At 70.4% G+C, this 55,157-nt stretch carries 55 protein-coding genes (2 of these 55 cut by a window edge); 31 read left to right on the top strand and 24 right to left on the bottom strand.

The annotated features are described in order from the left end of the window. The 4 genes in view from AC3WSN_RS18600 to AC3WSN_RS18585 are tightly spaced (each overlapping or abutting the next) and all read left to right on the top strand, a layout consistent with a single transcriptional unit that may run on beyond the window. Positions 1-40, top strand: partial view of an XdhC family protein gene (locus tag AC3WSN_RS18600; protein WP_192707842.1) — the final stretch only. 284 nt of this gene lie to the left of the window's left edge; 40 of the gene's 324 nt are visible here — the last part of the coding sequence; its start codon lies off the left edge, out of view; it ends in the stop codon at positions 38-40. Beyond that, on the top strand, positions 40-741 hold the full coding sequence (locus AC3WSN_RS18595) for an XdhC family protein (RefSeq protein ID WP_192707843.1): 702 nt from the start codon (positions 40-42) through the stop codon (positions 739-741). Before AC3WSN_RS18600 ends, AC3WSN_RS18595 begins: the two co-directional genes overlap by 1 nt. After that, on the top strand, positions 738-1,787 hold the full coding sequence (locus tag AC3WSN_RS18590) for a molybdopterin-binding protein (RefSeq protein ID WP_192707844.1): 1,050 nt from the start codon (positions 738-740) through the stop codon (positions 1,785-1,787). The genes AC3WSN_RS18595 and AC3WSN_RS18590 overlap by 4 nt, the downstream gene beginning before the upstream one ends. Next, positions 1,780-2,391 (top strand): nucleotidyltransferase family protein, encoded by a 612-nt coding sequence (locus tag AC3WSN_RS18585; RefSeq protein WP_192707845.1) that lies wholly within the window; start codon positions 1,780-1,782, stop codon positions 2,389-2,391. Before AC3WSN_RS18590 ends, AC3WSN_RS18585 begins: the two co-directional genes overlap by 8 nt. Before the next feature lie 4 nt (positions 2,392-2,395). On the opposite strand, the gene AC3WSN_RS18580 is transcribed toward AC3WSN_RS18585, so the two are convergent. Next, on the bottom strand, positions 2,396-2,569 hold the full coding sequence (locus AC3WSN_RS18580; protein WP_192707846.1) for a DUF2256 domain-containing protein: 174 nt from the start codon (positions 2,567-2,569) through the stop codon (positions 2,396-2,398). 33 nt (positions 2,570-2,602) lie between these two features. After that, entirely contained in the window at positions 2,603-3,769 is a 1,167-nt protein-coding gene (locus AC3WSN_RS18575) for an OpgC family protein (RefSeq protein WP_492539923.1), read from the bottom strand. Between the two features lie 276 nt (positions 3,770-4,045). Here AC3WSN_RS18575 and AC3WSN_RS18570 point away from each other — a divergent pair, with 276 nt between their 5' ends. Beyond that, complete coding sequence (locus AC3WSN_RS18570) at positions 4,046-4,993, top strand: NAD-dependent epimerase/dehydratase family protein (RefSeq protein WP_492539921.1); 948 nt, start codon at positions 4,046-4,048, stop codon at positions 4,991-4,993. Positions 4,994-5,067: 74 nt separating this feature from the next. Here AC3WSN_RS18570 and ettA read toward each other — a convergent pair whose 3' ends face one another. The 3 genes from ettA to AC3WSN_RS18555 all read right to left on the bottom strand — a co-directional run bounded on the left by ettA (position 5,068) and on the right by AC3WSN_RS18555 (position 8,111). Next, entirely contained in the window at positions 5,068-6,720 is a 1,653-nt protein-coding gene (ettA, locus tag AC3WSN_RS18565; protein WP_192707849.1) for an energy-dependent translational throttle protein EttA, read from the bottom strand. Between the two features lie 183 nt (positions 6,721-6,903). After that, positions 6,904-7,209 carry a hypothetical protein gene (locus AC3WSN_RS18560; RefSeq protein WP_192707850.1) on the bottom strand — a complete coding sequence of 102 codons (306 nt, stop codon included), beginning with the start codon at positions 7,207-7,209 and terminating at the stop codon, positions 6,904-6,906. 11 nt (positions 7,210-7,220) lie between these two features. Next, positions 7,221-8,111: a DNA/RNA non-specific endonuclease gene (locus AC3WSN_RS18555; RefSeq protein WP_492539919.1), complete on the bottom strand. Its 891-nt coding sequence runs from the start codon at positions 8,109-8,111 to the stop codon at positions 7,221-7,223. A 447-nt stretch (positions 8,112-8,558) separates the two neighbouring features. Between AC3WSN_RS18555 and dxs the strand changes: the two genes are divergently transcribed. The 7 genes from dxs (at position 8,559) to AC3WSN_RS18520 (ending at position 17,703) form a co-directional block, all read left to right on the top strand. Further along, entirely contained in the window at positions 8,559-10,538 is a 1,980-nt protein-coding gene (dxs, locus tag AC3WSN_RS18550) for a 1-deoxy-D-xylulose-5-phosphate synthase (RefSeq protein ID WP_492539917.1), read from the top strand. Positions 10,539-10,668: 130 nt separating this feature from the next. Further along, positions 10,669-11,697: a hopanoid-associated sugar epimerase gene (gene hpnA, locus AC3WSN_RS18545; RefSeq protein ID WP_492539915.1), complete on the top strand. Its 1,029-nt coding sequence runs from the start codon at positions 10,669-10,671 to the stop codon at positions 11,695-11,697. Further along, a complete protein-coding gene (hpnC, locus tag AC3WSN_RS18540) occupies positions 11,694-12,590 on the top strand; it encodes a squalene synthase HpnC (RefSeq protein ID WP_492539913.1) in 897 nt (298 codons plus the stop codon). Before hpnA ends, hpnC begins: the two co-directional genes overlap by 4 nt. Continuing rightward, on the top strand, positions 12,587-13,438 hold the full coding sequence (gene hpnD, locus AC3WSN_RS18535) for a presqualene diphosphate synthase HpnD (RefSeq protein WP_492539911.1): 852 nt from the start codon (positions 12,587-12,589) through the stop codon (positions 13,436-13,438). Before hpnC ends, hpnD begins: the two co-directional genes overlap by 4 nt. Next, positions 13,438-14,739 (top strand): hydroxysqualene dehydroxylase HpnE, encoded by a 1,302-nt coding sequence (gene hpnE / locus AC3WSN_RS18530; protein ID WP_192707856.1) that lies wholly within the window; start codon positions 13,438-13,440, stop codon positions 14,737-14,739. The genes hpnD and hpnE overlap by 1 nt, the downstream gene beginning before the upstream one ends. 43 nt (positions 14,740-14,782) lie before the next feature. Beyond that, positions 14,783-16,780 (top strand): squalene--hopene cyclase, encoded by a 1,998-nt coding sequence (gene shc, locus AC3WSN_RS18525; protein WP_192707857.1) that lies wholly within the window; start codon positions 14,783-14,785, stop codon positions 16,778-16,780. A 224-nt stretch (positions 16,781-17,004) separates the two neighbouring features. Beyond that, positions 17,005-17,703 (top strand): phosphorylase, encoded by a 699-nt coding sequence (locus AC3WSN_RS18520; RefSeq protein ID WP_492539909.1) that lies wholly within the window; start codon positions 17,005-17,007, stop codon positions 17,701-17,703. A 149-nt stretch (positions 17,704-17,852) separates the two neighbouring features. Here the strand turns inward: AC3WSN_RS18520 and AC3WSN_RS18515 are convergent, their stop codons facing one another. The 4 genes from AC3WSN_RS18515 to maiA all read right to left on the bottom strand — a co-directional run bounded on the left by AC3WSN_RS18515 (position 17,853) and on the right by maiA (position 20,623). After that, positions 17,853-18,164 (bottom strand): hypothetical protein, encoded by a 312-nt coding sequence (locus AC3WSN_RS18515; RefSeq protein WP_192707859.1) that lies wholly within the window; start codon positions 18,162-18,164, stop codon positions 17,853-17,855. Next, a complete protein-coding gene (locus AC3WSN_RS18510) occupies positions 18,161-18,472 on the bottom strand; it encodes an EthD family reductase (RefSeq protein ID WP_192707860.1) in 312 nt (103 codons plus the stop codon). Before AC3WSN_RS18510 ends, AC3WSN_RS18515 begins: the two co-directional genes overlap by 4 nt. A 54-nt stretch (positions 18,473-18,526) precedes the next feature. Next, positions 18,527-19,858, bottom strand: a complete 1,332-nt coding sequence (locus AC3WSN_RS18505) for an NAD(P)/FAD-dependent oxidoreductase (protein ID WP_192707861.1) — start codon at positions 19,856-19,858, stop codon at positions 18,527-18,529. A 117-nt stretch (positions 19,859-19,975) separates the two neighbouring features. Beyond that, positions 19,976-20,623, bottom strand: coding sequence for a maleylacetoacetate isomerase (gene maiA / locus AC3WSN_RS18500; protein WP_492539906.1), 648 nt, complete (start codon positions 20,621-20,623; stop codon positions 19,976-19,978). A 137-nt stretch (positions 20,624-20,760) separates the two neighbouring features. On the opposite strand from maiA, the gene moaB reads away from it, so the two are divergent. Next, positions 20,761-21,318 (top strand): molybdenum cofactor biosynthesis protein B, encoded by a 558-nt coding sequence (moaB, locus tag AC3WSN_RS18495; protein ID WP_192707863.1) that lies wholly within the window; start codon positions 20,761-20,763, stop codon positions 21,316-21,318. Between the two features lie 148 nt (positions 21,319-21,466). Here moaB and AC3WSN_RS18490 read toward each other — a convergent pair whose 3' ends face one another. Together AC3WSN_RS18490 and AC3WSN_RS18485 are read right to left on the bottom strand one after the other, a co-directional pair. Further along, complete coding sequence (locus AC3WSN_RS18490; protein WP_492539904.1) at positions 21,467-22,915, bottom strand: amino acid permease; 1,449 nt, start codon at positions 22,913-22,915, stop codon at positions 21,467-21,469. Between the two features lie 134 nt (positions 22,916-23,049). After that, positions 23,050-23,568, bottom strand: coding sequence for a hypothetical protein (locus AC3WSN_RS18485; RefSeq protein ID WP_492539902.1), 519 nt, complete (start codon positions 23,566-23,568; stop codon positions 23,050-23,052). Between the two features lie 165 nt (positions 23,569-23,733). On the opposite strand from AC3WSN_RS18485, the gene AC3WSN_RS18480 reads away from it, so the two are divergent. Next, entirely contained in the window at positions 23,734-24,849 is a 1,116-nt protein-coding gene (locus AC3WSN_RS18480) for a PA0069 family radical SAM protein (protein WP_492539900.1), read from the top strand. Positions 24,850-25,264: 415 nt separating this feature from the next. Further along, a complete protein-coding gene (locus AC3WSN_RS18475) occupies positions 25,265-27,310 on the top strand; it encodes a methyl-accepting chemotaxis protein (protein ID WP_492539898.1) in 2,046 nt (681 codons plus the stop codon). A 9-nt stretch (positions 27,311-27,319) separates the two neighbouring features. On the opposite strand, the gene rnhB is transcribed toward AC3WSN_RS18475, so the two are convergent. The 3 genes from rnhB to AC3WSN_RS18460 all read right to left on the bottom strand — a co-directional run bounded on the left by rnhB (position 27,320) and on the right by AC3WSN_RS18460 (position 29,888). After that, a complete protein-coding gene (rnhB, locus tag AC3WSN_RS18470) occupies positions 27,320-27,913 on the bottom strand; it encodes a ribonuclease HII (protein WP_492543154.1) in 594 nt (197 codons plus the stop codon). Between the two features lie 101 nt (positions 27,914-28,014). Further along, positions 28,015-29,061, bottom strand: coding sequence for a glycosyltransferase family 4 protein (locus AC3WSN_RS18465; RefSeq protein ID WP_192707868.1), 1,047 nt, complete (start codon positions 29,059-29,061; stop codon positions 28,015-28,017). An 11-nt stretch (positions 29,062-29,072) separates the two neighbouring features. After that, on the bottom strand, positions 29,073-29,888 hold the full coding sequence (locus AC3WSN_RS18460; RefSeq protein WP_192707869.1) for a UDP-2,3-diacylglucosamine diphosphatase: 816 nt from the start codon (positions 29,886-29,888) through the stop codon (positions 29,073-29,075). Between the two features lie 517 nt (positions 29,889-30,405). Here AC3WSN_RS18460 and AC3WSN_RS18455 point away from each other — a divergent pair. The 8 genes from AC3WSN_RS18455 to AC3WSN_RS18420 all read left to right on the top strand — a co-directional run bounded on the left by AC3WSN_RS18455 (position 30,406) and on the right by AC3WSN_RS18420 (position 41,029). Continuing rightward, the gene (locus AC3WSN_RS18455; protein WP_192707870.1) at positions 30,406-31,614 is read left to right on the top strand and encodes an aminotransferase class V-fold PLP-dependent enzyme; all 1,209 of its coding nucleotides are present in this window, start codon (positions 30,406-30,408) and stop codon (positions 31,612-31,614) included. A gap of 103 nt (positions 31,615-31,717) precedes the next feature. After that, positions 31,718-32,662, top strand: coding sequence for a D-2-hydroxyacid dehydrogenase (locus AC3WSN_RS18450; RefSeq protein ID WP_192707871.1), 945 nt, complete (start codon positions 31,718-31,720; stop codon positions 32,660-32,662). 183 nt (positions 32,663-32,845) lie between these two features. Continuing rightward, positions 32,846-33,709 carry an NADP-dependent methylenetetrahydromethanopterin/methylenetetrahydrofolate dehydrogenase gene (locus AC3WSN_RS18445; RefSeq protein WP_149310230.1) on the top strand — a complete coding sequence of 288 codons (864 nt, stop codon included), beginning with the start codon at positions 32,846-32,848 and terminating at the stop codon, positions 33,707-33,709. Between the two features lie 10 nt (positions 33,710-33,719). After that, on the top strand, positions 33,720-34,361 hold the full coding sequence (fchA, locus tag AC3WSN_RS18440; RefSeq protein ID WP_492539894.1) for a methenyltetrahydrofolate cyclohydrolase: 642 nt from the start codon (positions 33,720-33,722) through the stop codon (positions 34,359-34,361). A 421-nt stretch (positions 34,362-34,782) separates the two neighbouring features. Beyond that, positions 34,783-35,961 (top strand): malate--CoA ligase subunit beta, encoded by a 1,179-nt coding sequence (locus AC3WSN_RS18435; protein ID WP_492539892.1) that lies wholly within the window; start codon positions 34,783-34,785, stop codon positions 35,959-35,961. Positions 35,962-35,976: 15 nt separating this feature from the next. Then, positions 35,977-36,867, top strand: coding sequence for a succinate--CoA ligase subunit alpha (gene sucD / locus AC3WSN_RS18430; RefSeq protein ID WP_010687110.1), 891 nt, complete (start codon positions 35,977-35,979; stop codon positions 36,865-36,867). Between the two features lie 250 nt (positions 36,868-37,117). Beyond that, positions 37,118-39,868, top strand: a complete 2,751-nt coding sequence (locus tag AC3WSN_RS18425) for a phosphoenolpyruvate carboxylase (RefSeq protein ID WP_492539889.1) — start codon at positions 37,118-37,120, stop codon at positions 39,866-39,868. A gap of 189 nt (positions 39,869-40,057) precedes the next feature. After that, a complete protein-coding gene (locus AC3WSN_RS18420) occupies positions 40,058-41,029 on the top strand; it encodes an HpcH/HpaI aldolase/citrate lyase family protein (RefSeq protein WP_192707875.1) in 972 nt (323 codons plus the stop codon). Between the two features lie 282 nt (positions 41,030-41,311). Here the strand turns inward: AC3WSN_RS18420 and AC3WSN_RS18415 are convergent, their stop codons facing one another. From AC3WSN_RS18415 to AC3WSN_RS18400, 4 genes are all read right to left on the bottom strand, one after another. Beyond that, positions 41,312-42,163 (bottom strand): glycosyltransferase family 2 protein, encoded by an 852-nt coding sequence (locus tag AC3WSN_RS18415; RefSeq protein ID WP_492539887.1) that lies wholly within the window; start codon positions 42,161-42,163, stop codon positions 41,312-41,314. Beyond that, entirely contained in the window at positions 42,160-42,753 is a 594-nt protein-coding gene (locus tag AC3WSN_RS18410; protein ID WP_492539885.1) for an SAM-dependent methyltransferase, read from the bottom strand. The genes AC3WSN_RS18415 and AC3WSN_RS18410 overlap by 4 nt, the downstream gene beginning before the upstream one ends. After that, a complete protein-coding gene (locus AC3WSN_RS18405; protein WP_492543152.1) occupies positions 42,750-43,487 on the bottom strand; it encodes a PIG-L deacetylase family protein in 738 nt (245 codons plus the stop codon). Before AC3WSN_RS18405 ends, AC3WSN_RS18410 begins: the two co-directional genes overlap by 4 nt. A 172-nt stretch (positions 43,488-43,659) precedes the next feature. Next, entirely contained in the window at positions 43,660-43,983 is a 324-nt protein-coding gene (locus AC3WSN_RS18400; RefSeq protein WP_492539883.1) for a helix-turn-helix domain-containing protein, read from the bottom strand. Between the two features lie 220 nt (positions 43,984-44,203). Between AC3WSN_RS18400 and AC3WSN_RS18395 the strand changes: the two genes are divergently transcribed. From AC3WSN_RS18395 to AC3WSN_RS18385, 3 genes are all read left to right on the top strand, one after another. Beyond that, complete coding sequence (locus AC3WSN_RS18395; RefSeq protein WP_192707878.1) at positions 44,204-44,722, top strand: META domain-containing protein; 519 nt, start codon at positions 44,204-44,206, stop codon at positions 44,720-44,722. A 95-nt stretch (positions 44,723-44,817) separates the two neighbouring features. After that, the gene (locus tag AC3WSN_RS18390; RefSeq protein ID WP_238196760.1) at positions 44,818-44,982 is read left to right on the top strand and encodes a hypothetical protein; all 165 of its coding nucleotides are present in this window, start codon (positions 44,818-44,820) and stop codon (positions 44,980-44,982) included. Between the two features lie 830 nt (positions 44,983-45,812). Next, a complete protein-coding gene (locus AC3WSN_RS18385) occupies positions 45,813-46,346 on the top strand; it encodes a gamma carbonic anhydrase family protein (RefSeq protein WP_492539880.1) in 534 nt (177 codons plus the stop codon). A gap of 37 nt (positions 46,347-46,383) precedes the next feature. Here the strand turns inward: AC3WSN_RS18385 and ppa are convergent, their stop codons facing one another. Both ppa and AC3WSN_RS18375 read right to left on the bottom strand, forming a co-directional pair. Next, positions 46,384-46,917: an inorganic diphosphatase gene (ppa, locus tag AC3WSN_RS18380; protein WP_238196764.1), complete on the bottom strand. Its 534-nt coding sequence runs from the start codon at positions 46,915-46,917 to the stop codon at positions 46,384-46,386. 111 nt (positions 46,918-47,028) lie between these two features. Then, positions 47,029-47,535, bottom strand: a complete 507-nt coding sequence (locus tag AC3WSN_RS18375; RefSeq protein WP_192707883.1) for a GNAT family N-acetyltransferase — start codon at positions 47,533-47,535, stop codon at positions 47,029-47,031. A 195-nt stretch (positions 47,536-47,730) separates the two neighbouring features. Between AC3WSN_RS18375 and AC3WSN_RS18370 the strand changes: the two genes are divergently transcribed. Then, positions 47,731-48,456, top strand: coding sequence for a tyrosine-protein phosphatase (locus AC3WSN_RS18370; RefSeq protein WP_192707884.1), 726 nt, complete (start codon positions 47,731-47,733; stop codon positions 48,454-48,456). Positions 48,457-48,464: 8 nt separating this feature from the next. On the opposite strand, the gene AC3WSN_RS18365 is transcribed toward AC3WSN_RS18370, so the two are convergent. Then, on the bottom strand, positions 48,465-49,322 hold the full coding sequence (locus AC3WSN_RS18365; protein ID WP_192707885.1) for a prephenate dehydratase: 858 nt from the start codon (positions 49,320-49,322) through the stop codon (positions 48,465-48,467). A gap of 24 nt (positions 49,323-49,346) precedes the next feature. Continuing rightward, entirely contained in the window at positions 49,347-50,090 is a 744-nt protein-coding gene (locus AC3WSN_RS18360) for a 3-deoxy-manno-octulosonate cytidylyltransferase (protein ID WP_492539876.1), read from the bottom strand. A gap of 322 nt (positions 50,091-50,412) precedes the next feature. Between AC3WSN_RS18360 and AC3WSN_RS18355 the strand changes: the two genes are divergently transcribed. The 3 genes from AC3WSN_RS18355 (at position 50,413) to AC3WSN_RS18345 (ending at position 53,079) form a co-directional block, all read left to right on the top strand. Continuing rightward, entirely contained in the window at positions 50,413-51,402 is a 990-nt protein-coding gene (locus tag AC3WSN_RS18355; RefSeq protein ID WP_492539875.1) for a c-type cytochrome, read from the top strand. A 153-nt stretch (positions 51,403-51,555) separates the two neighbouring features. Next, positions 51,556-52,737 carry a multidrug effflux MFS transporter gene (locus tag AC3WSN_RS18350; RefSeq protein WP_492539873.1) on the top strand — a complete coding sequence of 394 codons (1,182 nt, stop codon included), beginning with the start codon at positions 51,556-51,558 and terminating at the stop codon, positions 52,735-52,737. A gap of 72 nt (positions 52,738-52,809) precedes the next feature. Then, the gene (locus AC3WSN_RS18345; protein WP_492539871.1) at positions 52,810-53,079 is read left to right on the top strand and encodes a hypothetical protein; all 270 of its coding nucleotides are present in this window, start codon (positions 52,810-52,812) and stop codon (positions 53,077-53,079) included. Positions 53,080-53,125: 46 nt separating this feature from the next. On the opposite strand, the gene AC3WSN_RS18340 is transcribed toward AC3WSN_RS18345, so the two are convergent. Further along, positions 53,126-53,638: a GNAT family N-acetyltransferase gene (locus tag AC3WSN_RS18340; RefSeq protein WP_492539869.1), complete on the bottom strand. Its 513-nt coding sequence runs from the start codon at positions 53,636-53,638 to the stop codon at positions 53,126-53,128. Between the two features lie 75 nt (positions 53,639-53,713). Then, positions 53,714-54,910, bottom strand: coding sequence for an MFS transporter (locus AC3WSN_RS18335; RefSeq protein ID WP_192707891.1), 1,197 nt, complete (start codon positions 54,908-54,910; stop codon positions 53,714-53,716). A 62-nt stretch (positions 54,911-54,972) separates the two neighbouring features. On the opposite strand from AC3WSN_RS18335, the gene AC3WSN_RS18330 reads away from it, so the two are divergent. After that, positions 54,973-55,157, top strand: partial view of an AraC family ligand binding domain-containing protein gene (locus tag AC3WSN_RS18330; protein WP_492539866.1) — the start only. It continues 613 nt past the right edge of the window; 185 of the gene's 798 nt are visible here — the first part of the coding sequence; it begins with the start codon at positions 54,973-54,975; the stop codon falls past the right edge of the window.

Here is a 55,157-nt window from a genome sequence, read left to right as displayed (position 1 = left end):
CGGCGGCCGGATCCGGGTCTTCGTCGAGCGGGTCGACTGATGCGCGCCGACCTTCTGACCGAACTCAACGCCGAGCGGGCGGCGCGCCGGGCCGCGATCCTCGTCACCGACATCGCCGACGGGAATCAGCGCCTCGTGCGCGAGGCGGAGATCGCCGCTGATCCGCTCGGGGCGGTGCTGGCCAAGCATCTCGCGTCCGGGAAGAGCGGCCTCGTCGAGGTCGACGGCCGGACGCTGTTCCTCACCGTGCAGGTTCCGCCGGTGCGGCTCGTGGTGGTCGGCGCCGTCCACATCTCGCAGGCGATGGCGCCGATGGCGGCGGGGCTCGACCTCGCCCTCACGGTGATCGACCCGCGCACGGCCTTCGCGACGCCCGAGCGCTTCCCGGGGATCGAGCTCGTGGCCGAGTGGCCGGACGCCGCGCTCGGGCAGAGCGTGCCGCCGCTCGACCGGTACAGCGCGCTCGCGGCCCTGACCCACGACCCCAAGATCGACGATCCGGCCCTGAAGGCGGCGCTGACGGCCGGGTGCTTCTACGTGGGCGCCCTCGGCTCGCGGAAGACCCATGCGGCCCGCGTCGCGCGGCTCACCGAGGCCGGGTTCTCGCCCGAGCAGATCGGCCGGATCCGGGCGCCGATCGGCCTCCCCCTCGGGGCGGTGAGCCCCGCCGAGATCGCGCTCGCCGTGCTGGCCGAGATCGTGGCGGCCCTGCGCCGCGCGCCCCGTCCGGAGGTCGCGTGAGGTTCGGTCCCGTCCCGGTCGCCGAGGCGGCCGGGCTGATCAGCGCCCATTCCGTCCGGCGCGACGGCATCACCCTTCGCAAGGGGGCGGTGATCGCCTCCGACACGGCGGCGTCCCTGGCGCGCGCCGGCCTGTCGGAGATCGTCGCGGCGACCCTGGAGCCGGGTGATGTCGGGGAAGACGCGGCCGCTGCTCGTCTGGCCACGCATCTTGCGGGTCCGAATCTGCGCGTCGAGCCGCCCTTTACTGGCCGCTGCAACCTCTTCGCAGAGACGGCCGGGGTCCTGACCCTGGATCCCGCGCAGATCGACGCCGTGAACGCGGTGGACGAGGCCGTGACGGTGGCGACGCTGCCGCGCTTCAAGCCAGTCGTCGCCGGCGAGATGGTCGCGACCGTGAAGATCATTCCCTACGCGGTGTCGGGTACGGTGCTGGATCGCGCCGACGCGGCGGCTGCGGGCAGCGCGCTGGCGGTCGCACCCTATCGCCGGCGGCGCGTGGGCGTGGTCTCGACCCGCCTGCCCAGCCTCAAGGAGACGACCATCGACAAGACCCTCCGGGTGCTGGCCGAGCGCCTCGTCCCGGCAGGCGCCGAGATTGTCGCCGAGACCCGGGTGCCGCACGCGGCCGAGGCGGTCGCCGCGGCACTCGTCGACGCGACCGACCGGGCCGGGGCCGACCTCGTGGTGGTGTTCGGCGCCTCGGCCATCGCCGACCGGCGCGACGTCATCCCGGCCGGGATCGCGGCGGCGGGTGGCCGGGTCGAGCATCTCGGGATGCCGGTCGATCCCGGCAACCTGCTGCTGATCGGCACCCGGAGCGACGTGCCGGTGATCGGCGCGCCGGGCTGCGCGCGCTCGCCCAAGGAGAACGGCTTCGACTGGATCCTGCACCGCCTGCTGGCCGATCTGCCCGTCAGCCGCGCCGACATCGTCGCGTTGGGGGTTGGCGGGCTGCTGATGGAGATCGTCTCGCGCCCGCAGCCGCGCGCTGGCGGCGAGACCGCGGGGGACGAGACGGAACCGGATCCGGACGCGCATGGCTGAGATCGGCGCTGAGATCGGTACGGTCTTGCTCGCCGCGGGTCTCGGCAGCCGCTTCGGCCCGGCGCCGAAGCTGCTCGCGCCCCTCGACGGCAAGCCGCTGGTGCGCCACGCGGCCGAGGCTGCCCTGGGCGCCCGTCCGCGCCCGGTGGTCGCCGTGCTGGGTGCGCATGCGCAGGCCGTGCGGGCCGCCCTCGACGGGCTCGACCTGATCGGCATCGACAACCCGGATTACCGCGCCGGTCTCGCCACCTCGCTGCGGGCCGGGCTCGCGGCTTTGCCGGAGACCTGCTCGGCCGCCGTGGTGGTGCTGGGCGACATGCCGCGCGTCACCGCCGCCCATATCGACCGCCTCGCGGCGGCCTTCGCGGGCGCGCGAGTCGAGCCGGCCGCCGTGGTCCCGGTGCAGGACGGACGGCGCGGCAATCCGGTGCTCCTCAACCTCCGCCGCCTCGGTCCCGAGATCGCCCGCCTCGACGGCGACCATGGCGCCGGGCCGCTCCTGAAGGGACGGGCGGACGTGCTGGAGATCCCGGGCGATCCAGGCACCGCCCTCGACATCGACACGCCGTCGGGTCTCGCCGTCCTGCAGGGCAGTCCGGCCTGACCGGTCAGCCCTCGGCCGCGTTGCGCTTGCGCGCCGTCTTGGCCTCGGCCCGGCACCGGTCGGAGCAGTAGCGGACCTCGTCCCAGACGCGCTCCCACTTCTTGCGCCACGCGAACGGCCGACCGCACTGCGCGCAGACCTTTTCCGGAAGGTCGCCCTTGCGGCGCATTGGCGGCATCGTTCCTCCTCCGAACCTCGGTCCGGCCGGCCATCACCGGCTGGCCGGCTTCGGGTCCGCCGATCCCCGGAGGCGAGCATCCAGGTGGCGTGCCAAGCCCAGCATGAGTGCCAGCCCGCCGAGATTGACGGCGACCTGCAGCGGCCATGTGGCGTCGAAGGTGCGGTAGAGGATGCGGCCGATGAGCGCCGCCAGGCAGCCGGCCGCGAAGACCTCCAGCGAATGCCGGCCGCAGGCATCGATCAGCCGGAATTGGCGCCACCGGCTGACGCGCAGCACGGCAGGAGCGCTGAACAGCAGGTAGCTCAGCGCCAGGATGTTGAGCAGGCGCAAGGGGCCGACATGGCTCTTGTCCGGCGTGTCGATCGCCAGCGGCCGCAGGTCCGGCAGGCCCCAATCGTTCCACGATCCCCCCTGGAACAGGGCGAAGATCAGATAGGCCGCGGCTGCGGCCGCGGCCCAGCCCCGCCAGGGCAGCAGGCCGTCATGGGCGCGGACGGCGAGGGCCAGGGCAGCCCCGATCACGAACAGGAACTGCCACGCGAACGGGTTGAAATACCACCCGTCATCCGCCGTGGCATTCGGCAGGTTCAGCTGGTGATCGAGGTTGGCGGCGAGCCACAGGGTGCCCGACAGGGCCAGGACACCCCAGACGCCGCGCCGCATCCCGAGATAGATCAGCGGAAACAGCGCCAGCAGCAGGATGTAGAGCGGCAGGATGTCGAGGTAGTTCGGCAGCGCGTTCAGCATGAGGCCGCGCAGCAGGCCCGGCAGGAGCCCCATCTGAAGCAGCGGCGCGACGCCGAAGCGCGGCGTCAGGCCGGTGAGGTCCATCCAGATTCGGACGATCACGAGCGTCGCGAGCAGGAGCCCCGCCTGGAACAGATAGATGCGCAGGCAGCGCCGCAGGATGCGCGCGACCGCCGTCCGGATGCCGGCGCGGCGGAACAGCCGGCCATAGGCGATCATCGAGGAGTAGCCGGCCAGGAGCACGAAGATCTCGGCGGCGTCCGAGAAGCCGAAATTGTGCAGTGTGAACAGGGCCGGCGCGTTGCGCGGGATGTGGTCCACGAAGATCGTCAGCAGCGCGAGGCCCCGCACCACGTCAACCCGCGCGTCGCGGATCGGCTTGGCGGGTTTCGGCCCGGCCCTGGGCCGGTCGGCGGCTGCTGGCCGCGCAAGATCCTCGGTGGTTGCCACGCAGCTCGTCATCGCGCCGTTCGCCGGCCGGATCGAACGATGCCGGCCGCACTGCAACATAGTGCGGTGGCGCGCAGCCGCTGCACGAGACCGCGCCGATCACGCGTCTTTGTTCCGGTATGGACAACAGCCCGGCCTGTCGAGGGTACTGCCCAGGCGATCGATGCAGCGTGATCAACCGCCGAACGCATCCGCTCTCGCATCGCGCCCGCACCCGCTATAGAGGCGGCGGATCGATCCGGCTCGGGTCGTCCATGCTGCCGAGAGGCCGGATCCATGCGCGTCCTCGTCACCGGAGCCGGAGATTACCTCGGCCGCCACCTGCTCGAAGCGCTGCGGCTGGGGCTGCCGGCCGGCAGCCACATCCTCGGCATCGACCGGACGGCACAGCCGCCCCTCGACGGCGTGACTTTCCGCGAGGTCGATCCGTTCGAGGCCGGCACGCTTGCCCAGGCGGTCGCGGCCTTCGATCCGGACATCGTCTTCCATCTCGCGGCCCTGGCCTCGGTGGCGCAATCGAGCGAGACGCCGTCCTATGCCTGGCGGGCGGATCTGCTCGGAACCTTGGCCCTCGCCGAGGCGGTGGCGAAGACGCGCGCCGCCCTCGTGTTCCTGAGCTCGACCGTGGTCTACGGGGAGGCGTTCCGGGATCGTCCGCGCCCGGACGAAAGCGTGACGCCAAGGCCCGACACCATCTCCGGGCGGACCAAGAACGCCTGCGAGTACATCCTGCGCGACGTGCTGGCCCATGCCGGCGTGAAGCACCTCGTGCTGCGGCCGTCGAACTACATCGGCCCCGGTCAGAGTGAGACCTTCGTGGTGGCCTCCTTCGCGGCCCAGATCGCCCGCATCGAGCGGGGGCTGGCGGCGGCGAGCCTGGACGTGGGCGACCTCTCGGCGGCGCGCGACTTCTTCGACGTCGCCGACTTCACCGCGGCGTGCCTGCGCGTCATTGAGCGGATCGACGCTCTGCCCGACGGCGCCATCTTCAACGTCGGATCCGGGGTGGTCACGTCGGTCGCGGAGATCCTCGACGCGCTCCGAACGATGACGGAGGCGACCTTCACGGTCCGGGCCACGCCCGACCGGGTCAGGCCGCAGGGTGTGCGCAGCGAGGGCTGCGACCCGGCGGCGTTCGCGGAGGCCACCGGATGGCAGCCCGCCGTTCCGCTCACACGCAGCCTGGCGGTGATCCTGGACGAAGCACGGGCACGCCTCGACTGATCACGCTCGGCTGAAGCAAACCGTGCGGGCCGCTCCCAGCCCACCCTGCGGGCGGGAGCGGGTTCCAGCGGCGCTCAGCGCGAGAAGCGCTTGTACTTGATCTTCTTCGGCATGATCGAATCCGCCCCGAGGCGGCGGACCTTGTCGGCCTCGTAGTCGGAGAAATTGCCCTCGAACCACTCGACGTGGCTGTCGCCCTCGAAGGCGAGGATGTGGGTGGCGATGCGGTTCAGGAACCAGCGATCGTGGCTGATGATCACCGCGCAGCCGGCGTAATCCTCCAGCGCGTCCTCGAGGGCGCGCAGGGTCTCCATGTCGAGGTCGTTGGTCGGCTCGTCGAGGAGCAGCACATTGGCGCCGCCCTTCAGGGTCCGGGCGAGGTGCACCCGGTTGCGCTCGCCGCCCGAGAGGGTGCCGACCTTCTTCTGCTGGTCGGGTCCCTTGAACGCGAAGGCCGCGCAATAGGCGCGCGAATTGATCTCGCGCTTGTTGAAATAGATGATGTCGTTGCCGCCAGAGACCTCCTGCCAGACCGTGGCGTTCGGATCGAGGGCGTCGCGCGACTGGTCGACGTAGCCGAGCTTGACCGTCTCGCCGACCTCGATCTTGCCGCTGTCGGGCTTCTCCTGGCCGGTGATCATCTTGAACAGGGTGGTCTTGCCGGCGCCGTTGGGGCCGATCACCCCGACGATCCCGCCCGGCGGCAGCTTGAACGACAGATCCTCGATCAGCAGCCGGTCGCCGAACGCCTTGCTGAGGTGCTCGAACTCGATGACGTTGTTGCCGAGCCGCTCGTCGATCGGGATGACGATCTGCGCGGAGGCGTCGACCTTCTGCGCCTGCTTGGCGACAAGCTCCTCGTAGCGGGTGATGCGCGCCTTCGACTTGGACTGGCGCGCCTTCGGCGAGGCGGCGATCCACTCCTGCTCGCGGGCGATGGAGCGCTGCCGGACCATGTCCTCGCGGCCCTCCTGCTCCAGGCGCTTCTGCTTCTGCACCAGCCACGCCGAGTAGTTGCCCTCGTACGGGATGCCCTTGCCGCGATCGAGCTCCAGGATCCAGCTCGTGACGTTGTCGAGGAAGTAGCGGTCGTGGGTCACAATCAGGATCGCGCCCGGATACTGGCGGAGATGGCCTTCCAGCCAGTTCACCGTCTCCGCGTCGAGGTGGTTGGTCGGCTCGTCGAGGAGCAGCAGCTCCGGCTCCCACAGGAGCAGCCGGCACAGGGCGATGCGGCGCCGCTCGCCGCCCGAGAGGGTGGCGACCGGCTGCTCGTCGCTCGGGCAGCCCAGGGCCTCCATGGCCTGATCGACCTTTGAATCGAGTTCCCAGAGACCCAGCGACTCGATCCGATCCTGGAGCTCGGTCATCTCGTCGGCGGTCTCCTCCGAGTAGTTCATGGCGAGCTCGTTGTAGCGGTCGAGCATGGCCTGCTTCTCGGCGACGCCCTCCATCACGTTCTCGCGGACGGACTTGTTCGGATCGAGCTGGGGCTCCTGCGGCAGGTAGCCGACGCGCGCGCCCTGCGCGACCCAGCCGTCGCCGGTGAAGTCCTTGTCGATGCCGGCCATGATCTTGAGCAGCGTCGACTTGCCCGAGCCGTTGATGCCGAGGACGCCGATCTTGGCATCGGGGTAGAACGACAGGTTGACGCTATCCAGGACCTTCTTGCCGCCGGTATAGGCCTTGGTCAGGCCCCGCATGTGGTAGATGAATTCGCGAGCCATCGCGGACAGTCCTCGGCGTGGTGTGCGGGAATGCGCAGTGCGTGCCAGCGGCACGGGCCAGGTGCGGGGCGTCTGCACCCGTCCTGTACGCGCGTTCTCCAAGATATAGAATGACGCTGTCCGAGTATCAGCCCCGCCGGGAAGCGGCAAGGTTGCCGCTTGAGGGGCAGGCAGGCGCGGTGGTCAGGCGAACGGATTGCGGACCGCGGTCGGCGCCGCGTCGGGCATGTCCGCAACCACCTCCGGCAGGTCGCCGGCCTCCAGGGCCTTCACGATCGCCGCCAGGGTCTCCCTGAGGCGCTTGGCCTGCGCGAGGCCCGCCTTGTCCCGCGTCAGGTCGAGGGAGCCGTGCACGGCGATTCGGTCGGTGCCGTTCTCGAACGACAGGGCGCCGACGCTGCGCACGGTGGCGTCGTCGGCGAAGGGCTCGAACCTGTCCTGGCCGTCGTCGCCGTGTTCGGGCCGGCTGCCGTGCCTGTCCTGGGCCATGGTCGCTCCCCTCAGAAGATCGAACGCAGGAGATCGTGCACGACCTTGCGCAGCACGCGATACCCCTCGCGCCGGAGCCAGTCCTGCCAAGTCTCCTCCCGGCGCGGGCGGTGCTCGTCCGAGCGGGCGCCGGCGTGCGGATCGGGCAGGCTCATCGCGGCATTCCGGGCCGCGGCCGGAAGGCCCGGGAACACGTCGATCCCCGAGTCGCGGGTCAACTCGTCGATCGAGACCGCCCGCCAATCCTTCGAATCGTCGTTGGGCGCGAGGTAGGCGCCGGCCTGCCCGCTCGCCGGATCGTAGAGCGCCTTGAACAGCCGGGTCGGAACCAGCACGCCGCCCCGGATCTGCTGCACCGCGTCGCCGGAGAAGATCACGCCTGTGACAACGAAGATCGACCCGCGCCGGCTCGCCAGGCGCCGGACGCTCTCCTCGATGTCGGCCCAGAGGCCGCGGTTCAGCACCCGGTTCTGGGGCACGATGTTGGCGAGGCTGAACGATTCGGCCTGGGCTTGCAGCGTCGGCATGTCGCCCGCCGGCGCCAGATGGCCCCGGTCGAAGCCGCTGCGGACGTAATCCTCCAGCGACGCGCGCTGGTCCTCCGGCAGCCGCGCCTCCTCGTGGAAGGAATCGTCCCGCGCCACCGTCCGCGCGTCGGCGACGCTCGCGCGGGTCAGATGCTCGGCCGCGTAGAGCGGCGTGCGCGCCGTTCCGGAATGGAGCACCGCGAAGGCCTCGAAGCACAGCGGCACGGTCCGCGCGGCGAGCTTGGGATTGGTGAGGACGGGCGCGCGGCCGTCCGCGAACAGCGCCGGACAGGCCTCATCGGCCCGGGCCGGCGCGGCGAGGACTGCCAAAGCCAGGATTGCGGCACAAAATTTCTGGCGCCGCCTCACCAGCATACCCGCACCCGGCGCGGGCCTTCAGGGGTCGGGCGATCCCGCCACGCGCAGGGACGACCCAGATTGCCGACGAAGGGTCGCGCATCGCGGTCCGGCCCTCCAGGGGCCGCCCGCGTCGGACAATCGCCCAGGAAGTTGCAGAGGAAGTCGAGATTGCCGTCCGGGGGACGCGGCTCGGCGTAAGCTTGGCCGCTTCCGGTAATCGCGAGCGTGAGCAGGATTGTGCACAGACGAGCCGGGCTCAAAAGCGGACCTCTTGTGGCGGTTAGGGCACGTGAGCGGAAAAAAACGCCGGCCCGACATTGATCGCGCCGCCGATCATCCGTAACTGGCACTATCATGACAGCGACGGACGGGCGGGTTCTAGCATGAACGCGTACCCCCGCGTGCTGGCGTCGCGGTGGCCTCGGGCTCGCGACGGGGCCGTCGCCACACTCGAACGAGCGGATGCGACCATTGGCAATATCACCTGAGCAATCGGCGTTGCTGGATCGTGTCCCGAATCCTGCGGCGTTGCGCGGGCTTCCGGAATCGGAGCTGCAGGCGGTGGCGGACGCGGTGCGCGCCGAGATGATCGACGCGGTGTCGATCACCGGCGGCCATCTCGGCTCGGGGCTCGGCGTCGTCGAACTCACCGTCGCCCTGCACCACGTGTTCGACACCCCCGACGACCGCATCGTCTGGGACGTCGGCCACCAGTGCTACCCGCACAAGATCCTCACCGAGCGCCGCGACCGCATCCGCACGCTGCGCCAGGGCGGCGGCCTGTCGGGCTTTACCAAGCGCTCTGAGAGCGTCTACGACCCCTTCGGCGCCGCCCACTCCTCCACGTCGATCTCGGCCGCTTTGGGCATGGCGGTCGCCCGCGACCTCGACAACGCCACCGCCAAGCAGACGGGCGGCGCGCAGAAGCGCCGCAACGCCATCGCGGTGATCGGCGACGGCTCGATGTCGGCCGGCATGGCCTACGAGGCGCTCAACAACGCCGGCGCCCTGCACTCGCGCCTGATCGTCATCCTCAACGACAACGACATGTCGATCGCGCCGCCTGTGGGCGCCATGTCGGCCTACCTCGCCAGGCTCGCCTCGGGCGGCGCCTACCAGTCCCTGCGCGAGACCGCCAAGCAGCTCGGCAAGCTCCTGCCGAAGGCCCTCTACCAGCGCGCCGCCGCGGCCGAGGAATATGCCCGCTCGCTGGTGGTCGGCGGCGGCACCATGTTCGAGGAGATGGGCTTCCACTACGTCGGCCCCGTCGACGGGCACAACCTCGACCACCTGCTGCCGGTGCTCAAGAACGTCCGCGACGCCGAGCACGGCCCGATCCTGCTGCACGTGGTCACCCGCAAGGGCAAGGGCTACGCACCCGCCGAGGCCAGCGCCGACCGCTACCACGGCGTGGTCAAGTTCGACGTGGTCTCAGGGGTGCAGGCCAAGGCCAAGCCGAACGCGCCGGCCTACACGCGGGTGTTCGGCGAGAGCCTGATCAAGGCGGCCGACGCCGACGACAAGGTGGTGGCGATCACCGCCGCGATGCCGGGGGGCACCGGCATCGACCTGTTCGGCAAGGCGCATCCGGACAAGACCTTCGACGTGGGCATCGCCGAGCAGCACGCGGTGACGTTTGCGGGCGGGCTGGCCACCGAGGGCTACCGGCCGTTCGTGGCGATCTACTCGACCTTCCTGCAGCGGGCCTACGATCAGGTCGTGCACGACGTGGCGCTGCAGAACTTAGCCGTGCGGTTCTGCATGGACCGGGCGGGCCTGGTCGGCGCGGACGGGGCGACGCATGCGGGCGCGTTCGACCTGGCGTATCTGTGCTGCCTGCCGAACATGACCGTGATGGCGGCGTCCGACGAGGCCGAGCTGGTGCACATGGTGGCGACCGCCCACGCCCATGACGCGGGCCCGATCGCGCTGCGCTACCCGCGCGGCGAGGGTGTCGGTGTCGAGCTTCCGGAGCGGGGCGAGGCTCTGGCGATCGGCAAGGGCCGGGTGGTGCGCCGGGACGCGGAGGCGCGTGTGGCGATCCTGAGCCTGGGCACGCGTCTGTCGGAGGCGCTGAAGGCGGCCGACACGCTGTCCGAGCAGGGCGTGGCGGTGACGGTGGCGGATGCGCGCTTTGCCAAGCCGCTGGACGAGGCGCTGATCCTGGAGCTTGCGCGGGACCACGAGGTTCTGATCACGATCGAGGAGGGCTCGCGGGGCGGGTTCGGCGCGATGGTGCTGCATCTCCTGGCGGAGCGGGGGGCTCTGGATGCCGGGCGGGTCCGGGTGCGGACGATGACGCTGCCGGACAGCTACCAGGACCACGACAGCCCGGAGAAGATGTACGCCGAGGCCGGCCTGGACGCCGCCACCATCGTCAAAACCGCCCTCGACACCCTGCAGGAGCGCAAGGAAGGCCGCTCGCGCCTGCGCCTGGCCTGAAACCCGGCGTTCGCCACGCGGTGCGGGCATGCCGCCGCGTCGCTTGCCGCCTCGACGGTTCGATGACACAAGCGCGGCGCGGCTGGGGATCCCCGGCCGCGCTGGTTTTCGGTAACCCTCCAGATCCGTGATGGCAGAGGCCACAACCCCCGGCTCTTCCGAGGTCGGACCCGTGCTGATCACCGGCGCGAGCGGCTTTCTCGGATCCGCCCTGGTCGACGTGTTCCGCCGGGCCGGCTTCCCGGTGCGCATCCTCGTGCGCGCCTCCAGCCCGCGCCGGAACCTCACCTGGACCGACGTGGAGATCGCCGATGGCGACATGCGCGACCCGGCTGCCGTGGCGGCGGCGATGCGCGGCCAGCGCTACCTGATCCACGCCGCGGCCGATTACCGGCTCTGGGCGCCGGACATGGAGGAGATCGTCCGCACCAACCGCGACGGCACGCGCCTGATGATGCGCGCGGCCCTCGAGGCCGGCGTCGAGCGGGTCGTCTACACGTCGAGCGTCGCGACGATCAGGCCGCCGGCCGACGGCGTCACGCCCTCCGACGAGACCATGCCGCTGACGCCCGAGACCGCCATCGGCGCCTACAAGCGCAGCAAGGTCGTGGCCGAGCGCGTGGTCGAGGAGATGGTCGCCCGGGACGGGCTGAAGGCGGTGATCGTCAACCCGTCGACGCCGATCGGCCCCCGCGACGTCAAGCCGACGCCCACCGGCCGGATCATCCAGGAGGCGGCGCTCGGCAAGATGCCGGCCTTCGTCGATACTGGGCTCAACCTCGCCCATGTCGACGACGTGGCCCTGGGCCACCTGCTGGCGCTTCGCAAGGGGCGGATCGGCGAGCGCTACATCCTCGGCGGCGAGGATGTGTTCCTGTCGCAGATGCTCGCCGACATCGCCGGCATGGTCGGCCGCAAGCCGCCGACCGTGAAATTGCCGCGGGCGGCGGTCTACCCGGTGGCGTTCTTCGCGCAGCTCGCCGCCCGGGTCACCGGCAAGCAGCCCTTCGCGACGATCGACGGGATCCGCATGTCGCGCTACCGGATGTTCTTCTCGGACAAGAAGGCGCGCGCCGAGCTGGGCTACACGGCCCGGCCCTACCGCGAGGGACTGTCCGACGCGATCACGTGGTTCCGCGAAGCGGGGTACCTCGCATGAGCAGCCTCGATTCCGCCACCGCGACGCGCTCCGGCAAGGGCCACCGCGACGAGAACTTCCCCGTCGCCTCGCACCTGATCCATCCCCGCCACCGGGGTGCGATCCTGGCGTTCTACAACTTCGTCCGCGCCGGCGACGACGTCGCCGACCACGCCGCGCTGTCGCCCGAGCGCAAGATCGAACTCCTCGATCGCCTGGCGGATTCGCTGACCGGTGCCGGCCCGTCCGACCCGGAGGCGGAGCCGCTGAAGCGCGAGCTCGCTGCGCGGGCGCTGCCGCCGCGCCATGCCCTGGAGCTGCTCGACGCGTTCCGGATGGACGCGCGCAAGAACCGCTACGCGAACTGGGACGAGCTGATCCACTATTGCCGCTACTCGGCCATGCCGGTGGGGCGCTTCGTCCTCGACGTGCATGGCGAGGATCCGGCCCGGGTCTGGGGGCCGTCCGACGCGATCTGCGCGGCCCTCCAGATCATCAATCACCTGCAGGATTGCGGGAAGGATTTCGCCGGTCTCGACCGGGTCTACATCCCGCAGGACGCCCTCGACCGCCACGACGCCAACGTGGCGATGCTCGGCGAGGCCAAGGCGCCGCCGCAGCTTCGGGCCGTGATCCGCGAGCTGGCGCAGAAATGCCTGGACCTCCTCGACGAGGGCGCGGTCCTGCCGGACCTGATCGACGATGTGCGCCTGTCCCTGGAGATCGCCGCGATCCATCGGCTCGCCGTCGTGCTGGCCAAGGGCCTGACCGAGCGCGATCCGCTTTCCGAGAAGGTCCATCACGGCAAGGCCGCCTTCGCCCTGACGGCGCTCGGCGCCGTCGCCGCCACCCTGGCCCGCCGGCCCTTCCGGGGTCGGGCCGTCCGGGCCGCCGCTCAAGGAAGCCGTTCGTGAGCGCCACCGCGACCCCCGCGCCCGCCGAGCAGGGCGCCGCCCCGGCGCTTCCGGCCGCCGGCTCCTCCTTCTACACGGCCATGCGCCTGCTGCCGAAGGAGCGGCGGGAGGCGATGTACGCCGTCTACGCCTTCTGCCGCGCCGTCGACGACGTCGCCGACGATGGCGGCACCCGCGCGGTCCGGCAGGTCGAGCTCGACCGCTGGCGCGCCGACATCGACGCGCTCTACGCCGGCCGTCCGGCGCCGCGGGTCCGCGACCTCGTCGAGCCGGTGCGCCGCTTCGGCCTGAAGCGCGAGGATTTCCAGGCGGTCATCGACGGCATGGCCATGGATGCCGTGGAGGATATCGTCGCCCCAGACGCCGACACCCTCGACCTCTATTGCGACCGGGTCGCGAGCGCGGTCGGCCGGCTGTCGGTGCGGATCTTCGGCATGCCGGAGGCGGACGGCATCCGGCTGGCCTGGCACCAGGGCCGGGCGCTGCAGCTCACCAACATCCTCCGCGACATCGACGAGGATGCCGAGCGCGGCCGCCTCTACCTGCCCCGCGAGAAGCTCCAGGCGATCGGGCTCAACGAACCGTCCCCGGTCGAGGCGATCAGCCACCCGCGCATCGGCGAGGTCTGCCTCTCCCTCGCGCGCGAGGCCGAGGAGCATTACCAGGCCACCTGGGAGATCATCCGGCGCAGCCCGCGCAAGGCGACCAAGGCCGCGCGCCTGATGGCGGCGGCCTACCACCTCTATCTCAGGGCGGTCCTCGAACGCGGCTGGGCGATGCCCCGCGCCCGGGTCAAGCCCGGCAAGCTGGCGCTCCTCGGCGTCGTCCTCCGGCATGGCCTGATCTGATGGGAACCGTCCACGTCGTCGGCGCCGGTCTGGCCGGCCTGTCCGCCGCTGTCGCGCTGGCCGAATCCGGCGCCCAGGTCGTGCTGCACGAGGCCGCCAAGCAGGCGGGCGGGCGCTGCCGCTCCTATTACGATCCAGCGCTGGGCCTGACGATCGACAACGGCAACCACCTGCTACTCTCCGGCAATGCCGACGCCCTGGGTCTCCTCAAGACCGTCGGCGCGCCCGCCGACGCCCTCGTCGGCCCGGACGCGGCGGAGTTCGACTTCGCCGACCTGAAGACCGGTGAGCGCTGGCGCCTGCGCCCCAATGCCGGGCGGCTGCCCTGGTGGGTGATGAGCCCGTCGCGCCGCGTGCCCGGAACCCGGGCTCGCGACTACCTCGCCCCGCTCGGGATCCTGCGTGCCGCCTCCGGCAAGCCGGACGGCGCGGGCGGCACGATCGGCGCCCACATGGCTTGCGAGGGCGACCTCTATCGCCGGCTGTGGCATCCGGTGCTGCTCGCCGCGCTCAACACCGAGCCGCGGGACAGCGATGTCGGGCTGGCAGCCCGCATCCTGCGCGAGACCCTCGGTGCGGGGGGCAAGGCGTGCCGTCCCCTGGTGGCGGTGGAGGGCCTGTCTTACGCGTTCGTCGATCCGGCCGTGCGCTACCTCTCGGCCCGCGGCTGCCAGATGCGCCTGGGCCGGCGCCTGCGCGGGCTCGACGTTGCCGACGGCCGCGTCGCGCAGCTCCAGTTCTCGGACGGCGCCGAGGCGATCGGACCGGAGGACGGGATCGTGCTCGCGCTGCCGCCCTGGGTGGCTCGCGAGGTGTTGCCCGGTCTCCTCGCCCCGGTGGAATTCCGCTCCATCGTGAACGCGCATTTCGCGCTCGCGCCGAAGCCCGGCAGCCCGCTCGTTCTCGGCGTGGTGAACGCGCTCACAGAGTGGCTTTTCGCTTATCCGGACCGCTATTCGGTGACGATCAGCGGTGCCGACCGGCTGCTCGACGTGCCCCGGGAAGACCTCGCGCGCCAGATCTGGGCCGAGATCGCACACTTGTGCAATCTTGCACCGGAACTGCCCAGCTGGCAGATCGTAAAAGAGAAGCGTGCGACCTTCGCGGCGACGCCGGCGGAAGCCGCGCGGCGCTCGGGGGCCGAAACCGCCTACGACAATCTCGTCCTGGCAGGCGATTGGACAGCCACCGGCCTGCCGTCGACGATTGAGGGAGCGATTCGCTCGGGCAAGACTGCCGCGCGTGTGCTGCGCGCGGGTTCTGTCATGCGTGCCGGAAATGGTATGCGCGGCGCAGCTTGAGGCATGCGCGTCCGCCGGAAGGCGGCCGTTCGAGGCGAGGATTATGAGAGAGGCCGTAAGCAAAGTCGAGGCGCTGCAGCGCTCGAAGACGCAGGGGATCTCGCTCGACGATGTCGAGCGCGGCGTGGCGCATGCGACGCGCGCACTGACCGCCCTGGCGCATGACGACGGGCATATCTGCTTCGAGCTCGAGGCGGATGCGACGATCCCGTCCGAGTACGTGCTGTTCCACCATTTCCGTGGCACGCAGGTCGCCGACGGCCTCGAGGCCAAGATCGGCAACTACCTGCGCCGCACGCAAGGCCGGCATGGCGGCTGGGCCCTCGTCCACGAGGGGCCGTTCGACATGAGCTGCACGGTCAAGGCGTATTTCGCCCTCAAGATGATCGGCGATGATATCGAGGCGCCGCACATGCGCCGGGCGCGCGAGGGCATCCTGTCCCGCGGCGGCGCCGCCAACGCCAACGTGTTCACCCGCTTCATGCTGGCGCTCTACGGCGAGGTGCCGTGGCGCGCCGTGCCGGTGATGCCGGTCGAGGTGATGTTCCTGCCGAAGTGGTTCCCGTTCCACCTCGACAAGATCAGCTACTGGGCCCGCACCACCGTGGTGCCGCTGTTCGTTCTCCAGGCGACCAAGCCGCGGGCCCGGAACCCTCGCGGGATCAGCGTGCAGGAGCTGTTCGTGACGCCGCCCGAGAGCGTGCGCACCTGGCCGGGCTCCCCGCACGCCACGTGGCCGTGGACGCCGATCTTCGGCTTCATCGACCGGGTGCTGCAGCGGGTCGAGAATCACCTGCCGCGCAAGAGCCGGCAGCGGGCCATGGAGAAGGCCCGTGCCTGGGTCAGCGAGCGCCTGAACGGCGAGGACGGCTTGGGGGCGATCTTCCCCGCCATGGTCAACTCCGTGCTGATGTACGAGGTGATGGGCTACCGCCCCGATCACCCGCAGGTCCGCGTCGCCTGCGACGCTATCGAGAAGCTCGTCGTCGAGAAGGCCGACGAGGCCTATGTCCAGCCCTGCGTCTCGCCGGTCTGGGACACGGCGCTGGCGAGCCATGCCCTTCTGGAGGCCGGCGGCCCCGAGGCCGAGGCCCAGGCCCGCGCCGGCCTCGACTGGCTGAAGCCCCGGCAGGTGCTCGACATCGTCGGCGACTGGGCGGCGCGCAAGCCGAAGGTCCGGCCCGGCGGCTGGGCGTTCCAGTACGCCAACGCCCACTACCCCGACCTCGACGACACCGCTGTGGTGGTGATGGCCATGGACCGGGCCATGCACCAGCACGGCCTCGTCGCCGGCATGCCGGACTACAAGGCCTCCATCGCCCGCGCCCGCGAATGGGTCGAGGGGCTACAGTCCGAGGATGGCGGCTGGGCGGCGTTCGACGCCGACAACAACCACATGTACCTCAACCACATCCCGTTCTCGGATCATGGGGCGCTGCTCGATCCGCCGACCGCGGACGTGACCGCCCGCGTGGTCGGGATGCTGGCGCAACTCGGGGAGACCCGCGAGACCTCCCGGGCGCTCGACCGCGGCGTGAACTACCTCCTGAATGACCAAGAGGAGGACGGCTCCTGGTACGGCCGCTGGGGCATGAACTTCATCTACGGCACGTGGTCGGTGCTCTGCGCCCTCAACGCCGCCGGGGTCGATCCGGCCGATCCGCGGATCCAGCGGGCGGTCTCGTGGCTGATCCGCATCCAGAATCCGGATGGCGGCTGGGGCGAGGACGCCTCCTCGTACAAGATCGATCCGGCCTTCGAGCCCGGCTCGTCCACGGCCTCGCAGACCGCCTGGGCGCTGCTCGCCCTGATGGCCGCGGGCGCCGTCGACGACCCGGCCGTGACCCGGGGCATCAACTTTCTCACCCGCACGCAGGGCGCGGACGGGTTCTGGAAGGAGGAGCGCTACACCGCCACGGGCTTCCCGCGGGTGTTCTACCTGCGGTATCATGGTTACCCGAAGTTCTTCCCGCTCTGGGCGATGGCGCGCTTCCGCAACCTGAAGCGTGGCAACAGCCGGCGCGTCCAGTTCGGCATGTGATGTGATGGGGCCGGCCCGACGGGTCGGCTCCACCCGAGCCGGATCGCGGCGCGTTCGACCGTCCTGGTGATCGACCCGCGAGCCCCGGTATCCGACACGTGGCCCCTTCTGACAGCGATCCCGCGGGACAGGGTGAATCCCGCCCCGTACCGGATCAACCCTCTGGGGCCCCGCGGCGCTCGCGCCTGCTTGCAGACCTTGCCGGACTGGTCCACCAGCGGACCATGATCGACCCGACCGCACCCGTCCTGGCCGTCACCGGCCTCGCTCGCGAGCGCCGTATGGCGGCCGGGGAGGGGGTCGAGGCCGTGGGGGCCGGCGGCAATCCGCACCGGCTGCGCCAGCTCCTCGATGCCCGCGTGCCGCCCGGCTGCCGGGCCGTGGTGAGCTTCGGGATCGCGGGCGGCCTCGATCCCTCGCTGAAGCCGGGCGACGTGGTGGTCGGCACCGGCGTCGTCGGTGAGGACGGGCGGCGCGCCGCCGATCTCGACCTGTCGGCCGTGCTCCTCAACGCCCTGTCGGATGTCGGGCCCCGGGTGATCCCGGCGGATCTCGCCGGCGTCGACACGGCCGTCCTGTCGGTCGACGGCAAGACCGAGCTTCGCGCCGCGACCGGCGCGGCGGCCGTCGACATGGAATCGCACGTGGCCGCGGCCTTCGCGGGGCGGCACGGCCTGCCCTTCGCGGTCCTGCGGGTGATCTGCGATCCGGCCGGCCAGGCGCTGCCGGCCTTCGCCGCGCAGGCGCTCACGGCGGATGGCGAGCCCGACATCGCCGCGGTGTTCTTCGCCTTCGCCCGCGGCCGGGCGCGTCTGGGAGACCTGATGCGGCTCGCCCGCGACTCGAACGCCGCCTTCGCGGCGCTCGGCCGGTGCCGGGCGCGCCTCGGGCCGGCCCTCGGCATCCCGGCGGCCCAGAGCTGACCGGTTCGGGTCGCCGCGTTTAGCGCTGCCGTCTGTGCGAGCGGAGTGGAGCAACCCAGGGACGCGCGACGCTCGCTGAGGGCGCGCCGCCCTGGGTCACGTCTCTGCGCTGGTGATGATCGCGAGACAATGAGACCCGGCGATCCGACTCAGGCCGGGTCGTCCGTCTCCTCCGGCAGCGGATCGCCGGTCCAGGTCGTGGCGAAGGCGGCGAGTTCCCGGGCCTCCGCGAAGGCCGCCACCGTCACGGCGCGCTCGGCCGGCGCCGCCCCCGGGTAGGGGGCGAGCTGGATCGTCACCCGGGCGAGGCGGCCGCCGGGGGCATTGGCGGCGAGCCAGGCCTGCGCGTCCGGCGTGAAGCGCTCCGGCCCGTCGAGGGCCCGCGAGTCGCTCCGCAGCACGATGACGTAGGTGCCGAGGCTCGGATCGGCCTCCTGCACCGCCTTGACGATGTCGATCACGGGCTCTCCGCGAAGTCGTTGATCTGCACCTGGGCCTGCGCCGGGGTGAAGTTCGGGATGTCGGCGAAGATCTCCTCGCCATGGGCGGCCACGGCCTTCTTGAACGCCTCGACCGACTCGAAGGTCAGCAAAGCCATGACCTGGAACGGCGCGGTGCCGCCGTCCGGCGTGCCGGCGCCCTTGACCACCTTCGCCTCGTGGAGGCCGAGCGACGACCAGCGCTCGCGCACCAACGGCATGTGGTGGCCGAGATAGTAGCCCATGTCGAAGCTCGGGCCGGCCGGGTACATCACGCTGACCAGGATCATCGGGTCCATCCTCCCTGTGGAAACGGCCCGGATCTCCCGGGCTCGCAGCTCAAGCTAGTGCAGCTTCACGCGCGGCTCGGTGCGGCGGGTGAGCGCGCGGGCCATGGTGTCGAGCGCCGTCTTGGCAGTGCCGTGGAGCGCCCGCTCGTGCATCTTGTAGAGCGAGCGGTACATCATCCGGGCGAACAGGCCGGCGATCAGCATGTTCTTGCCGCGGACGAAGCCCATCAGGCTGCCGACGGTCGAGTACTCGCCGAGCGACACCAGCGATCCGAAATCCTTGTACTTGAAGGCTTTCAGCGGCTTGCCGTCGATCTTGGCCTGGATCTGGCCGACGAGATGGCTCGCCTGCTGGTGCGCCGCCTGGGCCCGCGGCGGCACCGGCGTGTCCGAGCCGACCTCCACCAGGTAGGCGCAATCGCCGAGCGCGAAGATGTCGGGGTCGCGGGTGGTCTGCAGCGTCGGGGTGACCACCAGCTGGTTGGTCCGCGTTGTCTCCAGCCCGCCGATGCCCTGCAGGAAGGGCGGCGCCTTCACGCCGGCCGCCCAGACCACCAGCTCAGACGGGATGAAGGTGCCATCGGCGAGCTGCACGCCGTCGGCCCGCACCTCGGTGACGCGCGCCTTCACGCGGACGTCCACACCGATCTTGTTGAGGAGCTGCATCACCTCCGCCGAGAGGCGCTGCGGCACCGCCGGCAGGATCCGGTCGGCGGCCTCGACGAGGGTGATGCGGATGTCCTTGCCCGGGTCGATCCTGTCGAGGCCCGTGGAGACCACGTGGCGCAGGGTCCGGTGCAGCTCGGCGGCGAGCTCGGTCCCGGTGGCACCGGCGCCGATCACCGTCACGTGAAGCTGGCCGGGGCGGACCGGACCGACCTGCGTGTGCGCCCGCAGGGACGCGTTCACGAGGCGCTGGTGGAAGCGCACCGCCTGGTCCTGCGTGTCGAGGGCGATGGCGTGCTCGGCGACCCCGGGCGTGCCGAAATCGTTGGTCGTGGAGCCCACCGCCATCACGAGGGTATCGTACGGGACCGCGCGCTCCGGCGTGACCTCGCGCCCCTCGGAATCGTAGCTCGCCGCGAGCTGGATCGTGCGCGCCTCCCGGTCGAGCCCGGTCATGCGGCCGATCCGGTAGCGGAACCCGTGCATGTGGGCATGATGCAGGTAATCCACCGCATGATGGCCGACATCGAGGCTGCCCGCCGCGACTTCGTGGAGCAGCGGCTTCCAGATATGCGTGCGGGCGCGATCGACGAGGGTGACATGGGCGCGCTTGCCGCGCCCGAGCTTGTCGCCGAGCTTCGTCACAAGCTGCAATCCAGCCGCGCCGCCGCCCACGACGACGATGCGATGCAGGCCGGACTCGTTCTCGACGGATGCCATCGACACTCTTTCTTCCCCCGAACCGGGATTAAAACGCCGGCCTGCTTACACGTCCTGGGTAACGGATTGCCACATCTGCCTGCCGGCGGCCCACGTGACCAGTGCGCGCGTGGCGGATCACGCGCCGGGCGCGCCGGGCTGACGCAGGGGATGTGCCGCCGCGATCTCCGGAAGGGCGAGGCAGGCCTCGGCGATCCGCGCCACGGTCGGGTAGGGCGCCGTGTCGATGCCGAAGATGCCGGTCCCGACCCAGAGGCTGACGAGGCAGAGATCGGCGTGGCTCACCGCGTCGCCCTGGCAGAAGCGGCCGGTCCCCGGCTCGGTGCCGAGACGCGTCTCCAGCGTCCTGAGGCCGGTCTCGAAAGCGTTGCGCAGGAAGTCGAGCATCCGCTCCCGAGGCAGGCCGTAATGCTCCATCAGGAAGGTACGCACCCGCGGCACGTAGAGGGGGTGGGTATCGCAGGCGACGACCTGCGCCAGGGAGCGCGCCCGCGCCCGAGCCCGCGGCTCCTCGGGCAGGAGCCGCACGCCGCCCTTCGTCTCCTCCAGGTAGTCGAGGATCGCGAGCGATTGGGTGAGGGGCGGACCGTCGCCGTCGAAAAGGGCCGGCACCGCCCCCTGCGGGTTGATCGCCCGGAATTCCGGCTTGTGCTGGTCGCCCGCGTCGAGATCGATGAATGTCTCCTCGTAGGGGATGCCCTTCAGCTTGAGCGCGATCCGCACCCGGAAGGCGGCGGCGGAGCGCCAGTTGCCGTACATGTGCATGGGGACAGGATCTCCGACGAGGTCGGAAGAGCACAGCCGAGTTTTCGCCCCGCGGCAAGACCCGGGACGGGCGGGTCGGGGGCGACAACCGGATCGGGCCGGCCCATATCGGATGCCTGTCCCGGAGAGACCCCGCCATGGCCGACCAGCCCGACGCCCGCCGCTTCATCCCGCTCAACATCGCGGTGCTCACCGTCTCGGACACGCGCCGGCCTGAGGACGACCGCTCGGGCGACACGCTGACCCAACGCCTCACGGAGGCGGGTCACCGGCTGGCCGACCGCGCCATCGTGCCCGACGAGATCCCGGCGATCCGCGGGCAGGTGGAGTGCTGGCTGCGCGACCCGGGAATCGACGTGGTGATCAGCACGGGCGGCACCGGCTTCACCGGCCGCGACGTGACCCCGGAGGCGCTGGAGCCGCTGTTCGAGAAGCGGATGGACGGCTTCTCGGCGGTGTTCCACCGGATCTCCTACGACAAGATCGGCACCTCGACCCTGCAATCCCGGGCGACGGCCGGGGTCGCGCAGGCGACCTACGTCTTCGTCCTGCCGGGCTCGCCGGGCGCCTGCCGGGATGCCTGGGACGGGATCCTGGCCCAGCAGCTCGACTACCGCCACCGGCCCTGCAACTTCGTAGAGATCATGCCGCGGCTCGACGAGCACCTGCGGCGCGGGGCGAGCATCACCGTGTGACCCGAACCGTCTGTCCGAGGCCGTGCAGCGGAGCCCGGAAGCCAGTGCCGCACCCTGCCAGAACCTTCACGCTCGGTGGTTCCGGATTCCGCGCTCGCCATTGGCATCCCGGAACGACGGGGCTGTGCTGCGGAACCAGCCCGGCGCGCTACGCCGCGTTCCCCTCCTTGCGGCGCAGCACCGAGTGCTTCCGGCCGTAGAAGAAGTAGATCACGAGCCCGATCGCCATCCAGATCACGAGCCGCAGCCACGTGTCGAGCGGCAGGCCGATCATCAGGAGCAGGCAGAACAGGATGCCGAGGATCGGCACCACCGGCACCGCGGGCGCCCGGAACGGGCGCTTCATGTGGCGGTCCGTCCGCCGCAGGTAGATCACCGAGCCGCAGACCAGAATGAAGGCGGCGAGCGTCCCGATGCTGACCATCTCGCCCAGGATGTTGATCGGCACCAGGGCGGCCACCAGGGCGACCATGGCCCCGATCAGCGCCTGGCTGCGATAGGGCGTCTGGTAGGTCGGGTGCACGTGGGAGAACATCTTCGGCAGCAGGCCGTCCTGGGCCATGGTGAAGAAGATCCGGCTCTGGCCGTAGAGCAGGACCAGGATCACCGTGGTCAGGCCGGTCAGCGCCCCGAGCTTGATCAGGATCGCGAACCAGCCGATGCCGATCACGTCGACCCCCTTGGCGATCGGGTCGGGGACGTTCAGGTCCTTGTAGGGCACGAGCCCGGTGAGCACGGCCGCCACCAGCACGTACAGGATGGTGCAGACGGCGAGCGAGCCCAGGATGCCGATCGGCATGTCCTTCTGGGGCCGGCGCGCCTCCTGTGCGGCGGTCGAGACCGCGTCGAAGCCGATGAAGGCGAAGAACACGACACCCGCACCGCGCAGGATGCCGCTGGCGCCGAAATGCCCGAAGGTGCCGTCGTTGTCCGGGATCAGCGGGCTCCAGTTCGCCGTGTTCACGTGACCCCAGCCCAGCGCGATGAAGGCCACCACGACGGTCAGCTTCACCGCCACCATGATGTTGTTGAAGCGCGCCGATTCCTTGGTGCCGCGCATCAGCAGGATCGTGATCAGCGCCACGATCAGCACCGCCGGCAGGTTGAACAGGGCGGTGCCGCCGCCGTCGATCGGCGTGCCGGGGGCGTGGGCGAACTGCGCCGGGATCACGATCCCGACATCCTTGAGGATGCTGGTCACGTAGCCCGACCAGCCGACCGCCACGGTCGCCGCCCCCATGGCGTATTCGAGGATCAGGTCCCAGCCGATCAGCCACGCGAAGAACTCGCCCAGCGTCGCGTAGGTGTAGGTGTAGCTCGACCCGGCGACCGGGATCAGCGCCGCCATCTCGGAATAGCACAGGCCCACGAAGGCGCAGGCGATGCCGCCGAGGACGAAGGAGAGCATGATCCCCGGCCCGGCATATTGTGCGGCGGCCGTGCCGGTGAGGACGAAGATGCCGGCGCCGATGATCGCGCCGATGCCCATCGCGGTGATCGAGAGGGCGCCCAGCGATTTCGAGAGCTGCTGCTCGCCCTCGCCACTCTCGAGGATGTCGTCGACCGATTTGCGCCCCATCAGGCCCGACGAATCCATGGCACCATCCTTTCAGGGCGGAAGCGGGTCAGCGTTCTCGCGCGGTGCAGAGACGGCAAATCGTCCACCCCGGTCAGGGTGTTGTAGAGGAGGCGTGACCGACAACAACGTGGCGTCACGCAAGATTCTTCCGGTCAGGCCCGGTCGATCCGCGCGATCAGCGGCCGGACCTTGAGGCGCGGCGCGAACACCGCCCCGGCGCGCAGGGCTCCCCGCCGGACGACGTCCCCGGCCCGGGCCTGCCGGGCGCCGGCCACGAGCTCGATCCGGCCGATCAGGCGCGCGGGCCAACCGGCCGCCGGGCGCTGCAGGCGTCCGAGCCCGGTCTCGGGCCGGGCGGTCCCGACGAAGCGATCGAGGGTCCGGATCCAGCCTTCGGCCGGGACATCCCCGGCCTCGAGGCACAGGATCCAGTCCCGGCGGGCAGCGGCTGCGCCCGCCGCGTAGGGATTGCCGTCCCGGTGCAGGACTAGCGTCGCGCCCGTCGCCTCCGCGACGGCCGCCACGGCCTCGCTGCCGCTCCCGGTGACGATCACCGCGTCGCCGATCAGGCCGCCGGCGACACCCGAGACGAGCACGCTGAGCGTATCGGCCAGCCGATCAATCGCGTCCGGAGCGGCCGGGTCGGCCAGGAAGGTCACCGCAGAGAGCATGAGCGCGCCCTTAGACGATTTTCCGCCGCCGTAAACCATTGATCCGCCTCCCGAAGGCGCGAGCGCGACCGTGCGACGCGTTGCTTGGGGATTTGCCTGAAAATGAGGCGCTGGACCGCCGGATGTTCGCGGTATGTTCCACGTGAAACACGGGGGCGACTCGGCATGGGACACAGCGGAGGGGAATCCACACGCGGGGCCGCGCTCCGTCTCGGGCTCAGCACGCCGCCCGAGAGCGCCCGGCGCGGTCGCGGCGCCACCGCCAATCCCACGAGCCGTTTCGCGGTGGCCCGGCGTGAGGTGTTTCACGATCCCGACTGGGAAGCCGACGCGCCGGCTCCCGTGCGCACGCAGGTCACGCCCGAGCGTTCCGCCCGCATCATCGCCCGCAACACGTCGCCCGACATCCCGTTCGATCGATCGATCAATCCCTATCGCGGCTGCGAGCACGGCTGCATCTACTGTTACGCGCGGCCGACCCACGCCTGGCTCGGTCTGTCGCCGGGGCTCGATTTCGAATCGCGGATCGTCACCAAGCCCGACGCCGCCCGGCTCCTCGCCCGGGAGTTGGCGGCGCCGGGCTATCGCCCCGAGACCATCGCCCTCGGAACGGCCACCGATCCATACCAACCGCTGGAACGCGAGCAACGCATCACCCGCGCGGTCTTGGAGGTACTGCGGGAGACCCGGCACCCGGTCAGCATCACGACGAAATCCGACCTCATCCTGCGCGACCTCGACATCCTGGCCGAGATGGCCGCGCAGAACCTGATCCTCGTCGCCCTATCGTTGCCGACCCTCGATCCGGACCTCGCCCGACGCCTCGATCCCCGCGCGCCGCGGCCGGAGAAGCGGCTCGCCGCGATGCGCGCCTTAAGCGCGGCGGGCGTGCCCGTGATGGTCAACGTCTCGCCGATCATCCCGGGGCTCACCGATCCCGAGATCGAGACGATCCTCGCCCGGGCCCGGGAGAACGGCGCGAGCCGGATCGGCCACGCGCTGCTCCGGCTTCCGGGCGAGGTCGCCGACCTCGTGGCCGACTGGTTCGCCGCGCATTACCCCGAGCGGAAGGACCGGACCTTCGGGCTGCTGACACAGGCCCGGGGCGGCCGCGAGAACGATCCGCGTTTCGGCCACCGCTTCCGCGGCGAGGGCGCCTATGCGGCGATGATTGGCCAACGGGTGCGGCTCGCGGGAACACGGCTCGGCTTCGCCTTCGGCCGGATGGCGCTGGACCGTGATGCCTTCCGCAAGCCGGGGGCGCAGCTGGCGCTGTTCTGACGGTCGGCAGATCGGTTTCGGCCGGCTCGCCCGGTCCGTCGGGGCCGGCCTCGTGAGGTCGAGCCTTTGACGGGTGGACGACCGGCCGGCCCGGCCACAGCCTTCGAGCAACCTGTCTCGAATGCGCGAAGCCGTGCATTGAAGAGATATTGTCCGCGATAAAGATCCGCGGTGCTGGTCGAGGCATGAGATGCAACAACTGAATTTATGAGTCCATGTCTTCAGAATGCATGAATAACACAAGGTTGACATAAGCTGTTTTCAGGTTTCTACTGCACAAAGTTGAGATTAAGATGACAACTTGTAAGATACAAGCTCACATAGCGGCGGATCATTTGCATATATAAAGGATATTGTGGTGTTCAGGATCGGTCATTTATCTATCGGTGTGACGTTTGGGGCGATCCTGTTTGCGATGAGCGCCCTGTTGCTCGTGGCGCGTGCCACCACGTTGCTGGAGGCCCACGAGGAGACGCTTCGCAGTCAGCAGGTCGTCGCCCTGTCGCAGGCGAGCCGCGCCCTGCTCCGCTCGATCGTCGCGACACGGACGGAGCGCGGCACGGCCCTGAGGCTGCTGGCCGACGAGAACCCGATCTCCGAGGCCGACAACACCGCCTTCCAATCGGATCACCGCGCCAGAATCGACGGCGAGACCGCGCTCTGGGCACGCGTTCGCGCCCTCGATATGCCGGCGGTGCAGGTCACGCTGGAGCCGCTGCGGCGCGCGCAGGAGGCTCTGGCAGCCTTGTGGCCGCAGGTCGAGGCGGCTGCAGCGGTGCCGAAGCCCCAGCGCAACGCCACGATCCGGCAGAATGTGGAGACGGTCAGCGCCGCGCTCCTCCAGGCCCTGGCGGCAGCCAACAAGGCGGTGGATACCGCCCTTCCGCGGCAGGATGCGGCCGTCGACCGCTATCTCGAGATCAAGCGGGCCGCCTGGGCCACCCGAATCGCGTTCGGGGTATCCTGGGTCCGGATCGAGACAGCGGTAGCGGCCGCGACGGGCTGGTCCCAGGCCGAGATCGTCGCGGCCGCCGAGGAGCGGGCGCGGCTCTTCGCGGCATGGTCCGAGGTCGTCGACGCGATCGGCGCCGACCTGCCCGACACGATCACGCTCGCCTATCAGGAGGCCCGGGCCCGGAATTTCGAGGGTGAGGCGGCCGCACGGCGCGTTGCCCTGACCGAGGCGCTGAGCGCGGGCAGGCCACCCGGCATCGGGGTGAAGGCGCTGCGGGCACGCAACATCGCCGACGGAGCCACCCTCGTCGATCTGGCCAACGCCGCCCTCGATGCGATGATCCAGCGCGCCGAGGCTCTCGCCGCCGCGACGCAGCGGTCGCTCCTGCTCGCCCTCCTGCTTCTCGCCGGTTCTCTGGTGCTGGCCATCGGCGGGACGGGGATCGTCTTTCGGCGCGTGCTTCGGCCGATCCAGGCCATGATCCAGGCTATGCGGGCTCTCGCGGCCGGCGACGCCACTGTCTCCATCCCAGCCCAGAATCGGCGGGACGAGATCGGCGCGATCGCGGCGGCCGTCCAGGTGTTCAAGGACAACCTGATCCGCACGCGGGTGCTGGAAGCGGAGGCCGATGCGGCCCGTCTCGCCGTGGAGGCGCAGCGCCGGTCGGCCACCGATGCGCTGGCGCAGAGCTTCGAGCAGGCAGTGTCCGGCATCGTCGCGCAAGTCTCCGGCTCCGCGGCCGAGCTGCAGACCACCGCCTGGCAGATGACCATGACCGCCCAGCAGACCGCCAGCCAGTCCAACGCCGTGGCCGCCGCCGCCGAGGAGGCGTCCGCCGGCGTCAGGACGGTGGCGGCCGCCGTCGAGGAACTCGGGACGTCCGTCCAGGAGATCGGGCGTCAGGTCCAGGGCTCATCCGAGCTGGCCCGGATCGCGGTCGGCGAGGCCGATCAGACCGCCACGCTCGTGGCCGCGCTCAACGCGGCGGCTGCCCGGGTCGGGGCCGTGATCGAGCTGATCGCCGGCATCGCCGCGCAGACGAATCTCCTGGCGCTCAATGCGACGATCGAGGCGGCGCGGGCCGGCGAGGCGGGACGGGGTTTCGCGGTGGTCGCCACCGAGGTGAAGGCGCTCGCCGCCCAGACCGGCCAGGCCACCGAGGAGATCGGCCGGCAGATCGGCGAGATCCGTAGCGTGACCGGCCAGGCGGTGGATGCGATCGGCACGATCACCGGCCGGATCGGGGAGATCAGCGCCGTGGCGGCGGCGATCGCAGCCGCGGTGGAGCAGCAGGTAGCGGCCACGCAGGAGATCGTCCGCAACATCGCCCAGGCCAATGCGGGGACGCAGGAGGTCAGCGGCAACATCACCGGCGTGGCGAACGCGGCCGACCAGACGGGCCGCGCGGCCGATCACGTGCTCGCCGCGGCGACCGCGTTGTCGCACCAGTCCGAGCAGCTCGAGGCCGAGGTCGATCGGTTCCTGGCGAGCGTCCGGGCCGCGTGACCCGACCCGTCAGGCCGGTCCGAACCCCCGGGTGAAGCTGAGCCGGTGATGCGGGCTCCGGCCGAGCCTCGTCAGGCCGACGCGGTGGACGGCCGTGCCGTAGCCCACGTTGCGCTCCCAGCCGTAGCCGGGATGGCGCTCGGCCAAGCGCCGCATCAGGTCGTCGCGAAACACCTTGGCGACGATCGAGGCGGCGGCGATCTGCGGGACCAGCCTGTCGCCGCCGACCACCGCCCGGCCCGGCAGACCCGGCAGGGCATCGCGCCCGTCGACCAGGACCGGCGCATCGAGCCCGAGGCGGGCCACGGCACGCGCCATCGCGTCGAGGGTGGCGGCGCGGATGTTGATCCGGTCGATCAGCGCCCGGGAGCCCGCCGCCACCGCGACGCGCCCATGGGCGCGGATCACCGGCGCCAGCCGCGCGCGGACCGGCTCGGGCACGCGCTTGCTGTCGTCCAGGGCGGCGAGCAGATCCGGTGGGAGCGCCACGGGATCGAACCAGACCGCCGCCACCACCACGGGCCCGCACAGAGCGCCGCGCCCGACCTCGTCGCAACCGATGACGGCGGGGTACTCGGCCGCGCGGGCCGGATCGAACGGCATCGTCGTGGCGGGCGGCTTCCGGGCAGGGGACTTTAGGGCAAGGGACTTCCGGGGAGGCGGCATGGCCTTCTCCTGCCATCCCGCGCGGGCGTCGTCACCGGTCAGGCGGCGTCCCGGGTCCCCTGCACACCGCCATGCGCCTCGACGATGTTTCCGAAGAACTGACGGGCGCTCTCGTCCCAGCCGCAGCGCAGGGCCTCGGCCCGGCATTCGGCGCGCGACAGGTCGAGCGCCGCGAGCGCGGCGGCCCGCAGGTCCCGGTCGAGCACCCCGACGCGGGTGCCGCCGACGACGTCGTTCGGGCCCGGCACCGGGAAGGCCGCCACCGGCAGCCCGCTGGCCAGGGCTTCGAGAAGCACGATGCCGAACGTGTCGGTGAGGCTCGGGAAGACGAAAACGTCGCAGGCCGCGTAGACCGCCGAGAGATCCGCACCGGTCCGGGTGCCGAGGAACCGTGCTCCGGGCGCCAGCGCCCGGAGCCGCGCCCGGTCTGGGCCGTCGCCCACGACGACCTTGGTGCCCGGCAGATCGAGGCTCAGGAAGGCCGCGACGTTCTTCTCCACAGCGAGCCGCCCGACATAGAGGAACAGCGGCCGGGGCAGTCCGACGAGGTCCGCCGGCAGCGTCGCGCCGGGCTCGGCGGGCCGGAACCGCGCGGTGTCGACGCCGCGGGTCCAGCGCATCAGCCGGCCGAAGCCCCTTGCCGCCAGCTCGCCCTGCAGCGAGGCGGTGCTGACCATCGTGCCCCGGGCGGCGCCGTGGAAGCGGCGCAGATAGGCGTAGGACCAAGCCTCCGGCACGGGGGCCCGGGCTGCAAGGTACTCGGGGAAGCGCGTGTGGTAGCTCGTGGTGAAGGGCAGCGCATGGGCGAGGCAGTAGCGCCGCGCCGCCAGGCCCACGGGGCCTTCAGTCGCGATGTGGACGTGGGTCGGCCGCTCCGCGTTCCAGCGCGCGGCCACCCGCTCCCGCCCGGCATAGGCGAGGCGGATCTCCGGATAGCCCGGCAGCGGCAGCGAGCGGAAATCCGCCACCGTCAGCAAAGCGGTCTCGAAGCCGTGCTCCGGCGCGCGCCACACCATCTGCTCCAGGGAGCGCACCACGCCGTTCACCTGCGGGTGCCAGGCATCGCTGGCGATGAGGAGCTTCACGGGCGGTGACCTCACGCCACCGCGCGCCGGCCCGGCAGCGTGTCCGGGACGCTCTCGGCCCTGCGGGCCCGCAGGACGCTCGGATAGTGCAGCACCTCGATGCGGCCGTCATAGTGCTCGACTAGGCCGGTGCAGGATTCGACCCAGTCGCCGGTGTTGAGGTAGCGCAGATCGCCGATCGGCCGGTCGGCCGCATGGTGGATGTGGCCGCAGATCACGCCGTCGGCGCCCTGCCGGCGCGCCTCGTCGGCCAGGATCGTCTCGAAGCGGCCGATGAAGCTGACGGCGTTCTTCACGCGCAGCTTCGCCCAGGCGGAGAGCGACCAGTAGGACAGGCCGAGTCGCCGCCGCGCCTTGTTGATCACGGTGTTGAGGGACAAAGCCAGCGTGTAGGCGCCGTCGCCGAGATGGGCGAGCCAGCGCGAGTGGCGCACCACCATGTCGAACTGGTCGCCGTGGATCACGAGGTAGCGCCGGCCGTCGGCCGCCTCGTGGATCGCGGTCTCCGCCAGCTCGATCCCGCCAAAATTGGTGCCGACATAGTCGCGCAGGAACTCGTCGTGGTTGCCCGGCAGGTAGACGATGCGGGTCCCCTTGCGGACCTTGCGCAGCAGCTTCTGCACGACATCGTTGTGCTCCTGCGGCCAGTACCATCCGGAGCGCAGCTGCCAGCCATCCACGATGTCGCCGACGAGGTAGATCGTATCGGCGTCGTAATCCTTCAGGAACGACAGCAGCAGCCCGGCCTGGCAGCCGCGCGTGCCGAGATGCAGGTCGGACAGGAACAGCGTCCGAACCCGGACCGGCATCTCCTCAACCTCGGCCACGGCACCCTCTCCCGGCGGCTGTACGGTGTCGGGATCCAGAGCGCGATCGCATCTCAGTTTGATGACGCGGGTCCTGGGCCGCGGAGACGGATCGGATGCGGCGCGGCGAAGCCTCTCAACCGGAGATCGTCTTCGTTGCGCCGCACAAAAAATTTTTTTGCCAAGTTCCGGAAGTTTTTCCGGTTTTCCTTTCCGGCCCTGCCGCCTCATAATGCCAAGAACCGGCGGCTCGGCACGAGCTCGGCCGGACCTTGACAGGAAGGCGGCGAGGACGGCCCTGAGGCCGTTGGACGGGACGGCATTTCGGAGGCGACCGGCGCGCGGGGGCGTGCCGCGACGCGAGCGGCGTGAGGCCGCCTGCCGCTCCGCTGAGGCCCCCCGATCACGGCAGAGGATGGCGTTCGAGGGGGTGCGGCGCGAGCCGCTTTCGACGGCGCCGGACCGACTCCCTGAGGACGCTTGAACAACCCGGCGCGGGTTCACGCTCGCCCACAATGGACTTTTCGGAGGAAACATCATGGCCGCAACCCGGCGCCCCGGTCGCAACCACCTCTTCATCCCGGGTCCCACCAACATCCCGGAGCGCGTCCTGCGCGCCATGCACGTGCAGTCCGAGGATCACCGCTCGCCGAGCTTTCCCGAGCTGGTGAAGCCGCTCCTGCAGGACTCCAAGATGGTGTTCGGCTCGACCAACGGGACGGTCATCCTGTTCCCGTCCTCGGGCACCGGCATCTGGGAATCGGCCCTGTCCAACACCCTCTGCCGCGGCGACAAGGTGCTCACCGCCCGCTACGGCCAGTTCAGCCACCTGTGGGTCGACATGGCCCAGCGCCTCGGCCTCGACGTCATCGTCCAGGACGAGGAGTGGGGCGCCGGCGCCGATCCGCAGAAGATCGAGGAGGCGCTCCGGGCCGACAAGGATCACGCCATCAAGGCCGTGATGGTCGTCCACAACGAGACGGCCACGGGCGTCACCAGCGATATCGGCGCGGTCCGCAAGGCGATCGACGCCGCCGGCCACCCGGCGCTGCTGTTCGTGGACGGCATCTCGTCGATCGGCTCGCTGCCGTTCTACATGGACGACTGGAAGGTCGATTGCGCCATCGCGGGCTCGCAGAAGGGCTTCATGCTGCCGGCCGGCCTCGGCCTGATCTGCATCAGCCCGAAGGCGCTCAAGATCGCCGAGGGCGGCACCGGCCGCAACGACCGGCTCGGCCACGCCTACTTCGCCTGGAAGGACCAACTGGCCGCCAACGCCACCGGCTACTTCCCCTACACCCCCGTCCTGCCGCTGCTCTACGGCCTGCGCGAGGCCCTGGCGATCGTGAAGGAGGAGGGGCTGGAGAACGTCTACCACCGCCATCACGTGCTCGGCGAGGCGACCCGTCAGGCCGTGGCGGCCTGGGGGCTCAAGCCCTGCGCCAAGGAGCCGAAGTGGAACTCCGACACGGTCACGGCGATCGTGGTGCCGGAGGGCGCCGACGCCGCCAAGGTGATCACCCACGCCTACGAGCGCTACAACCTCTCGCTGGGCGCAGGCCTCTCCAAAGTTGCCGGCAAGGTGTTCCGCATCGGTCACCTGGGCGACCTGAACGAGCTGTCGCTGCTGGGCGCCATCGCGGGCGCCGAGATGGCCATGCTCGATTGCGGCATCAAGGTCACGCCGGGCTCGGGCGTCGCCGCCGCTTCCAGCTACCTGCGCGAGAATCCGCTGCATAAGGCGTGATCGGCGCACGCGATCGGGGCGGGACCGGGTTGCCGGGCCCGCCCCGACGCGCAAGTAAGACCAAGACTATCGAGGAAACCGCCCGTCGTCCGAGAGGGGTCCTATGACCAAGAAGATCGTGTTCCTGGATCGTGAATCCCTCGATGCCAGGGTCCGACCGTTCAACTTCCCCCACGAATACGTCGAGCACGAGTCGACCTGGACGCCGGAAGAGATCGTGTCCCGCCTCCAGGGGGCGGAGATCGCGCTGATCAACAAGGTCCCGATGCGGGCCGAGACGCTGAAGCAGCTGCCCGACCTGAAGCTGATCGCGGTGGCCGCCACCGGCACCGACGTGGTCGACAAGGCCCAGGCCAAACAGCAGGGCATTACCGTCGTCAACATCCGCAACTACGCGTTCAACACCGTGCCGGAGCACGTGGTCGGTCTGATGTTCGCCCTGCGCCGGGCGATCGTGCCCTACGCCAACTCGGTGCGGCGCGGCGATTGGGCGAAGTCCAAGCAGTTCTGCTACTTCGACTACCCGATCTACGACATCGCCGGCTCGACGCTCGGCATCGTCGGCTACGGGGCGCTCGGCAAGTCGATCGCCAAGCGCGCCGAGGCGCTCGGCATGAAGGTCCTCGCCTACGACGTCTTCCCGCAGGATGGACTCGTGGATTTCGAGACGATCCTCGCGCAGTCCGACGTGATCACGCTGCACGTGCCGCTGACCCCCGACACCAAGGGGATGATCGGCGCCGCCGAGCTCAAGAAGATGAAGAAGAGCGCCATCCTCATCAACACGGCCCGGGGCGGGCTGGTGGACGAGGCGGCCCTGCTCGAAGCGCTCAAGGACGGCACGATCGCGGGCGCCGGGTTCGACGTGGTGGCGCAAGAGCCGCCCAAGGACGGTAACATCCTGTGCGACGCCGACCTGCCGAACCTGATCGTCACGCCGCACGTGGCCTGGGCCAGCAAGGAGGCGATGCAGATCCTGGCCGATCAGCTCGTCGACAACGTCGAGGCGTTCGTGGCGGGCAAGCCGCAGAACGTGGTCGAGAGCTGAGGCGGCGCGGACCCGCTGGCCGTTATTCCGGGGCGCCGCAGGCGAGCCCGGAACCCAGTTGCGCCGACGGTGTCGGCCGAGAACCACCCGTGCGTCTGGATTCCGGGCTCCGCTCCGCGGCCCCGGAATGACGGGGTGGATGTCCCTGACGTTATGATGCCCATCCTGGGCCGAGGTTGAGACATGACCAAGAAGCTGCTGTTCCTGTTCGACACCGATGCCGTGCCGAACGTGTTCGACACGGTGGTCGGCTACGACGGCGGCGCCGACCACATCACCGGCTACGGCGGCGTCAATCCCGACAATGTCGGCGCGCTGGTCGACGGTACGATCTACACCCGCGGCGGCTCCGAGAAGAAGTCGACGGCGATCTTCGTCGGCGGCGGCAGCATGGCGGCGGGCGAAGAGCTGTTCACCGCGGTCAAGAAGCGGTTCTTCGGCCCGTTCCGGGTCTCGGTGATGCTCGATTCCAACGGCTCCAACACCACGGCCGCCGCGGGCGTCGCGCTGGTGGCCAAGGCTGCCGGCTCGCTCCAGGGCAAGAAGGCCGTCGTGCTGGCGGGCACCGGCCCGGTCGGTATGCGCTCGGCCGCTTTGCTCGCCGGGGAGGGCGCCGAGGTCACCATCGCGGGCCGCGCCCTCGACAAGACCCAGGCCGCCGCGGACCAGATCAACAAGCGCTTCAAGGTCAACGTGAAGGCCGCCGCGACCCCCGACGAGGCCTCCCGCGTCGCCCTGGTGAAGGGCACGAACCTCGTGTTCACCGCGGGCGCCATCGGCGTCGAGCTGCTGCCGGAAGCGGCCTGGGCGCAGGAATCGTCGATCGAGTTCGTCGCCGACTACAACGCCCAGCCCCCGACCGGCATCGGCGGCATCGACGTGATGGACAAGGGCAAGGAGCGCAACGGCAAGCAGGCCTTCGGCGCGCTGGGCATCGGCGGCCTGAAGCTCAAGCTTCACCGGGCCTGCGTCGGCCAGCTCTTCGAGAGCACCGACAAGGTGCTCGACGCCGAGGAGATCTACGCCCTCGCCAAGACCATGGCCTGAGGAGGCGCCGGTGACTGAGACGCATCGCCCCGAGTCCGACAGCATCGAGACGTTCCTGACGGAGCTGGCGAGTGCCGCCCCGACCCCCGGGGGCGGTGGCGCGGCGGCGATCTCCGGAGCCATGGGCGCGGCCCTGGTGTCGATGGTCTGCAACCTCACTATCGGCAAGAAGAAGTACGTCGAGGTCGAGGCCGAGCTGAAGGAGGTCCTGGCCAAGTCCGAGGGCCTGCGGGTCGTGCTCACCGGCATGATCGGCGAGGACGTGCAGGCCTTCGACGCCGTGATGGGCGCCTACGGCCTGCCCAAGGCTACCGACGACGAGAAGGCGGCCCGGGCCGAGAAGATCCAGGCCGCCCTCAAGACCGCCTGCGACGTGCCGCTCGCCTGCTGCCGGGCCTGCCGCGCCGTGATCGACCTCGCGGCGATCACGGCCGACAAGGGAAACCTCAACGTCGTCTCGGACGCCGGCGTGGCGGTGCTCTCCGCCTATGCCGGCCTGCGCAGCGCGGCCCTCAACGTCTACGTCAACGCGAAGGGTCTCGAGGACCGCGAGTTCGCCGACGAACGGTTGAAGGAGCTGGAGGATCTGCTCTCGGAGGCCGGCGCGCTCACCGAGAAGATCTACGCGGTCGTGAAAGCCAAGGTGAACTGAGACGGGCTTACGGTTCTCGCGACCGAACTCGCTTCGGCCGCGACGACCTTCCCCGTTGTTCCGGGGCGCGCAGGGCGAGCCCGGACCCGGAGGGGCACGCCGGGGGCGGCCAACCCACAACCGCTGCTGATGCAAGATCTTGGCGCGTCGGCGGCTCTGGATCTCGGGCTCCGCTGCGCGGCCCCGGGATGACGGCGAGAGGCGGATACGCTTGCAGATCTACAGTCGAGGCCGGGTGCATCGTGCCCCCGGCCTCGTTGTTTTTCTGTATGTCGCAGTGCAGCATCGAATACGATCCGTGCTGCGGCCGCGAAAAAGTCTCGGTCAATCAGCCGCTTAAAAAATTTGACGGGCGTAATCTTTCGACTCAACTAAAGTGAAGGGCGTCAACGGCGGCAACGAACCGCGGAGGAGGCGCCGAATGGACGTCCACGAGTATCAGGCCAAGGAGCTGCTTGCGAGCTTCGGCGTGGCCGTCCCGAAAGGGGCCATCGCGTTCAGTCCGGACCAGGCGGTCTACGCGGCCACCGAGCTCGGCGGCTCGTTCTGGGCCGTCAAGGCGCAGATCCACGCCGGCGCCCGCGGCAAGGCCGGCGGCATCAAGCTGTGCCGGACCTACAATGAGGTCCGCGACGCCGCCAAGGACCTCCTCGGCAAGCGCCTCGTCACCCACCAGACCGGCCCCGAGGGCAAGCCGGTGCAGCGGGTCTACGTCGAGACCGCCGACCCGTTCGAGCGCGAGCTCTATCTCGGCTACGTGCTGGACCGGAAGGCCGAGCGCGTCCGGGTCATCGCCAGTCAGCGCGGCGGCATGGATATCGAGGAGATCGCCGCCAAGGAGCCGGACTCGCTGATCCAGGTGGTGGTCGAGCCGGCGGTCGGCCTGCAGCAGTTCCAGGCCCGGGAGATCGCCTTCCAGCTCGGCCTCAACATCAAGCAGGTCTCGGCCGCGGTGAAGACGATCATGAACGCCTACCGGGCGTTCCGCGACTGCGACGGCACCATGCTGGAGATCAACCCGCTCGTCGTCACCAAGGACGACCGGGTGCTGGCGCTCGATGCCAAGATGAGCTTCGACGACAACGCCCTGTTCCGTCGGCCGGGCATCGCCGACATGCATGATCCGTCCCAGGGCGACCCCCGCGAGGCCCAGGCCGCCGAGCACAACCTCAGCTACATCGGCCTCGAGGGCGAGATCGGCTGCATCGTCAACGGCGCCGGCCTCGCCATGGCCACCATGGATATGATCAAGCACGCGGGCGGCGAGCCGGCGAACTTCCTGGATGTCGGTGGCGGCGCTTCCCCTGAGCGGGTCGCGACGGCCTTCCGACTCGTGCTCTCGGACCGCAACGTCAAGGCGATCCTCGTCAACATCTTCGCCGGCATCAACCGCTGCGACTGGGTCGCCGAGGGCGTCGTCCAGGCTGCCCGCGAGGTGAAGATCGACGTGCCGCTGGTGGTGCGGCTGGCCGGCACGAACGTCGAGGCCGGCAAGAAGATCCTGGCTGAGAGCGGCCTCGATCTCATCACCGCCGACACCCTGTCTGAGGCGGCCAAGAAGGCGGTCGACGCCTGCGCCACCGCCAAGACGAAGCACTGAAGGGGAGACCGCGCCATGAGCATCCTCATCGACGAGACCACCCCGATCATCGTCCAGGGCATCACGGGCGACAAGGGCACCTTCCACGCCAAGGAGATGCTCGACTACGGCACGAACGTCGTCGGCGGCGTCACGCCGGGCAAGGGCGGGCGCACCCATCTCGGCCTGCCGGTGTTCAACACCGTCAAGGAGGCGGTGGCGGCGACCGGCGCCACCACGTCGATCACCTTCGTGGCGCCCCCCTTCGCGGCGGACGCCATCATGGAGGCGGCCGATGCCGGGCTGCGGCTGGTCTGCTCGATCACCGACGGCATCCCCGCGCAGGACATGATGCGGGTGAAGCGCTACCTGTACCGCTACCCCAAGGAAAAGCGGACCATGGTGGTCGGCCCGAACTGCGCGGGCATCATCTCGCCCGGCAAGGCGATGCTCGGCATCATGCCCGGCCACATCTACCTTCCGGGCAATGTCGGGGTGATCTCCCGCTCCGGGACGCTGGGCTACGAGGCCGCCTCGCAGCTCAAGGAGCTGGGGCTCGGCATCTCGACCTCGGTGGGCATCGGCGGCGACCCGATCAACGGCTCGTCGTTCCTCGACCACCTCGCCCTGTTCGAGACCGACCCGGACACCGACGCGGTGCTGATGATCGGTGAGATCGGCGGCCCGCAGGAGGCCGAGGCCTCGGCCTGGATCCGCGAGAACATGTCGAAGCCGGTGATCGGGTTCGTGGCCGGGCTGACCGCGCCGAAGGGGCGCCGCATGGGCCATGCCGGCGCGATCATCTCGGCGGCCGGCGACAGCGCCGCCGAGAAGGCCGAGATCATGCGCTCCTACGGGCTGACCGTGGCGCCGGATCCGGGATCGTTCGGGCAGACCGTGGCCGACGTGCTGGCCCGGGCGGCGTAGCGCGCCGGCATCCAGAAGCGTGCCGCGCTCCCTCTCAATCTGCGGGGGAGGGTGGCCCGCGAAGCGGGCCAGGACGAAGTCCCGCAAGGGGGGAGCCCGGCCGCAGCAAATCGCGCGACCCTCAAGACGGCCGCAGCCTCGTCCTCACCGTCGCTCCCCCTTGCGGGACTTCGTCCCGACCCGCCCCCGCAGAGGGTGAGGGGGCGCGTCGCGCCTCGTCTTTCAAGAAAGTGCGCCACGAGGTGGCCCCATGACCCGTACCCTTCACGCAACCCCCGGCCTCGTCGACGCCACCGCCTTCGCGCCGCCGGTGATCACCGGCACCTCGTCGGAGCAGGCGCTGGACATCCTGTTCCAGGCGCTGCTCGACGTCGCCCGCCGGCACGACCCCGACCTCGAGGCGGTCCTGCACGGCACGGCCGACATCTCGCGCTTCTCGCCGCAGATGCTGGCGCGCGCCCTCCAGGTTCAGGGCATCTGGTTCCAGCTGATCTCCATCGCCGAGCAGAACGCTGCGATGCGCCGCCGCCGCCACGTGGAGCGCACGGAGGGACGGGCCGCGCTCGGCGGTTCCTTCGCCAAGGTCTTCTCCGACGCGCGCAAGCAGGGGGTGCCCCCGGAGAAGATCCAGGCGCTGCTCAGCGACCTGCGCATCCGCCCGACGCTGACCGCCCACCCCACCGAGGGCAAGCGGGTCACGGTGCTGGAGAAATTCCGCCGGATCTACCTCGTCCTGCGCGAGCTGGAGATGCCGCGCTGGACCGATCGCGAGCGCAACGGGCTCATGAACGAGCTGCGCGACCAGATCGAGCTGGTCTGGATGACCGGAGAGCTGCACCTGGAGAAGGCCACGGTCGAGCGGGAAGTGGCTTGGGGGCTGCACTTCTTCGACGAGACCCTGTTCGAGATGCTGCCCGAGACCTTGGAGACCCTGGAGGAGACGCTCGCCGAGACCTATCCGGGGACCGAATTCAAGGTGCCGCCGTTCTTCCAGTTCGGCTCGTGGATCGGCGGCGACCGGGACGGCAACCCCTACGTCACGGCCGCCGTCACCCGGCAGACCCTGCACCGCAACGCGCTGGCCTCGCTGACCCGCTACCGCGACGGCGTGCGCGAGCTGGGGCGGACCCTGTCGCTGACCGAGCGGTCGCTGCCGCTGCCCGAGAGCTTCCGCGCGGAGCTCGACCGGCACCTCGCCGAGAGCGGCCAGGCCCGGGCGATCACCCGCCGCAATCCCGGCGAGCCCTATCGCCAGTATCTCTCCTGCGTCTCGCGCAAGATCGACGCGACCATCGCCCGCAACGAAGGCGAGCACCCATCCGGTCCCGATTATGCCAGCGCGGACGGGCTGATCGAGGACCTGCGCGTTCTCGAGCGCGGCCTGACCGACGCCAAGTGCCCGGCGCTGGCGCGGGACCTCGTCCGCCCGGTCCGGCGCATGGTCGAGATCTTCCGGTTTTCGACGGTCCGTCTGGACCTGCGCGAGAACACCACCCGGACCACCGACACGCTCCAGGCCCTCTGGCGCCAGCGCAACGGCGAGGGCGAGCCGCCCGCCCTCGGCTCGGCCGCCTGGCGCCAATGGCTCGACACGGAGCTCGCCCGGCCGCGCGATCCCGAACGGTCCTTCGAGGACCTGCCCGACGCGGCCCGGGAGACGCTCGCCACCTTCGCGCTCGTCGCCGAGATGCGCGAGGCCCTCGACCGCGAGGCGTTCGGCGCCTTCGTGCTGTCGATGACCCGCTCGGTGGAGGACGTGCTCGGCGCCTACCTGCTCGCCAAGGAGACGGGGGTGTTCCTCGACGCGGCCGGCACCGAGATCTGCCCTCTGCCGATCGTGCCCCTGTTCGAGACCATCGACGACCTGCGCGCCGGCCCGGCGATCATGCGGGCCCTGCTCAACGTGCCGGTGGTGCGCCGCTCCACCCGCTGGCAGGGCGGCGTGCAGGAGGTGATGATCGGCTACTCCGATTCGAACAAGGACGGCGGCTTCGTCGCCGCCAACTGGGAACTCTACAAGGCCCAGAGCAAGCTGACCCGGCTCGGCGAGGAACTCGGCGTCGGCATCGCGTTCTTCCACGGGCGCGGCGGCTCGGTGAGCCGCGGCGGCGTGCCGACCCACCGGGGCATCATGGCCCAGCCGCCGGGCTCGATCCGCGGTCGGTTCCGCACCACCGAGCAGGGCGAGGTGGTCTCGTTCAAGTATGCCAACCGCGGCACCGCCGCCTACCAGATGGAGCTGCTGGCGGCTTCCGTGTTCGAGCACGCACTGGCCGGCGAGGGCGAGCGGGCGGGACCGGGCCACGACGACGCCCTGGAGGCTCTGGCCGGCGCGTCGCGGGCCGCCTACGTGCAGCTGCTCCAGACCGACGGCCTCGTCGACTATTTCCAGGCGGCGAGCCCGCTGGACGAGATTTCGCTCCTCAACATCGGCTCGCGCCCGGCCCGCCGGTTCGGGGCCCGCTCGCTCTCGGATCTGCGGGCGATTCCGTGGGTGTTCGCGTGGTCGCAGAACCGGCACGTCATCACCGGCTGGTACGGGGTCGGCTCGGGTCTCGCGAGCTTCCTCGACGTGCGCGGCCGCGACGGCGAGGCAACCCTCAAGCGCCTGTTCCAGGAATCCCGCGTCCTGCGCCTCGTCCTCGATGAGGTCGAGAAGACGCTGATGATGGTCGATCTCGACATCGCCCGCGCCTATGCGGGCCTCGTCCCCGATGCGGGCATCCGCGACCGGATTTTCGCGATGATCGAGGCCGAATACGCGCTGACCCGCGAGATGGTCCTGCGGGTGAGCGGCGGATCGGACCTGGCCGAGCGCTTCCCGCTGTTCCGCGACCGCCTGAAGGGGCGGCTGCCGACCATCAACCAGGTCGGGCGCGAGCAGGTCGAGCTGCTCGCCCGCTATCGCGCCGAGACCGACGAGGACCGGCGCGAGGCGGTGAAGTCCGCCCTGCTCCTGTCGATCAACTGCATCGCGGTCGGCTTCGGGGCGACGGGGTGAGGGCGCCGCGGACGCCCTCCCTCTCCCGCAGAGCGGGAACGGGGCAGCGCGCGAATGTTGTGAGCCGAGGAGCTGCCTGAAACGCACCGTCGCGCTCTGTCGCCGAGCCTGACGAGCGCCATCTTCACCGCCAGGCGGGTCTTACCCCCGCAACGGCATCAGAACCGTCATCAAGAGAGAGGAACACCCATGAGCTTCACGCTGATCCAGCAGGCCAAGCCGCGCCTGCACCGCTCCGAACTCGCCGTCCCCGGCTCCAACCCGACCTTCATGGAGAAGTCGGCCTCCTCGGCGGCCGACGTGATCTTCCTCGACCTTGAGGACGCGGTCGCGCCCGACGACAAGGAGAAGGCCCGCACCAACATCATCCAGGCGCTCAACGACCTGGATTGGGGCAACAAGACCATGATGATCCGCATCAACGGTCTCGACACCCACTACATGTACCGCGACGTAGTCGACATCGTCGAAGCCTGCCCGCGGCTCGACATGGTGCTGATCCCCAAGGTCGGCGTGCCGGCCGACGTCTACGCCATCGACGTGCTGGTCACCCAGATCGAGCAGGCCAAGAAGCGCGAGAAGCAGATCGGCTTCGAGGTGCTGATCGAGACGGCGCTCGGCATGGCCAATGTCGAGGCGATCGCCCAGTCGTCGAAGCGCCTGGAGGCGATGTCGTTCGGCGTCGCCGACTACGCCGCCTCGACCCGCGCCCGCTCCACCGTCATCGGCGGCGTGAACCCTGACTTCTCGGTGCTCACCGACAAGGACGAGTCCGGCAGCCGCCAGACCCACTGGCAGGACCCGTGGCTGTTCGCCCAGAACCGCATGCTGGTGGCCTGCCGGGCCTACGGCCTGCGCCCGATCGACGGACCGTTCGGCGACTTCTCGGATCCGGACGGCTACCGCTCGGCGGCCCGGCGCTGCGCCGCCCTCGGCTTCGAGGGCAAGTGGGCGATCCACCCGAGCCAGATCGATCTCGCCAATGAGGTGTTCACCCCGTCCGAGGCCGAGGTCACCAAGGCCCGCCGCATCCTGGAGGCCATGGAAGAGGCCGCCAAGGCCGGCCGCGGCGCCGTCTCCCTGGACGGTCGCCTCATCGACATCGCCTCGATCCGCATGGCCGAGGCGCTGATCGAGAAGGCGAACGCCATGAAGGCGTAAGCAAGGGCTTAACGTCGGCGGGTCTCGGGGCTGCCCCGGGATCCGTCGGCGTCGCTTCTGAATACCCTCGGCTAATTTATCAGCCGCCGTCTTTTTGGGGCGCCGCAGGCGAGCCCGGACCCGGAGGGGCACGCGGGAGGCAGGCAGACCAGAATCGCCGACGGTGTCAGGCCGCGCAGGCGTCGCGGATATGGATACCGGGCCCTGCTGCGCAGTCCCGGAACGACGGGATTGTCTTCTCGAACTGCAGCCCTGTCGAAACGGTCAGCGGCGCTGATGCGCTCAGAACGGCCGATCGTCCGGGAGCCGCGCGGCCGCCATCTCGTCCGGCGTCGGATCGCGGTGGATCACGATGCCCTTCGACCGGTCCGCCGCGATCAGCCCGAGACGCGCGAACCCATCGAGCCAGCCGTCCATCGGCCAGAGTCCGTGACGGCCGTGGAACCGGGCGGCGTTGGCCACGATATCGCGAAAGTGCTGCAGCGGCGGGTCATAGGCATCGTGGTGCTGATGGTAGGCCCGCGGCCCGCCGAGGAACAGGATCGGTACGCCGGCCCGGTCGGCCCGGAAGGCGAGGTCGGTGTCCTCCGCCCCGTAGCCGGAGAACGCCTCGTCGAAGCCGCCGAGCCGGTCGTAGGTCGCGGCGCGGACCGCGAAGGCCAGGGACCAGAACAGGCCGGGCTGCGGTGCCGGCGCCACCACGCCGGCGGGCGGGAAATCCCGCACCGGGTGCGGCTGCCCGAGCCGCTCCAGATCGGTCGCGTCCCAATGATCCCCGACGGCCCCGGCCGGCAGGTAACCGATCTCGCAGCAGACCAGGCCGTCGTGCTCGGCCGCCGCCCGCGACAGGCCGGCGACGAGCCCCGCCGAGGGGATGCAGTCCACGTCGAGGAAGATCAGCGTGTCGGCCCGGGCTGCCCGGCGGCCAGCATTGCGCGCCGCCGCGAGCGGCAGGCCGGCATGCGGGAACGGAACCCGCTCCACCGGGAAAGGCAGGGGCGGGAAGGCGGTCTCGTCGCCGCCGATCTCCACGACGATGCAGGCATCCGGCGCAGTCCCGCGCGCGAGACCCCCAAGCAGGCGGGTCAGGTGCGGGCGCCGGCCCTTGTTGAGGGTGATGACCGCCGTGCTCACGCGTCGATCCCGGCCCGCAGGACATCGATCCGGTACTCCGCCGCCCGGGACTGGTGGAGGACCTTGGCGAACGGCGCGGCGGACCGGATGAAACCCTCGGCGGCGGCGTCGCCCGAGAGCGGATAGTCTGTCTCGCCGAGCCAGTGCACCAGCACGATGTCGCCCCCGGGTTCGATCGTCTCGCCGGCGCGACGCACCAGCTCTGCGAAATCCGCCGGCGCCAGGAAGTACAGGAACTCGGACAGGACGATCAGGTCGAACCGACCGCCGGGCCAGTCGCCCGGCATGACGCCCTCCCGGATCTCGATGTGGGGCCGGTCGGCGCAGCGGGCGCGTGCGGTCTCCACGGCGGCGGGGACCAGATCCATCGCGACCAGCCTGTCGCAGCGCTCGGACAGGGCGCGGGTGAAGACCCCGATCGAGCAGGCCGGCTCGAAGGCCGACCGGTAGCGCTCCCGCGGCAGGCTCGCGAGCGTCGCCCCGTACTTGTCGCGCTCATAGGCCGACGACGTGAAGCCCCAGGGGTCCGGGTTGTCGGCGTAGATGCCGACGAAATACGCGTCCGGAAGCGTCTGCGTCCGCCGGGTCATGCCGGGACCGCGACGAAGCGTTCGAAGGGACCGCACAACCGCTCGATCATCGCCGGCTCCAGCCGGAAACCTCCGGGATCGTCCGAGATCAGATCGGTCGTCTGCGATTCGTGGGCGGCCACGGCGCGGGCCTTGATCGCCCGGTAGGCGGAGACGTCGAGGCGCAGGCCGGTCGGCTCCGGGCCGACTTCGGTGTCGGGCGGCAGGGTCCAGCCCCAGACCGGATACTCGTAGACCCGCACGCCCGGCATCTGGGGCCGAGCCAAAGCGACGATCGCGGCGGCCGCCTTGTGGTCGCAATGCGGGTCGTGACGCCAGGTCACGAAGGCCGCGCTGGCGCCGCAGGCCGTCGCCGCCCGTTCCACGGCGCGCGCCGCGGCTTCGGCGTCCGGTCCGTCGCTGGGGACATGGGCGTCGGGCAGGCGCAGGAACGTCACGTCGTCCGCGGTGAGCCCGAGCAAAGTCACGGCCCGCACGGTCTCGGCCTCGCGCAGGGTGCGCAGCTTCTCGGGCGGATACAGTTCTGAATGGGTGTGCGAGCCGCATCCGTCGCTGATCACCACGAGGTGCACGCGCCGTCCGGCGGCCCGTGCGGCGGCGATCAGGCCGCCGCAGCCCAGGCTCTCGTCGTCGGGATGGGGGGCAACGACCACGAGGCCGCCCGTCCCGACAAGAGCGTCGAGGCTCGCGAGGGGCAAGGCGTCGGCAGCGGCCAGGAACGCGTCGGCGCGCATCAGCGGTTCGCCGCCGAGCTTGCGAACGACGCGCGACACGCGCAGGTCCGGGACGTGTGGCGGATCAGATCGGTCACAGATCGCTCCAGGGTCGTTGAGCGGAGGCTTCCCCGCTATCGTCCCGGGCGTCTGAACGCGCCATGAGCGGCGCGTTCGGGATCCGGACGTGCCGCTACCGGTCGTTCTCGGTCGTGAGCGCGTCTGGGCGCGTGCCTTCGTCGGGGTTGGGTCGGTCTGCGAGGTGGACGCCCTGCGTCGGCGCGTCGGTGAAGACCGCCCCGGCCGTACAGAGCGCGCTCCGCAGGGCCTCGATCTGTCCGCTCGGCGGATCGCCGTAGCCACCCTCGAAATCCTGGACGAGCCGCGCGTCGAGGCCGACCTTGGCGGCCAGATCGGCTTCCGACCAGCCGAGCAGGCCCCGGGCTGCCCGCGACTGCGCCGGGCTCATCACCCGCGTTCGGGTGCCGCTCTGTGCCCCTTCGTCCGATCCGGCCAACGTCACTCTCCCGCGGTGCGATGATCAACAACGGCGACCGTCACCGATCGTTTCCGGGCGGGCGATGAAGCACGACCATAATTGTGCTGAAATCCTGGCGCATCCGGCAAGGCGCATAGATTCGGAGCGGCCCTTCCGGGGGTTGGCCCGCGCGGCAGACGCCGCGTTCTCCGGATCCGGAATGACCTGAGCGCGGAGCGCGCGAGATGGGGACTGGACGATGAGAGGGGTGCTGATCGCGACCTTGGCCTGCGCGGTGCTGGCCATAGACCTGTCTGCGGCAACGCAGGCGCAGGCCCAGATGGGCGGCGGATCCCCAACCGGCTTCGGCAAGGGCAACCGCCGTCCCGGCGGCGAAGACGAGAAGAAGCCCCAGTACGTGCCGGGGGCCAAGGCCAGCGAGAAGATCTTCCCGCTCGATTCGACCTGGACCGCGGTGAGCCTCAACGGCAAGCCGTTCACCGGTGGCGACCGCCCGAGCTTCATCATCGACAAGCAGTACCGAGCCCGCGGCTATGGCGGCTGCAACACCTTCGCGGCCACCGCCTTCCCGCTCAAGGAGCAGCACATCGCGGTCGGGCCGCTCGCGCTGACCAAGAAGAGCTGCGACAAGGGTCTCGCCGCCTCCGAGCAGGCCTACTTCGTCGCCCTGCGCACCTCGGCAGTGTGGGACTTGGTCGGCTCGCAGCTGGTGCTGAAGAGTCCGAACGGTGAGCTGAAGTTCGACCGCGCCCTTTAACGGCCGGTTCACCACGCCGCGCGAAGAGGCCCGCTGATTCAGAAGGCCTTGAGAGGCGGCGGCCCTTACTCCTCCGGTATCGGAGGAGACCACGGATGCCAGTGGGAATCGGTATCGGGCGCGGAGAGGGGCCGCGCTCCGGCACGACGCGCACCCTGCGCTTCACCGGGCCAGAGAGCTTCCACCTCGGTGCCCTTTGGCTCGCTGCCGCCATTCCGACGCTGGCGACCTTGCTTCTGATCGTCCGCCTCGCGAGCTGAGCCGCGCGATTCCGAGCGGCCGAAGCTGGTTAGTCCGAGCCGTTCCGGCCGCGCGCGTCCGCCACGGTCCCGGACCTCGTCGCCTCGTTCGCCGCTCGCCCGTGCGCCGTCACAGGTGGGAACAGCGTTTCCAGCCCTGCGGCGACGCCGTACAGGACGGGATCGGCCCTCAACCCGGACCGGGGTGGATGAAGATCACTTGCGAGCAGGGTCTGCTTGCGGATCTGGCGCGCGTTTGCGGGCATCTATCCGCGTCCTCGTTTTTGTCGTTCGGCACTTCGCGAAGACTCAATCCCGCGTGCCGCGTTTTGTTGCCGCGGCCCGTAGGAATCTTTGCTGGGGAGAACTGAAGAACCGGCCCGTGTGCTTTGAGCCACGCTGCGATCTCAGCCGCGGCGCCGAAGAACGATCATCGGATTCCCGTCGCGGGCCGGGCAGGCTGCCGGAACGACGCTCATGATCACGGCACTCGGGCAGCGGGCCCGGCATCTCTGGGCCGCCGCGATCTGATCGGGACCGCAGGCGTCGGCGAAGCAGAACATCCCGAGATCCTCGCATGTCGCCACAAACCCGGTCCGTTGTGCGGCCTGATGCAGATCCGCCGCCGACGCGCCCTGGATCGCGAGGAGCCCCACAAGCCCGATCCATGCCGAGATCCGCGCCATCCGTGAGCCCAATCCGCGTCTCGCCTGCCTGCGCGCCCTGACTAGCATTGGCAGCCCGTTCGGACCGTGCCATTCCCGCGACAGACGACAATCGTCTCCGGTCTTGGGCCGTGCCGGCCGCCGGTGAGCACCGTTCCGCGGACCACGCCGCGCTGAAAGGCCGCCATGCCCCTCTACGCCCTCGACGATCATGTGCCGGACCTCGCCGATCCCGACCGGGTCTGGATCGCACCCGACGCGCAGGTGATCGGCCGGGTCCATCTCGGTCTCGATGTCGGGATCTGGTTCGGGGCGGCCCTGCGCGGCGACAACGAGCCGATCCGCATCGGCGACCGCAGCAACGTCCAGGAAGGCGTGATCATGCACGTCGATCCCGGCTTTCCGCTCAGCATCGGGACCGACGTCACGGTCGGCCACGGGGCCATCGTTCACGGCTGCACGATCGGGGACGGCAGCCTGATCGGCATGGGCGCCACGGTCCTGAACGGCGCCGTCATCGGACGGGGGTGTCTGGTCGGCGCCAACGCGCTGGTGACCGAGGGCAAGACCTTCCCGGATTACAGCCTGATCGTCGGCGCGCCGGCCAAGTCCGTCCGCACCCTCGACGAGGCGGCCATAGAAGGTCTGCGGCAGGCCGCCCTGCGCTACGTGGAGAATGCCCGGCGTTACCGGGCCGGGCTGCGCCGCATCGACGGTTGAACGGCCGCGCCCTGCGCGGGCGCGGTCGCCGGAACCGCTACTTCTTGGCCTTGCCCCGCTCGATCGCCTCCTCGATCAGGCGGTGGGCCTCCTCCTTGTCGCCCCAGCGGACGAACTTGACCCACTTGCCGGGCTCCAGATCCTTGTAGTGCTCGAAGAAGTGCTGGATCTGGTGGATCGTGATCTCGGGCAGGTCGGTGTAGTTCTCGACCCGATCGTAACGCTTGGTCAGGTGGCGCGACGGGACCGCGATGATCTTCTCGTCCTCGCCGCCCTCGTCCTGCATCACCATCACGCCCACGGGGCGGGCGCTGATGATCGCGCCCGGCAGCACCGCGCGGGTATTGGCCACCAGCACGTCGCAGGGATCGCCGTCGCCCGACAGAGTGTGGGGGATGAAGCCGTAATTGCCCGGGTAGAACATCGGCGTGTAGAGGAACCGGTCGACGACCAGCGCGCCGGATTCCTTGTCCATCTCGTACTTGATCGGCTCGCCGCCCAGCGGCACCTCGACGATCACGTTGACGTCGTGCGGCGGCTTCTTGCCGAGCGGGATGGCGTCGATCTTCATGGCGTTTCGCTTCCGGAATGCGGTCTGCTTCGCGTCCCAGACCTCTTAGAGACGCGGATCGCCAATGCAAATCTGGAAGGGTTGCAGCCGGGCAACGGGCACTGGAAAACGTCAGCCGAACAGGTAGCCGACCTTCGGCAGGGGGACGCCCGCCACGCGGTCCAGCACGCGCGGGCCGGCCTTGCCGCCGAGCCCCTCGTAGAAGGCGCCGGCCCGTTCGTTGTCCTCCAGGCTCCAGACCCCGAGCTGGGTCAAGCCATGATCCGCAAGATCGTTGCGGACCGCGCGGAACAGGCGGCGGCCGAGGCCGACGCCCTGGTATTCCGGCAGGAGATAGAGCTCGTCGATCTCGGCTTCCGTGCCGAGGGCGCGGCTGCGGGTGCGGCCGTAGGCGGCGTAGCCAACCACCCGATCCCCGGTCTCGACGACGGCGATCGGCCGACCGCGGCGCAGGGCTCCGCGCCACCATGTCCGGTCGCGGCTGGAAATCAGGCGCTCCAGGGGCAGCCCCGGAATGATCCCGCGATAGGCCTCGCGCCACGAGGCATCGAACACCTTGGACAAGCCGCCGAGATCGGCCTCGCGGGCCCGGCGGATGCTCGTGGTGCGCGTGCTCATGGGATTCCGGCCTCCCCTCGTCCGACCGGCGGATAACCCGCGCGGTCGCCGCAGGTTCGATGCCGATCCGGGCGGAGTGAAGGCAAGAACGGCGCCGGTTTCCGACGATCTGCCGCGACGGCTGTAGGCGACGCGAATTGCCGGCCCCTCGGGCGGCTGGTAGAGCCCGCGCTCGTTCCCTCCGGCAGCACGGCCTTGTTCAACCGCTTCCTGAAGCCCGAGACGCGCTACGCGCGGCGCATGGCCCGGATCGCCCGCTTCGAGCGGCCGATCGCCGGACCGGGCGACCGGCTGAGGGCCTGGGCCAACATGCTGCTGATGGACCACGGCGTGTTCCGGCTCGCCTATCTCAACCGCCATCGGGTCGGCACCGGTGCGCTCTGGCGCTCGGCCCAGCCCGGACCGCACCATCTTGCCCGCTTCCGGGCCGAGGGCGTGCGCACGGTCATCTCCCTGCGCGGCGGCCGCGAGCACGGGTCCTGGCCGCTGCAGCGCGAGGCCTGCGAGCGCCACGGCCTGATCCTGCGGGAATTCGTGCTGCGCTCCCGGGAGGCGCCGGACCGGGAGACCATCCTGGCTGCCAAGGACTTCTTCGCGAGCGTCGCGTACCCGGCGGTGATGCACTGCAAGTCGGGCGCCGACCGGGCCGGCCTCGCCTCGGCCCTGTACCTGATCCTGCACGAGGGCCGGCCTGTCGCCGAGGCGGCCCGGCAGCTCTCGGCCCGCTACGGCCATCTCCGCTTCGCCAAGACCGGCATCCTGGACGCGTTCTTCGCCCGCTACCGCCTAGAGGGCGAGGCCAGGGGGATGGACTTCCTGACCTGGGTCGAGACCGTCTACGACCCGGAGGCGCTCAAGCGCGACTTCCGGCCGGGTTTCTGGTCGGATCTGGCCGCGGACCGGGTGCTGCGGCGGGAATAGGCGCGACGCTACTCCGCCGCCGGTCGCGCTGCCTCGCGGAACGGGTGGGCCGGGTAGGTGCCGATCACCCGCAGCTCGCGCGAGAAGAAGCCGAGCTCGTCGAGGGCTCGGGCGAGGCCCGGATCCTCCGGATGACCGTCCACCTCCGCGTAGAACTGCGTGGCGGTGAACTCGCCGTCCATCATGTAGCTCTCGAGCTTCGACATATTGACGCCGTTCGTCGCGAAGCCGCCGAGGGCCTTGTAGAGGGCGGCTGGGATGTTGCGGACGCGGAACACGAAGCTCGTCACGCAGGGCTCGGTCCCGGGCGCGACCGGCTCGGGCTCGGGGGAGAACACCACGAAGCGGGTCGTGTTGTGGGCCTCGTCCTCGACGTCGCGCTCCAGGATGTCGAGCCCGTAGACCGCGGCGGCGAGCGCCGGCGCCAGGGCCGCCCGGCTCGGATCGCCGATCTCGGCGATCTCGCGCGCAGCCCCGGCGGTGTCGCCGGCCACAACGGCCTTGACGCCCAGGCGACGGACGACCCGGCGGCACTGGCCCAGCGCGTGGACGTGGCTGTGAACCGTCCGGATCGTCTCGATCGACGTGCCCGGAAGGACCATGAGCTGGAAGTGGATCGGCAGGAAGTGCTCGGCCACGATGTGCAGCGGCGAGGTTGGGATCAGGTGGTGAATGTCGGCGACACGGCCGGCGATCGAGTTCTCGATCGGGATCATCGCCCGCTGCGCCCGTCCTTCCGTGACGGCCGCGAACGCATCCTCGAAGGTGGCGCAGGGCAGGTACGTCCAGTCCGGAAAGGCTTCCGCGCAGATGATGTGCGAGTTGGCTCCGGGCTCACCCTGGTAGGCGATCGTGCGGTCTGTCATGGCGGCGAGGTTTCGGGCGCGCGTTCAGTTGAGGCGCCGGGCCTGGAGCAGGGCGCGGGCGCGCTCCAGGTCGGCGGGGGTGTCGACGCCGAGCGGCAGATCGTCGACGATGGCGGCGTCGATGCGCATGCCGGCCTCGAGCGCCCGCAGCTGCTCCAGCTTCTCGCGGACCTCCAGCTCGCCCGGAGGCAGGGCGACGAAGCGGGTTAGGGCGGTGCGCCGGTAGGCGTAGAGGCCGATATGGTGCCAGAGCGGTCCGTCGCCCCAGGGGGCGCGGGCGCGGGTGAAGTAGAGGGCGCGCAGGCGGCCGGGGCCGACGGCGTGTCCCACCAGCTTGACCACGTTCGGGTTGTCGGCCTCGTGCGGATCGGTGATCGGGGCGCAGAGCGTGACGATGTCCACCGTCCGGTCGGCGAGCGGCATGACGGCCGCGCCGATGATCGCCGGATCGATGGTCGGCAGGTCGCCCTGCACGTTGACGACCACGTCGTGGCGCCCCTCCGGATCGACGATCTCCAGCGCCTCCGCGAGCCGGTCCGAGCCGGACGGGTGGTCGGCCCGGGTCATCACCGCGAGGCCGCCCGCCGCCTCCACGGTCCTGGCGATCTCGGCCGTGTCGGTGGCCACCACCACGGGGCCGATCCCAGCCTCGACGGCCCGGCGCCAGACATGGACGATCATGGCCTCGCCGGCGATGTCGGCCAGCGGCTTGTTCGGCAGGCGAGTCGCCGCGAGGCGGGACGGGATCAGGACCAGGGGATCGGACATGAGAAATCGGACCTGGGCACGGCAACGTGGCGGCCGCGCCGGGAAACGGCCGGCTGCTTAACAGGCCCGCTCCCGGTTGTCGTCCCCCGCGGCCGGCGGGCGGGGCACGTGGAGAAAAGATGCCGCAAAGCGGCCGCGGGGTGACAAGCTGGACAATTCGGTGGAACAATCCTGCGCCGCAGCGCCGCGGATGGGCCCGGCGGCATTGTCAGGAGCCGTCCGGAACGGCTAAGGCAACCTCGAAATCTTCCAATGTCCGGTGTCCGAGCCTGCTCGCCCGTGTCAGGCGCGCGATCGGTCCGGGCCGAGTCGCGAGAAGAGCATGAACTCGTTCGAGGTGAACAAAGTCCTGGGGGCCGTCCTGGGCGCCCTGCTGTTCGCGGCCGGATCGGGTTTCGTCGCCGAATTGATCTATCATCCGAAGCCGGCGGGCAAAGCCGGCTACGACCTGCCCGAGCCGGAGCCGCAGGCTGCCGCCGCGGCGCCCGAGGCCAAGGTCGAGCCGATCGCGGTCCGGCTCGCGAGCGCCAACGCCGAGAAGGGCGAGGCCGGCACGAAGGCCTGCCACGCCTGCCACAACTTCGAGAAGGGCGGTCCCAACAAGGTCGGCCCGGATCTTTACGGCGTCGTCGAGCGGCCGAAGGGCGGCCATCCCGGCTTCGAGTACTCGGCGGCCCTGAAGGAGAAGGGCGGCACCTGGACCTACGCGGATCTCGACGCCTTCCTCACCAATCCAAAGGGCTACGCGAAGGGCACCAAGATGGCCTTCGCCGGCATCGCCTCGCCGCAGGAGCGGGCGAACGTGATCGCCTACCTGCGGTCCAACGCGGACGATCCCAAGCCGCTGCCCGCTGTCGAGAAGAGCGACGCGGCGCCTGCGGCCGAGCCGGCGGCAGCGAAGCCCGAAGACAAGCCGGCTGCCGATAAGGCCGCTGCCGACAAGCCGTCCGCCGCGAAGCCGGCGGCGTCGAAGCCCTCCGAGGGTAAGGATAGCCCGGCCAAGCCTGCCGACACCAGCACGGCCAAGCCGGTCGAAGAGAAATCCCCCGGCAGCCCGCGCGCCCCGAGCGAGTCGAGCGACCGGAACGCGCCGTCGCCCCCGGCCAGCGCCCATGACGGCGACCAGCAGGGAACGCCGTCGAGCGTGATCCCCGCCGAGCCCACGGCGCCCGCGTCCCCGGCCGCCAAGGAGCCCCCGGCCCAGGCCAATCCCGAGGCGGTCGAGCGGGCGAAGGACCTCGAGGTCGGCGGTCCGACCAAGGACCGGAACGCGCCGCTTCCGACGCCGCAGCCCCTGCCCAAGCAGCAATAGGGCCGACCGGGCCGTCACGCGGCCCGGATACGGCGTCGGTCGGACACCCCGCGCGTCAGGCGCGTTCCGATGGCATGGCTCCGGGCCCGGCCTTTGCCTTAAAGCGGCCGCGACCCGGCATCTGTCCGGGTCGGCAACCGCGAAGGAACTGCCTTGCCCGTGCGAAGTCCCGATGCGGGGGAGCGACGCGCTTCCCTGCCGCTGCTGGTCGCCGTGACCATGACCGGAACGGTGGCCCTGCACATCTTCGTGCCGGCCCTCGCGGCGGCGGCCGCGGATCTCGGCACCAACGCGGCCGGCGCGCAACTCACCATCACCGTCTACCTGATCGGTCTCGCGGGCGGTCAGCTGCTCTACGGCCCGCTCTCGGACCGGTACGGAAGGCGGCCGATCCTGATCGGCGGGCTCGGCCTCTATCTCGTCGGGCTGCTGCTCGCGATCCCGGCGCCGAACATCGGAACCCTGCTGGTCGCCCGCGTCCTGCAATCGCTCGGCGCCTGCGGCTCCCTGGTGATCGGCCGCGCCATGGTGCGGGACGTCTCGACCCGCGAGGATGCGGCCCGCAAGCTCGCGATCCTGACGACCGCGATGACGCTCACGCCGGCGCTGGCGCCGGCGATCGGGGGCGTGGTGAACGAGGCTTTCGGCTGGCGCGCCGTGTTCGTGGTGCTCGCCGGCCTCGTGGCCGTGCTGGGCGCCCTGGTGGTGTTCACCCTGCCCGAGACCAACCGCCACAAGGTGGCGCTGCCGGGCTTCGTCGCCGTGCTCGCCGGCTATCTGCGGCTCGTGCGGATTCCGGTGTTCCGGGCCTACCTGGTTGCCGGCGCCTGCGGTGGCACCAGTCTCTACGCCTTCCTGGCGGTGGCGCCGTTCCTGCTCGTGGACCGGCTCGGGCGCTCGTCGCAGGAGGTCGGGTTCGATTGCCTGATCGTGGTGTTCGGCATGGTCGGCGGTGCGGTCCTGGCGAGCCGCCTCGCCGCCCGCGTGCCGATCCGCAAGGCCGCGCGGAGCGGCAACCTTCTCTGCATCGCGGCGGCGCTGTCGCTGCTGGTGGTCGACCGGACCGGGATGCTCGGCGTCGTCAGCCTGATCGTGCCGCTGTTCGCCTACGCGGTCGGCGTCGGCCTGCTCAGCCCGAACGCGGTGGCCGGCCTGATGAACGTCGATCCGCACGCGGCCGGCTCGGCTTCCAGCCTCTACGGCTTCACCCAGATGACCTTCGGGGCGCTGTTCACGGCCGCGGCATCCGCTTGGCCCGCCACCTCGGCGACGCCCGTCGCGCTGGCACTCCTCTCGGCCGGGGTGATCGCCGGGCTGGCCCTCCGACGGGCGTGAGGCCCGGCCGGCTGTTTCGGAACGGTCCGGGCGGGTCCGGCATTACGAGGCCCCAACAGCAGGAGACACGCCATGCAGCGCTTGCCCATCATCGTCCTGGCCACCCTGGCCCTCGGCGGCACCGCCTTCGCGGCAGAGCAGGGGGCCTCGTCCCGGACGCCCGGTCGCGAGATGCAGGATCGCGGCAGCAAGGCCGGAAGCCCCGGCGCCTCCGGTTACGCGCCCGGTCATGAGATGAAGTCCGGCACCTCAGACGCGACCGGCTCGACCTCCCGCACGGGCGGTTCGGCCACCGGGACCTCCGGGACGTCCGGCACCAGCGGAACGGGCACCCACCGCTGACAGGCTCACGCTTCAACGCCGCCCGACCTCTTCGGCCGGGCGGACACTACACGTCCGACGCCGGGACCGCTTCCACCAGACCGGCGACCCGGTCGCGAAAACCCGCCGCCAGCTCCAGCCACAGGAGCCGCGTCGGATCGACCGGTCCCGGCAGGGTGATCTTCCCCGGAGGCACGGGGGTGAACCCGAAGCGGGCGTAGTAGGGGGCATCGCCCACCAGGATCACGAGGCCTTCGCCCGCCTCCCGCGCCGCCTCGATCGCCGCGCGGGTCAGGGTGCCGCCGATCCCGCGGCCCTCGAAGCTCGGGTCGACGGCGAGCGGTCCGAGCATCACGAACGACGTCGTTCCGGTCCGTACCGGCCCCATCCGCACCGAGCCGACGAGGAAGCTGCCCACGGAGGCGGTGACGCCGAGGTCGATCCGCTCGGCCGCGCCCTCGCGCAGGCGATACGCGGTGCGGGCGAACCGGCCGGGGCCGAAGGCCCGGGCCTGGAGCCGCTCGATGGCGGAAGCATCCTCCGGCCGCTCGGGCCGGATGACGAGGGACAGGGGGGTCACGGCGGGGTCACAAGGGGCTCACGGGTCGGACGAGGGCCGCGTAGCAGCGTCCGCCCAGGGCCGCAAACGGTCCCGCTACTCCGCTGCGGCGAGCGCGGGCCGCGCGCCGCCCTGGGTCAGCCTGAGGAAGCCGATCGCCGAGAGCCAGATCACCGCGCCGCAAGCGGAGGCGACGCCGAGCACCAGCCCGAAGCCGCCGCGGTCATGCAGCAGCGCGATGGCCGGGACCACGAACCCGCTCGCCGTGAAGCCCACGAAATAGCGCACGCTGTAGGCCCGGGCGCGGTAGGCGGGGGGCACGTAGCGGGCGATCATCGCGTCGTTGATCACCACCTGTCCGTAGATTGCCGTCATGGCCAGCACGAGGCCGACGAGCAGGGGCACACCGGTGCTCAGGGCCGCGATCCCGAGGCCCAGTGGCTGCAGCACCGAGAGCGCCACGAACAGGGCGGGCAGGCTGTAGCGGTCGATCAGACGGCCCATGGCGAGTTGCATCAGGGCGCCGAACAGGAACACGCCGGTGGCGAGCGAGCCGGTCAGCGCCAGGGGCAGCGCGTGGCCGACGCCCTCGTCGATCACCTTGGGCAGGCTGATCGTCGTCAGGTTGAAGGTCAGTCCGCCCGCGAAGATCGACAGGCCGAACATCGCCATCAGCGCCCAGGGCCGGGTCACCGGGATCACCGCGGCGCCGCCGGCCTTCTTGCCCGAAGCCTCGCCGTCGCCCGGCACCAGCGCCAGGAAGGCGGCCCCGCAGGCGAGGCAGACGAGGCCCGGGACCACGAAGGCCGCGCGCCAGCTGATGGTGGCGGCGAGCAGCGCGGTGAGGCCGGAGGCCGAGGCCGCGCCGAAATTGCCCCAGACGCCGTTGATGCCGAGATCGCGCCCGAGCCGGCGGGCATGGGTCACCAGCATGGCCGAGCCGACCGGGTGGTAGATCGCCGAGGCCAGGCCGAGCACGCAGAGCCAGAGGGCGAAGCCGAGCGGCGTCGAGGCGCTCGCCACGCCGAGGCAGGACAGGCCGTAGCCGAAGAAGAACACCGCCAGCATGTTGCGGCGCCCGAACCGGTCGGCCAGCGAGCCCATCGGCAGGGAGCACAGGCCGAAGGCCACGAAAGCGCCGGTCGCGAGCCCGATCAGCTCGCCGTAGCCGAGCCCGGTCTGGGCCGCGATGGCGATGACCGCGGTCGGGTAGATCAGCAGCACGAAGTGATCGAGGGCGTGCGCGACGTTGACGAAGCGCAGCGTGCGGCGAGACAGCGTGTCCGAATCCATCGCGGCGTATCCTCCGGGATCTGACCCTGATAGCCTGACCCGATGGAGGTGTCGGGCCGAGTATGTATGCGAACGGGCCATTTTCGCCGGGTGACGCCGCGCGGCCAACGCGGTCCACGAACGCGGCTGACTATCAGGACGTGCCGCGCGCGGTCGCGGTGATGCCCAAGGCCTACGCGGCCGGGATGGTCCTCGATCGCCACTTCCACCAGCGCGCGCAGCTCCTCTACGCCACCGCCGGCCTGAT

This window comes from Methylobacterium sp. FW102-HT35C08 (assembly GCF_058790235.1).
This window is presented reverse-complemented; position numbering and strand designations above follow the sequence as displayed.

Excerpts from the sequence above, each read along its gene's own strand:
- AC3WSN_RS18595 (WP_192707843.1), top strand. The coding sequence starts at position 40 with ATGCGCGCCGACCTTCTGACCGAACTCAACGCCGAGCGGGCGGCGCGC.
- AC3WSN_RS18585 (WP_192707845.1), top strand. The coding sequence starts at position 1,780 with ATGGCTGAGATCGGCGCTGAGATCGGTACGGTCTTGCTCGCCGCGGGT.
- AC3WSN_RS18580 (WP_192707846.1), bottom strand. The coding sequence starts at position 2,569 with ATGCCGCCAATGCGCCGCAAGGGCGACCTTCCGGAAAAGGTCTGCGCG.
- AC3WSN_RS18570 (WP_492539921.1), top strand. The coding sequence starts at position 4,046 with ATGCGCGTCCTCGTCACCGGAGCCGGAGATTACCTCGGCCGCCACCTG.
- ettA (WP_192707849.1), bottom strand. The coding sequence starts at position 6,720 with ATGGCTCGCGAATTCATCTACCACATGCGGGGCCTGACCAAGGCCTAT.
- AC3WSN_RS18560 (WP_192707850.1), bottom strand. The coding sequence starts at position 7,209 with ATGGCCCAGGACAGGCACGGCAGCCGGCCCGAACACGGCGACGACGGC.
- AC3WSN_RS18555 (WP_492539919.1), bottom strand. The coding sequence starts at position 8,111 with ATGCTGGTGAGGCGGCGCCAGAAATTTTGTGCCGCAATCCTGGCTTTG.
- dxs (WP_492539917.1), top strand. The coding sequence starts at position 8,559 with ATGCGACCATTGGCAATATCACCTGAGCAATCGGCGTTGCTGGATCGT.
- hpnA (WP_492539915.1), top strand. The coding sequence starts at position 10,669 with ATGGCAGAGGCCACAACCCCCGGCTCTTCCGAGGTCGGACCCGTGCTG.
- hpnC (WP_492539913.1), top strand. The coding sequence starts at position 11,694 with ATGAGCAGCCTCGATTCCGCCACCGCGACGCGCTCCGGCAAGGGCCAC.
- hpnE (WP_192707856.1), top strand. The coding sequence starts at position 13,438 with ATGGGAACCGTCCACGTCGTCGGCGCCGGTCTGGCCGGCCTGTCCGCC.
- shc (WP_192707857.1), top strand. The coding sequence starts at position 14,783 with ATGAGAGAGGCCGTAAGCAAAGTCGAGGCGCTGCAGCGCTCGAAGACG.
- AC3WSN_RS18520 (WP_492539909.1), top strand. The coding sequence starts at position 17,005 with ATGATCGACCCGACCGCACCCGTCCTGGCCGTCACCGGCCTCGCTCGC.
- AC3WSN_RS18510 (WP_192707860.1), bottom strand. The coding sequence starts at position 18,472 with ATGATCCTGGTCAGCGTGATGTACCCGGCCGGCCCGAGCTTCGACATG.
- AC3WSN_RS18505 (WP_192707861.1), bottom strand. The coding sequence starts at position 19,858 with ATGGCATCCGTCGAGAACGAGTCCGGCCTGCATCGCATCGTCGTCGTG.
- maiA (WP_492539906.1), bottom strand. The coding sequence starts at position 20,623 with ATGCACATGTACGGCAACTGGCGCTCCGCCGCCGCCTTCCGGGTGCGG.
- moaB (WP_192707863.1), top strand. The coding sequence starts at position 20,761 with ATGGCCGACCAGCCCGACGCCCGCCGCTTCATCCCGCTCAACATCGCG.
- AC3WSN_RS18490 (WP_492539904.1), bottom strand. The coding sequence starts at position 22,915 with ATGGATTCGTCGGGCCTGATGGGGCGCAAATCGGTCGACGACATCCTC.
- AC3WSN_RS18485 (WP_492539902.1), bottom strand. The coding sequence starts at position 23,568 with ATGCTCTCTGCGGTGACCTTCCTGGCCGACCCGGCCGCTCCGGACGCG.
- AC3WSN_RS18480 (WP_492539900.1), top strand. The coding sequence starts at position 23,734 with ATGGGACACAGCGGAGGGGAATCCACACGCGGGGCCGCGCTCCGTCTC.
- AC3WSN_RS18475 (WP_492539898.1), top strand. The coding sequence starts at position 25,265 with ATGAGCGCCCTGTTGCTCGTGGCGCGTGCCACCACGTTGCTGGAGGCC.
- rnhB (WP_492543154.1), bottom strand. The coding sequence starts at position 27,913 with ATGCCGTTCGATCCGGCCCGCGCGGCCGAGTACCCCGCCGTCATCGGT.
- AC3WSN_RS18455 (WP_192707870.1), top strand. The coding sequence starts at position 30,406 with ATGGCCGCAACCCGGCGCCCCGGTCGCAACCACCTCTTCATCCCGGGT.
- AC3WSN_RS18450 (WP_192707871.1), top strand. The coding sequence starts at position 31,718 with ATGACCAAGAAGATCGTGTTCCTGGATCGTGAATCCCTCGATGCCAGG.
- AC3WSN_RS18445 (WP_149310230.1), top strand. The coding sequence starts at position 32,846 with ATGACCAAGAAGCTGCTGTTCCTGTTCGACACCGATGCCGTGCCGAAC.
- AC3WSN_RS18435 (WP_492539892.1), top strand. The coding sequence starts at position 34,783 with ATGGACGTCCACGAGTATCAGGCCAAGGAGCTGCTTGCGAGCTTCGGC.
- sucD (WP_010687110.1), top strand. The coding sequence starts at position 35,977 with ATGAGCATCCTCATCGACGAGACCACCCCGATCATCGTCCAGGGCATC.
- AC3WSN_RS18425 (WP_492539889.1), top strand. The coding sequence starts at position 37,118 with ATGACCCGTACCCTTCACGCAACCCCCGGCCTCGTCGACGCCACCGCC.
- AC3WSN_RS18420 (WP_192707875.1), top strand. The coding sequence starts at position 40,058 with ATGAGCTTCACGCTGATCCAGCAGGCCAAGCCGCGCCTGCACCGCTCC.
- AC3WSN_RS18410 (WP_492539885.1), bottom strand. The coding sequence starts at position 42,753 with ATGACCCGGCGGACGCAGACGCTTCCGGACGCGTATTTCGTCGGCATC.
- AC3WSN_RS18405 (WP_492543152.1), bottom strand. The coding sequence starts at position 43,487 with ATGCGCGCCGACGCGTTCCTGGCCGCTGCCGACGCCTTGCCCCTCGCG.
- AC3WSN_RS18395 (WP_192707878.1), top strand. The coding sequence starts at position 44,204 with ATGAGAGGGGTGCTGATCGCGACCTTGGCCTGCGCGGTGCTGGCCATA.
- AC3WSN_RS18390 (WP_238196760.1), top strand. The coding sequence starts at position 44,818 with ATGCCAGTGGGAATCGGTATCGGGCGCGGAGAGGGGCCGCGCTCCGGC.
- AC3WSN_RS18385 (WP_492539880.1), top strand. The coding sequence starts at position 45,813 with ATGCCCCTCTACGCCCTCGACGATCATGTGCCGGACCTCGCCGATCCC.
- ppa (WP_238196764.1), bottom strand. The coding sequence starts at position 46,917 with ATGAAGATCGACGCCATCCCGCTCGGCAAGAAGCCGCCGCACGACGTC.
- AC3WSN_RS18375 (WP_192707883.1), bottom strand. The coding sequence starts at position 47,535 with ATGAGCACGCGCACCACGAGCATCCGCCGGGCCCGCGAGGCCGATCTC.
- AC3WSN_RS18365 (WP_192707885.1), bottom strand. The coding sequence starts at position 49,322 with ATGACAGACCGCACGATCGCCTACCAGGGTGAGCCCGGAGCCAACTCG.
- AC3WSN_RS18360 (WP_492539876.1), bottom strand. The coding sequence starts at position 50,090 with ATGTCCGATCCCCTGGTCCTGATCCCGTCCCGCCTCGCGGCGACTCGC.
- AC3WSN_RS18355 (WP_492539875.1), top strand. The coding sequence starts at position 50,413 with ATGAACTCGTTCGAGGTGAACAAAGTCCTGGGGGCCGTCCTGGGCGCC.
- AC3WSN_RS18345 (WP_492539871.1), top strand. The coding sequence starts at position 52,810 with ATGCAGCGCTTGCCCATCATCGTCCTGGCCACCCTGGCCCTCGGCGGC.
- AC3WSN_RS18335 (WP_192707891.1), bottom strand. The coding sequence starts at position 54,910 with ATGGATTCGGACACGCTGTCTCGCCGCACGCTGCGCTTCGTCAACGTC.